General features: G+C 66.9%; 50 protein-coding genes (1 of these 50 running past the window's edge). 19 read left to right on the top strand and 31 right to left on the bottom strand.

All coding sequences use genetic code 11. The features are described 5' to 3' along the window. The 14 genes from lpxB to rpsB all read right to left on the bottom strand — a co-directional run. On the bottom strand, positions 1–23 hold the start of the coding sequence (gene lpxB, locus DIE08_RS14660) for a lipid-A-disaccharide synthase (protein ID WP_124622459.1). The gene continues 1147 nt to the left of window position 1, outside the view; 23 of the gene's 1170 nt are visible here — the first part of the coding sequence; the start codon lies at positions 21–23; its stop codon lies off the left edge, out of view. Between the two features lie 3 nt (positions 24–26). Further along, complete coding sequence (lpxA, locus tag DIE08_RS14655; protein ID WP_124622457.1) at positions 27–815, bottom strand: acyl-ACP--UDP-N-acetylglucosamine O-acyltransferase; 789 nt, start codon at positions 813–815, stop codon at positions 27–29. Between the two features lie 67 nt (positions 816–882). Further along, positions 883–1350: a 3-hydroxyacyl-ACP dehydratase FabZ gene (gene fabZ, locus DIE08_RS14650; protein WP_006495559.1), complete on the bottom strand. Its 468-nt coding sequence runs from the start codon at positions 1348–1350 to the stop codon at positions 883–885. 130 nt (positions 1351–1480) lie between these two features. After that, entirely contained in the window at positions 1481–2560 is a 1080-nt protein-coding gene (gene lpxD / locus DIE08_RS14645; protein WP_059679984.1) for a UDP-3-O-(3-hydroxymyristoyl)glucosamine N-acyltransferase, read from the bottom strand. A 16-nt stretch (positions 2561–2576) separates the two neighbouring features. Then, positions 2577–3074, bottom strand: a complete 498-nt coding sequence (locus DIE08_RS14640) for an OmpH family outer membrane protein (protein WP_174920243.1) — start codon at positions 3072–3074, stop codon at positions 2577–2579. A gap of 64 nt (positions 3075–3138) precedes the next feature. After that, on the bottom strand, positions 3139–5445 hold the full coding sequence (gene bamA, locus DIE08_RS14635) for an outer membrane protein assembly factor BamA (RefSeq protein WP_059599928.1): 2307 nt from the start codon (positions 5443–5445) through the stop codon (positions 3139–3141). A 64-nt stretch (positions 5446–5509) separates the two neighbouring features. Continuing rightward, a complete protein-coding gene (gene rseP, locus DIE08_RS14630; RefSeq protein WP_124902309.1) occupies positions 5510–6883 on the bottom strand; it encodes an RIP metalloprotease RseP in 1374 nt (457 codons plus the stop codon). A gap of 11 nt (positions 6884–6894) precedes the next feature. After that, positions 6895–8091, bottom strand: a complete 1197-nt coding sequence (locus tag DIE08_RS14625) for a 1-deoxy-D-xylulose-5-phosphate reductoisomerase (protein ID WP_059599926.1) — start codon at positions 8089–8091, stop codon at positions 6895–6897. A gap of 15 nt (positions 8092–8106) precedes the next feature. Then, complete coding sequence (locus DIE08_RS14620; RefSeq protein WP_124622446.1) at positions 8107–8928, bottom strand: phosphatidate cytidylyltransferase; 822 nt, start codon at positions 8926–8928, stop codon at positions 8107–8109. Continuing rightward, on the bottom strand, positions 8922–9704 hold the full coding sequence (gene uppS, locus DIE08_RS14615) for a polyprenyl diphosphate synthase (RefSeq protein ID WP_006758563.1): 783 nt from the start codon (positions 9702–9704) through the stop codon (positions 8922–8924). The genes DIE08_RS14620 and uppS overlap by 7 nt, the downstream gene beginning before the upstream one ends. 48 nt (positions 9705–9752) lie before the next feature. Further along, positions 9753–10313: a ribosome recycling factor gene (gene frr, locus DIE08_RS14610; protein ID WP_006752152.1), complete on the bottom strand. Its 561-nt coding sequence runs from the start codon at positions 10311–10313 to the stop codon at positions 9753–9755. 102 nt (positions 10314–10415) lie between these two features. Then, positions 10416–11129, bottom strand: coding sequence for a UMP kinase (pyrH, locus tag DIE08_RS14605; RefSeq protein WP_011885142.1), 714 nt, complete (start codon positions 11127–11129; stop codon positions 10416–10418). Between the two features lie 155 nt (positions 11130–11284). Continuing rightward, the gene (tsf, locus tag DIE08_RS14600; protein WP_034188848.1) at positions 11285–12166 is read right to left on the bottom strand and encodes a translation elongation factor Ts; all 882 of its coding nucleotides are present in this window, start codon (positions 12164–12166) and stop codon (positions 11285–11287) included. 162 nt (positions 12167–12328) lie between these two features. Beyond that, entirely contained in the window at positions 12329–13069 is a 741-nt protein-coding gene (rpsB, locus tag DIE08_RS14595; protein ID WP_006483818.1) for a 30S ribosomal protein S2, read from the bottom strand. Between the two features lie 389 nt (positions 13070–13458). Here rpsB and map point away from each other — a divergent pair, with 389 nt between their 5' ends. Genes map through DIE08_RS14580 form a run of 3 tightly spaced genes read left to right on the top strand, consistent with a single transcriptional unit; the run spans position 13459 to position 18894 of the window. Then, positions 13459–14274: a type I methionyl aminopeptidase gene (gene map / locus DIE08_RS14590; protein WP_124622445.1), complete on the top strand. Its 816-nt coding sequence runs from the start codon at positions 13459–13461 to the stop codon at positions 14272–14274. Positions 14275–14333: 59 nt separating this feature from the next. Then, on the top strand, positions 14334–16910 hold the full coding sequence (locus tag DIE08_RS14585; RefSeq protein WP_124902308.1) for a [protein-PII] uridylyltransferase: 2577 nt from the start codon (positions 14334–14336) through the stop codon (positions 16908–16910). Positions 16911–16926: 16 nt separating this feature from the next. Continuing rightward, positions 16927–18894 carry a pseudouridine synthase gene (locus DIE08_RS14580; protein ID WP_124902307.1) on the top strand — a complete coding sequence of 656 codons (1968 nt, stop codon included), beginning with the start codon at positions 16927–16929 and terminating at the stop codon, positions 18892–18894. A gap of 93 nt (positions 18895–18987) precedes the next feature. Here the strand turns inward: DIE08_RS14580 and def are convergent, their stop codons facing one another. From def to DIE08_RS14555, 5 genes are all read right to left on the bottom strand, one after another. Beyond that, positions 18988–19521: a peptide deformylase gene (gene def / locus DIE08_RS14575; protein WP_059599922.1), complete on the bottom strand. Its 534-nt coding sequence runs from the start codon at positions 19519–19521 to the stop codon at positions 18988–18990. Beyond that, positions 19518–21593 (bottom strand): NAD-dependent DNA ligase LigA, encoded by a 2076-nt coding sequence (gene ligA / locus DIE08_RS14570; protein ID WP_059599921.1) that lies wholly within the window; start codon positions 21591–21593, stop codon positions 19518–19520. The genes def and ligA overlap by 4 nt, the downstream gene beginning before the upstream one ends. A 172-nt stretch (positions 21594–21765) precedes the next feature. Further along, the gene (locus DIE08_RS14565; RefSeq protein WP_124622436.1) at positions 21766–23061 is read right to left on the bottom strand and encodes a cell division protein ZipA C-terminal FtsZ-binding domain-containing protein; all 1296 of its coding nucleotides are present in this window, start codon (positions 23059–23061) and stop codon (positions 21766–21768) included. A gap of 85 nt (positions 23062–23146) precedes the next feature. Continuing rightward, entirely contained in the window at positions 23147–26659 is a 3513-nt protein-coding gene (gene smc, locus DIE08_RS14560) for a chromosome segregation protein SMC (protein ID WP_124902306.1), read from the bottom strand. 139 nt (positions 26660–26798) lie between these two features. Then, positions 26799–27740, bottom strand: a complete 942-nt coding sequence (locus tag DIE08_RS14555) for a DMT family transporter (RefSeq protein WP_124902305.1) — start codon at positions 27738–27740, stop codon at positions 26799–26801. Positions 27741–27897: 157 nt separating this feature from the next. Here DIE08_RS14555 and dapC point away from each other — a divergent pair, with 157 nt between their 5' ends. The 6 genes from dapC to cls all read left to right on the top strand — a co-directional run bounded on the left by dapC (position 27898) and on the right by cls (position 34071). Continuing rightward, the gene (gene dapC / locus DIE08_RS14550; protein WP_124902304.1) at positions 27898–29130 is read left to right on the top strand and encodes a succinyldiaminopimelate transaminase; all 1233 of its coding nucleotides are present in this window, start codon (positions 27898–27900) and stop codon (positions 29128–29130) included. Between the two features lie 44 nt (positions 29131–29174). Continuing rightward, positions 29175–30002: a 2,3,4,5-tetrahydropyridine-2,6-dicarboxylate N-succinyltransferase gene (gene dapD / locus DIE08_RS14545; RefSeq protein ID WP_006478479.1), complete on the top strand. Its 828-nt coding sequence runs from the start codon at positions 29175–29177 to the stop codon at positions 30000–30002. Next, positions 30002–30370, top strand: coding sequence for an ArsC family reductase (locus tag DIE08_RS14540; protein WP_124902303.1), 369 nt, complete (start codon positions 30002–30004; stop codon positions 30368–30370). Before dapD ends, DIE08_RS14540 begins: the two co-directional genes overlap by 1 nt. A gap of 88 nt (positions 30371–30458) precedes the next feature. Beyond that, the gene (gene dapE, locus DIE08_RS14535) at positions 30459–31598 is read left to right on the top strand and encodes a succinyl-diaminopimelate desuccinylase (protein ID WP_059529300.1); all 1140 of its coding nucleotides are present in this window, start codon (positions 30459–30461) and stop codon (positions 31596–31598) included. Between the two features lie 11 nt (positions 31599–31609). Next, positions 31610–32518 carry a 50S ribosomal protein L3 N(5)-glutamine methyltransferase gene (gene prmB, locus DIE08_RS14530; protein WP_124902302.1) on the top strand — a complete coding sequence of 303 codons (909 nt, stop codon included), beginning with the start codon at positions 31610–31612 and terminating at the stop codon, positions 32516–32518. Positions 32519–32631: 113 nt separating this feature from the next. Continuing rightward, positions 32632–34071: a cardiolipin synthase gene (gene cls / locus DIE08_RS14525; protein ID WP_124622427.1), complete on the top strand. Its 1440-nt coding sequence runs from the start codon at positions 32632–32634 to the stop codon at positions 34069–34071. Between the two features lie 120 nt (positions 34072–34191). On the opposite strand, the gene DIE08_RS14520 is transcribed toward cls, so the two are convergent. After that, a complete protein-coding gene (locus tag DIE08_RS14520; RefSeq protein WP_124902301.1) occupies positions 34192–34671 on the bottom strand; it encodes a glutathione peroxidase in 480 nt (159 codons plus the stop codon). A 136-nt stretch (positions 34672–34807) separates the two neighbouring features. Here DIE08_RS14520 and DIE08_RS14515 point away from each other — a divergent pair, with 136 nt between their 5' ends. Continuing rightward, positions 34808–36739, top strand: a complete 1932-nt coding sequence (locus tag DIE08_RS14515) for an ATP-binding cassette domain-containing protein (protein WP_124902300.1) — start codon at positions 34808–34810, stop codon at positions 36737–36739. A 191-nt stretch (positions 36740–36930) separates the two neighbouring features. Here DIE08_RS14515 and DIE08_RS14510 read toward each other — a convergent pair whose 3' ends face one another. The 3 genes from DIE08_RS14510 to alr form a co-directional block, all read right to left on the bottom strand. Next, complete coding sequence (locus DIE08_RS14510) at positions 36931–37197, bottom strand: DUF2866 domain-containing protein (RefSeq protein ID WP_124902299.1); 267 nt, start codon at positions 37195–37197, stop codon at positions 36931–36933. A gap of 149 nt (positions 37198–37346) precedes the next feature. Then, positions 37347–38723 (bottom strand): DNA repair protein RadA, encoded by a 1377-nt coding sequence (gene radA, locus DIE08_RS14505; RefSeq protein WP_044847946.1) that lies wholly within the window; start codon positions 38721–38723, stop codon positions 37347–37349. Between the two features lie 11 nt (positions 38724–38734). After that, positions 38735–39805 carry an alanine racemase gene (alr, locus tag DIE08_RS14500; protein WP_059599910.1) on the bottom strand — a complete coding sequence of 357 codons (1071 nt, stop codon included), beginning with the start codon at positions 39803–39805 and terminating at the stop codon, positions 38735–38737. 218 nt (positions 39806–40023) lie between these two features. Here alr and lplT point away from each other — a divergent pair, with 218 nt between their 5' ends. Further along, on the top strand, positions 40024–41331 hold the full coding sequence (gene lplT, locus DIE08_RS14495; protein ID WP_124902298.1) for a lysophospholipid transporter LplT: 1308 nt from the start codon (positions 40024–40026) through the stop codon (positions 41329–41331). A 58-nt stretch (positions 41332–41389) separates the two neighbouring features. Continuing rightward, the gene (gene thiD / locus DIE08_RS14490) at positions 41390–42199 is read left to right on the top strand and encodes a bifunctional hydroxymethylpyrimidine kinase/phosphomethylpyrimidine kinase (RefSeq protein ID WP_059599908.1); all 810 of its coding nucleotides are present in this window, start codon (positions 41390–41392) and stop codon (positions 42197–42199) included. 18 nt (positions 42200–42217) lie between these two features. On the opposite strand, the gene DIE08_RS14485 is transcribed toward thiD, so the two are convergent. The 4 genes from DIE08_RS14485 to tsaB are packed head-to-tail and all read right to left on the bottom strand — an operon-like array spanning position 42218 to position 45471. After that, positions 42218–43177, bottom strand: coding sequence for a DUF1853 family protein (locus DIE08_RS14485; protein WP_124902297.1), 960 nt, complete (start codon positions 43175–43177; stop codon positions 42218–42220). Continuing rightward, positions 43174–44220, bottom strand: coding sequence for a uracil-DNA glycosylase (locus DIE08_RS14480; RefSeq protein WP_124902296.1), 1047 nt, complete (start codon positions 44218–44220; stop codon positions 43174–43176). Before DIE08_RS14480 ends, DIE08_RS14485 begins: the two co-directional genes overlap by 4 nt. After that, complete coding sequence (gene rimI, locus DIE08_RS14475; protein WP_059681917.1) at positions 44207–44707, bottom strand: ribosomal protein S18-alanine N-acetyltransferase; 501 nt, start codon at positions 44705–44707, stop codon at positions 44207–44209. Before rimI ends, DIE08_RS14480 begins: the two co-directional genes overlap by 14 nt. Further along, positions 44704–45471, bottom strand: coding sequence for a tRNA (adenosine(37)-N6)-threonylcarbamoyltransferase complex dimerization subunit type 1 TsaB (tsaB, locus tag DIE08_RS14470; protein ID WP_124902295.1), 768 nt, complete (start codon positions 45469–45471; stop codon positions 44704–44706). The genes rimI and tsaB overlap by 4 nt, the downstream gene beginning before the upstream one ends. A gap of 147 nt (positions 45472–45618) precedes the next feature. Between tsaB and DIE08_RS14465 the strand changes: the two genes are divergently transcribed. The 3 genes from DIE08_RS14465 to aceA all read left to right on the top strand — a co-directional run bounded on the left by DIE08_RS14465 (position 45619) and on the right by aceA (position 49476). Further along, positions 45619–45888, top strand: coding sequence for an acyl-CoA-binding protein (locus DIE08_RS14465; RefSeq protein WP_059529263.1), 270 nt, complete (start codon positions 45619–45621; stop codon positions 45886–45888). Between the two features lie 359 nt (positions 45889–46247). Continuing rightward, on the top strand, positions 46248–47789 hold the full coding sequence (locus DIE08_RS14460) for a DEAD/DEAH box helicase (protein WP_059599903.1): 1542 nt from the start codon (positions 46248–46250) through the stop codon (positions 47787–47789). Between the two features lie 379 nt (positions 47790–48168). Then, positions 48169–49476: an isocitrate lyase gene (gene aceA / locus DIE08_RS14455; RefSeq protein ID WP_059599902.1), complete on the top strand. Its 1308-nt coding sequence runs from the start codon at positions 48169–48171 to the stop codon at positions 49474–49476. A gap of 222 nt (positions 49477–49698) precedes the next feature. Here aceA and DIE08_RS14450 read toward each other — a convergent pair whose 3' ends face one another. Beyond that, positions 49699–50133 carry a universal stress protein gene (locus tag DIE08_RS14450; protein WP_057929788.1) on the bottom strand — a complete coding sequence of 145 codons (435 nt, stop codon included), beginning with the start codon at positions 50131–50133 and terminating at the stop codon, positions 49699–49701. A gap of 159 nt (positions 50134–50292) precedes the next feature. Further along, positions 50293–51198 (bottom strand): LysR family transcriptional regulator, encoded by a 906-nt coding sequence (locus DIE08_RS14445; RefSeq protein ID WP_059599901.1) that lies wholly within the window; start codon positions 51196–51198, stop codon positions 50293–50295. Positions 51199–51351: 153 nt separating this feature from the next. Between DIE08_RS14445 and DIE08_RS14440 the strand changes: the two genes are divergently transcribed. The 3 genes from DIE08_RS14440 to DIE08_RS14430 all read left to right on the top strand — a co-directional run bounded on the left by DIE08_RS14440 (position 51352) and on the right by DIE08_RS14430 (position 55153). After that, a complete protein-coding gene (locus tag DIE08_RS14440) occupies positions 51352–52113 on the top strand; it encodes a haloacid dehalogenase type II (RefSeq protein WP_059599900.1) in 762 nt (253 codons plus the stop codon). A gap of 67 nt (positions 52114–52180) precedes the next feature. Next, positions 52181–53773, top strand: a complete 1593-nt coding sequence (gene aceB, locus DIE08_RS14435; protein WP_124902294.1) for a malate synthase A — start codon at positions 52181–52183, stop codon at positions 53771–53773. A 157-nt stretch (positions 53774–53930) separates the two neighbouring features. Then, positions 53931–55153 (top strand): IS3 family transposase gene (locus DIE08_RS14430; RefSeq protein WP_124902293.1). Its coding sequence is split into 2 segments (ribosomal slippage): positions 53931–54296 and positions 54299–55153, totalling 1221 coding nucleotides; the frame shifts between segments, so codons are not numbered across the junction. A gap of 63 nt (positions 55154–55216) precedes the next feature. On the opposite strand, the gene DIE08_RS14425 is transcribed toward DIE08_RS14430, so the two are convergent. Next, complete coding sequence (locus tag DIE08_RS14425) at positions 55217–55630, bottom strand: gamma-glutamylcyclotransferase (protein ID WP_124622400.1); 414 nt, start codon at positions 55628–55630, stop codon at positions 55217–55219. A gap of 308 nt (positions 55631–55938) precedes the next feature. Here DIE08_RS14425 and DIE08_RS14420 point away from each other — a divergent pair, with 308 nt between their 5' ends. Beyond that, the gene (locus DIE08_RS14420) at positions 55939–56817 is read left to right on the top strand and encodes a helix-turn-helix domain-containing protein (RefSeq protein ID WP_124622398.1); all 879 of its coding nucleotides are present in this window, start codon (positions 55939–55941) and stop codon (positions 56815–56817) included. A 39-nt stretch (positions 56818–56856) separates the two neighbouring features. Here DIE08_RS14420 and DIE08_RS14415 read toward each other — a convergent pair whose 3' ends face one another. Further along, complete coding sequence (locus tag DIE08_RS14415) at positions 56857–57321, bottom strand: N-acetyltransferase (RefSeq protein ID WP_124622689.1); 465 nt, start codon at positions 57319–57321, stop codon at positions 56857–56859. Positions 57322–57671: the final 350 nt, after the last annotated feature.

Genomic DNA, 57671 nt, shown 5'->3' with positions numbered 1-57671 from the left:
AGCTGATTGGTCGGGAGCGACATCGCTTAGCGGATGATGCCGCGTTGGGACGCGTCGATGAACGCGACGAGCGCGGTGACCGCTGCGTCGCCTTCGCCACCCGCGGCCGCCAGCTCGCGCAACTGCACCTTCGCTTCCTCGAGCGACAGGCCGTTCTTGTACAGCAGGCGGTACGCGCTGCGCAGCGCCGAGATCGCGTCGGGCGAGAAACCGCGCCGGCGCAGGCCTTCGACGTTGATGCCGTGCGGCTCGGCCTTGTTGCCGGCCGCGATCACGAACGGCGGCACGTCCTGCACGAGCGCCGAGGCGCCACCCAGCATCGAGTGCGCACCGATGCGCACGAACTGGTGCACGCCCGACATCCCGCCGACGATCGCCCAGTCGCCGATCTCGACGTGACCGGCCATCTGCGCGTTGCTCGACAGGATCACGTTGTTGCCGACGCGGCAGTCATGACCGATGTGCACATAGGCCATGATCCAGTTGTCGTCGCCGAGCGTCGTCACGCCCGCGTCCTGCACGGTTCCGGTGTGGATCGTCGTGAATTCGCGGATCGTGTTGCGGTTGCCGATCACGAGCTTCGTCGGCTCGTCCTTGTACTTCATGTCCTGCGGACGGCCGCCGACCGACGCGTAATGGCCGATGCGGTTGTCCTCGCCGAGCGTCGTGTGACCTTCGATCACGCTGTGCGACCCGATCGTCGTACGCGCGCCGATCGTGACGTGCGGCCCGACGACCGCGTACGGCCCGATCTCGACGGACTCGTCGATCTGCGCGCCCGGTTCGACGATCGCGGTAGGATGAATCCTGGTCATGCGCCGTTGCCTCTCGATGTGATGTGTCGCGTTGCTCGCGTTACGTTACCCATGCGTGCCGCGTCGCTCAGGGCGCCGCGTCGGCCGTCTTGACCGTGCACATCAATTCGGCTTCCGCCGCCACCTTGCCGTCCACTTCCGCCACCGCCTTGAACTTCCAGATGCCGCGGATGTAGCGTTCGAACGTCACGTTCAGAATCAGCTGATCGCCCGGTTCGACGACACGCTTGAAGCGCGCGCCGTCGATGCCGACGAAGTAGTACAGCGTGTTTTCCGGGTCCTTCGGCTGCTCTTCCGCGAACGTCAACAGCGCGGCTGCCTGAGCGAGCGCCTCGAGGATCAGCACACCCGGCATCACCGGCCGCTTCGGGAAGTGCCCCTGAAAGAACGGCTCGTTGATCGACACGTTCTTCAGCGCTTTGATTCCCTTGTGCGGCTCGAGTTCGAGCACGCGATCGACGAGCAGAATCGGGTAGCGATGCGGCAGCAGCGTGAGGATCTTGTGGATGTCGAGATTGATTTTTTCAGTGCTCATGATGGTTCGTCTCACGCAGAAGCTGCGCGGTGGTGATGCAAAAGCTGAAGCGGGCCGCCGCGCGGCCCAGTCTGGCAAACCGGGCCGAATGCGCTGGCCGTGCCCGGTTCGTGGTCTCGCATGGTGTCGGTCAGGCGTCCGTGCCGCCCTGGGCGGCCAGCGCGGTCTCGAGCGCCTTGATGCGGTCGCGCAGCTTGTCGAGGTTGCGCACGAGCGCGGCGCTCTTGTTCCATTCGCCGTGGTCGACGGCCGGGAACGCGCTCGTGTAGATGCCTGCCTTCGGCAGCGACTTCGACACGCCCGAATTCGCGGTGATGATGACATAGTCGCCAAGCGTCACATGGCCGGCGATCCCGGCCGCGCCGCCGATCATGCAGTGGCGGCCGATCGTCGTGCTGCCCGCGATGCCCGCCTTGCCGGCGATCACCGTGTAGGCCCCGATCCGGCAGTTGTGGGCGATCTGCACCTGGTTGTCGATCTTCACGCATTCCTCGATGACGGTGTCCGCCATCGCGCCGCGGTCGATCGTCGTGTTCGCACCGATCTCGACGTCCGGGCCAACCGACACGCCGCCGACCTGCGGAATCTTGACCCAGCTGCCGGTACGCGCATCGCCGTCGCCGACGAAATCCGGCGCGAAGCCGAACCCGTCGGAACCGATCACGGCGCCCGAATGAATGATCGCGCGCGGACCGATCTTGCAGCCGTGGTACACCGAAGCGTTCGGGTAGAGGTGCGAACCCGCGCCGATCGTGGTGCCGCGGCCGACGAACACGTTCGCGTCGAGCTGCACGCCGTCCTCGATCACCGCGCCGGCCTCGACCGTCACGTGCGGACCGATCACCGCGCTCGCGGCCACCTGCGCGGCCGGGTCGATCGTCGCGCTCGGATGCACGCCGGCCGCGCGCGGCGGCGTAGCGAGATCGATGAACATCTGCGCGACGCGAGCGAAGTACGCGTACGGATTCGGCGTCACGATGAAATTGCGGCCATCAGCGGCCGCGCCCAGCTTTTCGAGATCCTTCGGCGCGATCAGCACCGCGCCGGCGCGGGTCGTCTCGACCTGCGACAGGTACTTCGGATTCGCGAGAAACGCGAGTTGCTGAGGGCCTGCCTGGTCGAGCGGCGCGAGGCCGCCCACCTTGCACTGGGCGTCGCCGGCGATCTCGCCGCCGAACCGCTTTACGAGTGCCTCAAGCGTCAATGCCATTCGTCGTCTGCTCCGTTCAGTTCGTCGAGCCGGACGCGAGCGCCTTGAGCACCTTGTCGGTGATGTCGATGCGCGGGCTGACGTACACGGCTTCCTGCACGATCAGGTCGTAATTCTGCTGCTCGGCGATCTGCTTGATGACCTTGTTCGCACGCTCCAGCACCGCCGCGAGTTCCTCGTTGCGGCGCTGGTTCAGGTCTTCGCGAAACTCGCGCTGCTTGCGCTGGAAGTCGGTATCGAGCTGCGCGAGATCGCGCTGCTTCTGTGCGCGATCGGCCGCCGACAGCGACGCGCCGTTCTTGTCCAGCGAGTCGGACATCGACTTCAGACGCGCCGCGAGGTCCTGCAGATCCTTGTCGCGCTTCGCGAACTCGGCTTCGAGCTTCGTCTGCGCCGACTTGGCGGGCGCCGACTCGCGCAGGATCCGATCCGAATTGACCGCCGCGATGCGGGCGACGTCCTGAGCATGTGCCGTCGCCGCGCCCAAGGCCAGCGCAACGGTCAGCGCACACATCACTCGTTTCGAAAACTTACCGGTTAGCAAAATTACCCTCTCGTTGCTGTTGTCATGCGTTCGATCAGAACGCCGTCCCGATCTGGAACTGGAATTTCTGGTACTGGTCGCCTTCATGCTTCTGCAGCGGGAAGCCGAGGCTCAGCTTCAGCGGGCCGATCGGCGAGATCCACGCGAGACCCACACCGTAGCCGTAACGCAGGCCGTTCGCGCCGGTACTCGTGCCGCCCGGCGCGTTGCCCCAGACGTTACCGCCGTCGAGGAACGTGAACACGCGCAGCGTGCGGTCGTAGCCGGTGCCCGGCAGCGGGAACGTCAGCTCGATGTTGCCGACCAGCATCTTCGAACCGCCGATCGGGTCGTTCGTCTTCGTATCGCGCGGGCCCAGCGAGCTCGGCTCGTAGCCACGCACGGAGCCGATACCGCCCGCGTAGTAGTTCTTGAAGATCGGGTACGGGTTGCCGATACCGTTACCGTAGCCGCCTTGCAGGTTCAGGCCCAGGATGAAGCCACGCGAGAACGAATAGTAGTACTGCGCCTGCAGGTCGGCCTTGTAGTACTGGATCTTGCCGACCGGCACGCCGTATTCGACGTTCGCCTGCGTGAAGTAGCCGCGGCTCGGGATCAGCGCGCTGTCACGCGCGTCACGCGACCACGCGACCGTCAGCGGCACCGTGTTCGACACGCGGCCGAACTCGTTCACGTAATCCTGGTAGCTCTGCGGCGTATTCGAGTCGACGTCGAGACGGTTCTGCTCGAAGCCCGCGCCGAAGTAGACGGTGTCGACTTCCGAGAACGGAATGCCGAACTTCAGGTTGCCGCCCGCGCTGATGATCCGGAAGCTCGAGCTCGTCGAATAGTAGAGCGGCTGGTACGTGCGGTAGTAGACGTCCGTGATCCGCTTGATGCCGTCGACCGTGAAGTACGGGTCGACCTGTGTGACGGTCAGCGTGCGGTAGCTCTTCGCGGTATTGACGTTCACCGACAGGCTCGTGCCCGAGCCGAACACGTTGTCCTGCGACACGCCGGCCGACAGCACCACCTTGTCCGTCGACGAGAAGCCCGCGCCCAGCGTGATCGCGCCGGTCGGCTTTTCATCGACCTTCACGTTCACGTCGACCTGGTCGTTCGTGCCTTCGACGGGCACCGTCGTCACGTCGACGTTGGTGAAGTAGCCGAGACGGTTCACACGATCCTTCGACAGCGCGAGGCGGTTCGAATCGAACCACGAGCTTTCGAGCTGGCGCATTTCGCGGCGCACGACTTCGTCACGCGTACGCGTGTTGCCGACCACGTTGATGCGGCGCACGTACACGCGGCGGCTCGGATCGACGACGAGGTTCAGGTTCACCTTGTGGTTCGCCTGGTCGATGTCCGGTTGCGCGTTGACGGTCGCAAATGCGTAACCGTATTCACCGAGCTTGTCGACGATCGACTTCGTCGTTTGCTGCAGCTTTTCGGCCGAGAAACGATCGCCCGGCTTGATCTTGATCAGCTTGTTCAGTTCGGCTTCGCGATCGAGCAGATTGCCCGACAGCTTGATGCCCGACACCGTGTACGGCTCGCCTTCGTGCAGCGTGACCGTCAGGTACATGTCCTTCTTGTCGGGCGAGATCGACACCTGGGTCGACTCGATGTTGAACTCGAGGTAGCCGCGGTTCAGGTAGTACGAGCGCACGGCCTCGAGGTCGCCCGTGAGCTTTTCCTTCGAGTACAGGTCGTTCTTCGTGTACCAGGAGAACCAGTTCGGCGTCGACAGTTGCATTTCGTCGCGCAGCGTGCTGGTGCTGAACGCCTTGTTGCCGATGAAGTTGATCTGGCGGATCTTCGCGCTCGGGCCTTCGGCGACCGCGAACAGGATCGATACGCGGTTCGCGTCGACCGGCGTGATCGTCGTCTTGACCTCGGCCGCGTAGAAGCCGCGCGTCAGGTACTGACGCTTGAGCTCCTGCTCCGCCTTGTCGACGAGCGCCTTGTCGTAGTAGCGGCCGTCGGCCAGACCCACCGCGCGCAGCGCCTTCGTCAGGTTGTCCTTGTCGAATTCCTTCGTGCCGGTGAAGTCGATCGACGCGATGGCCGGACGCTCCTGCACCTGCACGATCACGACGTTGCCCTGGGTGGCGATGCGCACGTCGTTGAAGAAGCCCGTCGCGTACAGCGCGCGGATTGCTTCGGATGCCTTGTCGTCGGTGAAGGTATCGCCCTGCTTGATCGGCAGGTAGGCAAACACCGAACCCGCTTCGACGCGCTGCAACCCCTCGATCTTGATGTCTTGCACCACGAACGGTGCCGCTGCATGCGCCGCGAGGCCGTGCGCGGCGAGCGCGGCCGCTGCAACTGTCTTAGGTACAAAGCGATGAGGTTTGAACAACGTGCATCCCCAATATTTAGCTGCATCAAATCAGGCGGCGGCCGACTGGCCGCCGCCTGACGCTTCAGAAATGGATTAACCGAGCCAGGTCGTTGAACAGCGCGATCGCCGACAACGCGACGATGCAGATCAACCCGGCTCTTTGCAGAATCAGCTGCCAACGCTCCGAGACGGCTTTCCCGGTCGCGGCTTCAACCAGATAATATAACAGATGCCCCCCGTCCAAAACGGGAATCGGCAGCAAGTTCAGCACCCCGAGGCTAATGCTGACAAGGGCGAGGAACGACAGGAAGGCCGACGGACCGAGCCGCGCGCTCTTGCCGGCGTAGTCAGCAATCGTCACCGGACCGGACAGATTCTTCAGCGACGCATCGCCCGTGATCATCCGTCCGAACATCTTCAGCGAGTAAATCGCAATGTCCCACGTGCGGTGCGCACCGAGCCGCAGACTCTCGATCGGCCCATAGCGCACGTCGACCGACGGCGTGTGCATCGACAGCGACGCGCCGATGCGGCCAACCTGCTGCCCCGTTTCATCGTCGCGCTGCGCCTGCGGCACGATCTGCACGGTTTGCGTCGCGCCGCCGCGCTCGACCTGCAGGTTGACTGCCTGACCCGCGTGGTGCTTCACCGCGTCGATGAAGCGCGATGCGCCGCCAATCGGATTGCCGTCAAGCGCCAGCAACTTGTCGCCGGCCTTCAGGCCCGCCTGCTCGGCCGCGCTGCCGGGCTGCACCGACGCGACCGACAGCGTGCCACCGCCGGTCTCGAAGCCCAGGTGCATCATGAAATCGTCGTCGAGCTGGCTTTCGGGAACATTGCGCAGGTCGACGCGGAAGTCGAACGTCGCCGAACCGCCGTCGCGCGCGCCGAGCACGACCTCGCGATGATCGAACGCGGCGGACAGCAGCTTCCAGCGCAAGTCCGACCACGAGCGCACCGGCGCGGCCTCGCCGCCGTCGGCGTCGCGGATCGACACGATCGTCTCGCTGCCGTCGAAGCCCGCGCGAGCCGCCGCCGTGCCGGCAGCCGGCGGCGCGAGCACCGCGGCCGGCTCGGTCACGCCAGTCGCGAATACAGCGGAAAAGAGGACGATTGCCAACAGGAAGTTCGCGATCGGGCCGGCGGCGACGATCGCGATGCGCTTGAACACCGATTGCCGGTTGAACGCCTGATCGAGTTCCTCGGGCTTGACGCTCGACCCCGGTTCACGCTCGTCGAGCATCTTCACGTAACCGCCCAGCGGCAACGCGGAGAGCGTCCATTCAGTGCCCGTCCTGCGGCTGACCCAGCGCGCGACGGGCTGACCGAAGCCGATCGAGAAACGCAGCACCTTCACGCCGCACCAGCGCGCGACGCGATAATGTCCGTACTCATGCACGACGACCAGCACCCCGATCGCCACGGCAAACGCGATCAGTTCGACCAGCACGTTCATGAGCACCTCATTCAGACAGCGCGCTCCACGCGTGGCGCAGGCGCTTTCGCAATGATCTCGGCGGCGAGGCGGCGTGCCTCGGCATCCGCCGCAAGGACGTCGTCGAGCCCGTTCGGGTTACGGTTCGGCAGCGCGTTGAGCACCGCATCGACCGTCGCCGCGATCGCCATGAAGCCGATTCGGCGCTCGAGAAATGCTTCGACCGCGATTTCGTTCGCCGCGTTCAACGCGGCACTCGCGATACCGCCCTCCTCAAGCGCCTTCAGCGCGAGCGCGAGGCACGGGAAGCGCGTGTAATCGGGCTTCTCGAACGACAGCTGTGCGATCTGCGCGAGGTCGAGCTGGTCGACACCGGCGTCGACGCGCTCCGGGAACGCGAGCGCGTGCGCGATCGGCGTGCGCATGTCGGGATTGCCGAGCTGAGCGAGCACCGAGCCGTCGCGGTACGACACGAGCGAATGGATCACGCTCTGCGGGTGAATCAGCACGTCGATCCGGTCGCCGGCCAAGCCGAAGATCCAGTGCGCCTCGATCACTTCGAGGCCCTTGTTCATCATCGTCGCGGAATCGACGGAAATCTTGCGGCCCATCACCCAGTTCGGGTGCTTGCACGCTTCGTCCGGCGTCACGTCGACGAGCGTGGCCGGCTCGCGCGTACGGAACGGGCCGCCCGATGCGGTCAGGATGATCTTCGAGATCCCGCCGTGTTCGTTCTCGTCGCGCGGCATGCACTGGAAGATCGCGTTGTGTTCGCTGTCGACCGGCAGCAGGATCGCGCCATGGTCGCGCACGGCGTCCATGAAGATCGCGCCCGACATCACGAGCGATTCCTTGTTCGCGAGCAGGATGCGCTTGCCGGCACGCGCGGCCGCGAGGCTCGGCGCAAGGCCTGCAGCGCCGACGATCGCGGCGACGACCGTATCGCAGCCGTCGCTCTTCGACACGTCGACGAGCGCCTGCGGCCCGTACAGCACCGTGGTCTTGCTGCCCGCCGCGCGCAGTTTCGCCTCGACGTGCGCCGCCGTGTTCGCATCGCCGACCACCGCGATTTCGGGCGCGAAGCGCAGGCACTGCTCGACGAGCTTGTCGCCGTTGCGGTGCGCGGTCAGCGCGTAGACCGAGAAACGCTCGGGATGGCGGGCGACCACGTCGAGCGTGCTGTCTCCGATCGAGCCCGTGGAACCGAGCAGTGTCAGACGTTTTTGCATAACAGAAATAGTGGTTTAACCAAGCAGCAGCATTGCGAGCGGCAGCACCGGCAGCAGCGCGTCGACGCGGTCGAGCACGCCGCCGTGACCGGGCAGCAGGCCGCTCGAATCCTTCACGCCCGCCTGACGCTTGAGCAGCGACTCGAACAGGTCGCCGATCACGCTGTAGACGACCAGCAGCGTCAGCGCGGCCCACGCGCCGGGCATCCCGTAACGCGCGGCGAGTGCGGAAAACAGGGTCGGCTCGAACCAGTGCGCGGCCATCGCGACACCCGCGACGACCATCACGGCGAGCCAGCCGCCGATCGCGCCTTCCCAGCTCTTGCCGGGACTGATCGTAACGGCCAGTTTACGCTTTCCGAAGGCCTTGCCCGCGAAGTATGCGCCGATATCGGCCAGCCAGACGACCAGAAGCAGCGACAGCACGAACGAAACGCCCTGCGCACGCGCCGCGACGACCGCGTGCCAGCAGGCCGCGAACACCGCGAGCCCGGCCGCGAGCAGGAACGGCCGCCACACGCCGCCCGCGAGCGCCGGCTTGCGCCGCAGCGAGAACGGGCCGACCAGCAGCCAGAAGACGCCAGCTGCCATAAAAAGGGGACGGGACGCAGCGGCTTCGACGCCGAGCGGCGCGGTCGCCGCGAGCGCCAGCGCCGCGACGATCGCGTAGACGACCGAACCGGTCGCGCCGAGCTTGAGCAGGCGCGCCCACTCCCACGCGGCGAACACGAGCACGACGCCGATCAGCGCGCCGAACGCGGTGAGCGGCGCGAACAGCGTCACGGGCAGCAACACTGCCAGCATCACGACCGCCGTGATCACACGGGTCTTCAGCATGAAAGGGAATCGGCGTTCTGCGATTGTGGTTCGAGCTGCGCGCTGGTGCGCCCGAAACGGCGCTCGCGCTCGGTATACGATGCGATCGCGTCGGCCAGCGCCGCGCCGTCGAAGTCCGGCCAGTATTTGTCGGTGAAATAGAATTCGGCGTACGCGAGCTGCCACAGCAGGAAATTGCTGACACGCTGCTCGCCGCCGGTGCGGATGAAGAGATCGGGCTCCGGCGCATAGGCCATCGCCAGGTGCGGCGCGAACGCGTCTTCGGTCACGTCGACCTCGCGGCCCTCGCGCACGGCCTGCTCGACGAGCTTCTTCGTCGCCTGCAGGATGTCCCAGCGGCCGCCGTAGTTCGCGGCGATCGTCAGGGTGAGACGGGTGTTGCGCGCCGTCTTGGTTTCGGCGCGGCGGATCAGTTCGCGGATGCGCGGCTCGAATCGCTCGAGATCGCCCACCACCCGCAGGCGGATCCCGTTCGCATGCAGCTTGCCGATCTCGCGTTCGAGCGCGGTGATGAACAGCCGCATCAGGAACGACACTTCGTCGTTCGGCCGGCGCCAGTTTTCCGAACTGAACGCGAACAGCGTCAGGTATTCGACGCCGGCGCGCGCGCAGCCTTCGACCACCGCCCGCACGGCATCCACGCCGCGGGTGTGCCCCGCGACGCGCGGCAAGCGGCGTTCGGTCGCCCAACGGCCGTTGCCGTCCATGATGATCGCGATATGACGCGGCACGGCGCCGACGTCAGGCACGCGAACAGTAGAGCTGGTATAGGTCATGGCCGTTGAGACAGTAATGCGGGAAGAGGCGGCGCGCGAGGACGGTCGTCAGACCGTCATGATCTCGGCTTCCTTGCTCTGCACGAGCTTGTCGACTTCGGCAACGTGCTTGTCGGTCAGCTTCTGCACGTCGTCGCTCGCACGGCGCTCGTCGTCTTCCGAGATTTCCTTGTCCTTCACGAGCTTCTTGAGCGCTTCGTTCGCGTCGCGGCGCAGGTTGCGGATCGCGACCTTGGCCGTTTCGCCTTCGCTCTTGACCACCTTGGTCAGCTCGCGGCGGCGCTCTTCCGTCAGCGCGGGCATCGGCACGCGGATCAGGTCGCCGGCCGTCGCCGGGTTCAGGCCGAGATCGGCTTCGCGGATGGCCTTCTCGACCTTCGCGACCATGTTCTTTTCCCACGGCTGCACGCCGATCGTGCGTGCGTCGACGAGCGTCAGGTTCGCAACCTGCGAGATCGGCACCATCGAACCGTAGTAGTCGACCTGCACGTGATCGAGCAGACCGGTGTGCGCACGGCCCGTACGGATCTTCGCCAGATCGTTCTTGAACGCTTCGATCGAGCGCTGCATCTTCTGCTCTACGCCCTTCTTGACATCAGCGACACTCATTTCAACCTCCAAACCTTCCAACCTTCAAAGAACGCGGGCCCCGCCCGGCGCGCCACGCACCGCGGCCGACGACCCACGCCGCTTGCCCGCATCCGCGGGAGTTTACACGTGGACGAGCGTACCTTCGTCCTCGCCCAGCACGATACGCTTGAGCGCGCCCGGCTTGTTGATCGAAAACACGCGAATCGGCAGCTTCTGGTCGCGGCACAGCGCGAAGGCCGTCGCGTCCATCACCTGCAGATTGCGGCTGATCGCCTCGTCGAAGCTGATCGTCGTGTAACGCGTGGCCGACGGATCCTTCTTCGGATCGGCAGAATATACGCCATCGACCTTGGTCGCCTTCAATACGACCTCGGCGCCCACTTCCGAACCGCGCAGCGCGGCGGCCGTGTCCGTCGTGAAGAACGGGTTGCCCGTGCCGGCCGCGAAGATCACGACCTTGCCTTCCTCGAGCTGGCGGATCGCACGGGGCCGGATGTACGGCTCGACGACCTGGTCCATGCGCAGCGCGGACTGCACGCGCGCGACGATGCCGGCGTGGCGCATTGCGTCCTGCAGCGCCAGTGCGTTCATCATCGTGGCCAGCATCCCCATGTAGTCGGCCGTCGCGCGGTCCATGCCGGCCGCACCGCCCGCGACACCACGGAAAATGTTACCGCCGCCGATCACGACCGCGAGCTGCGTGCCGAGACCCACGACTTCGGCGATATCCGCCACCATCCGCTCGATCGTCGCGCGATTGATGCCGAAGGCATCATCGCCCATCAGCGCTTCGCCGGAGAGTTTGAGGAGGACGCGTTTATAGGCATTGGACATAGGGGCTTCCGAGCGACGAGAGGATGACAACCACGAACTGTAGGGGCGAAATACTGATTCGGGCAAGCGCCGACGGTCGGACGGGGTTCCCGGCCGGCCGGCGACGCCGCCGGCCGCGGCGGAGCGGACGCCCGCCGCGGATACTGCCTGACTGCTTACTGCTGCTTTGCTGCTGCGACTTGTGCGGCCACTTCGGCGGCAAAGTCGTCCTGGCGCTTCTCGATGCCTTCGCCGACGACGAACAGCGCGAACTTCTGCACTGCCGCATTCGCTGCCTTCAGCATCTGCTCGATCGTCTGCTTGTCGTTCTTCACGAACGTCTGGTTCAGCAGCGACACTTCCTTCAGGTACTTCTGGACGCTGCCGTCGACCATCTTCGCGACGATTTCAGCCGGCTTGCCCGATTCGGCAGCCTTCTGCTCGGCGACACGGCGCTCCGTCTCGATCAGTTCCGCCGGCACGTCTGCCGACGACAGCGCGACCGGCTTCATCGCAGCGATGTGCATCGCGACGTCCTTGCCGACCTGCTCTTCCGCACCCGTGTACTCGACGATCACGCCGATACGCGCGCCGTGCAGGTACGTTGCGATCTTGTTCGCGGTTTCGAAACGGACGAAACGGCGGATCGACACGTTTTCGCCGATCTTGCCGATCAGGGCCAGACGGACTGCGTCGACCGTCGAGCCGTCGAGCGGCAGTGCCGACAGCGCTGCCACGTCGGCCGGGTTTTGCGTCGCGACGAGTTCTGCAACCGTCTTCGAGAATGCGAGGAAGTCGTCGTTCTTCGCGACGAAGTCGGTTTCGCAGTTCAGTTCGACCAGCGCGCCCGCGTTGCCGCCGACGAACGATGCGACGACGCCTTCGGCCGTCACGCGCGATGCCGCCTTGCTCGCCTTGTTGCCGAGCTTCACGCGCAGCAGTTCTTCAGCCTTGGCCAGATCGCCGTCGGCTTCCGTCAGCGCCTTCTTGCACTCCATCATCGGTGCGTCGGTCTTTGCGCGCAGTTCTGCCACCATGCTTGCGGTAATTGCCGCCATCATTCGCTCCTTGAGTCTGTATTCACAACGCCGCCCGCTTGGACGCGAACGGCCGAAAATCGTTTCCGGACCCGCACCGATTCGGCGCGATCAGGTCCGGCGCACAAGCTTAAAAAAAGGGGGCCTGTTGAGAGCCCCCTTTTTGCGCCGGCTCGGGGCCAGTTACGCGTTTTCCTCGACGTACTCGTCGTCGCCACGCGCTGCCTGGACCACTTCGTTGACCGCGTTCGCACGGCCTTCCAGGATCGCGTCGGCCACGCCTTCAGCGTACAGCGCGACTGCCTTGCTCGAGTCGTCGTTACCCGGGATCACGTAATCCACACCTTCCGGCGAGTGGTTCGTATCGACCACGGCGATGACCGGCACGCCCAGCTTGTTCGCTTCCGTCACGGCAATCTTGTGGTAACCGACGTCGACGACGAAGATTGCGTCCGGAATGCCGCCCATGTCCTTCACGCCACCGATCGACTTCTGCAGCTTGGCGATTTCGCGTTCGAACAGCAGCGCTTCCTTCTTGCTCATCTTCTCGAGCTCGCCTGCCTCGACTGCCGCTTCCATGTCCTTCAGACGCTTGATCGAAACCTTCAGCGTCTTGAAGTTGGTCATCATGCCGCCGAGCCAGCGTGCGTTGACGTACGGCATGCCCGCGCGCTGCGCTTCCTGAGCGATCGTGTCACGCGACTGACGCTTCGTGCCGACGAACAGGATCGTGCCGCGGTTCGCTGCCAGCTGGCGCACGTACTTCTGTGCGTCCGTGAACATCGGCAGCGTCTTTTCGAGGTTGATGATGTGAATCTTGTTGCGGTGACCGAAAATGAACGGAGCCATCTTCGGGTTCCAGAAACGGGTCTGGTGACCGAAGTGGACACCCGCTTCCAGCATTTGGCGCATCGTGACTGCCATGTAAATTCTCCACGAGGGTTGGGTCTTAAGCCGGCTGCCGTACCGCCGCGCGAACGCGCCCCGAAGGACGCCTCGTTCCGCGCGTCGGCACCCTGGTTGCGCCGGCTTGCGATTCGGCACGTGCGAAAATGCCCGTGCCGCAAGCCTTTCATTTCCATGCCGCCCTGTACCGCCCCATGACGGGGCATGTTCGGCATTTGGATGTCGACTTAGCCAGAGAGTATAGCACGCCGATTTGTCGGCTCTCAAGTCGCCCGGCACTTTCGCTTGCCGCGCGGCAGCCGGCCGGACAATCCGCGAAAACCCGCATCGGTACCGCCGGCAGGGGCTGCGAGGCCCGCCATAAGGTGCGATAATCCGTCAATTCACCGCATTCCAGGCATACCTCGATGGCTATTACGCTCAAAAACGAACACGATATCGCCGAGATGCGCGTCGCCTGCCGTCTCGCGAGCGAAGTGCTCGACTTCATCACGCCGCACGTCGTCGCGGGCGTCACGACCGCCGAACTCGACCGGCTTTGTCACGAATTCATGCTCAACGAGCAGGGCACGATCCCGGCGCCGCTGAATTATCAGCCGCCCGGCTATCCGCCGTACCCGAAGGCCACCTGCATCTCGGTCAACGACGTGATCTGCCACGGCATTCCGGGCGAGAAGGTGATCAAGAACGGCGACGCGCTGAACATCGACATCACCGTGATCAAGAACGGCTACTTCGGCGACACCAGCCGGATGTTCATCGTCGGCGAGGGCTCGATCCTCGCAAAGCGCCTCGTGCAGACCACCTATGAGTGCATGTGGCTCGGCATCGACCAGGTCAAGCCCGGCGCTCACCTCGGCGACATCGGCCATGCGATCCAGAAGCATGCGGAAGCGCAGGGCTACAGCGTCGTGCGCGAATACTGCGGCCACGGCATCGGCACGGTATTCCACGAGGATCCGCAGGTCGTGCACTATGGCCGTCCGGGCACCGGCATCGAGCTGAAGGCCGGGATGATCTTCACGATCGAGCCGATGATCAACGCCGGCAAGCGCGACATCCGCACGATGCCCGACCAGTGGACGGTCAAGACGCGCGACCGCAGCCTGTCCGCGCAGTGGGAGCACACGGTGCTCGTCACCGAGACGGGCTACGAGGTGCTGACCGTGTCCGCCGGCACGCCGGCGCGCCCGGTGTTCGCGCAACCAGCCGCCGCGGTTTGAGCGCCGCCGCGCCAGCCCGCCCCGCCCGCCCCTGACCTGCTGACCTGAACGGCCTGCCCATGAGCGCTCACGCCGCCCCCTCGCCCGAAGCGCTGTCGCGGCGCGCCGAATTCAAGGCCGCCAAGGCCGACATGCTCGAGCGCTTTCGCAGCGCGACGAACGTCGCGTCGCTGATGCACGCGCTGTCGAAACTCACCGACGATGTGCTCAAGCGCGTGTGGGACGACTGCGGGCTGCCCGCGACGCTCGCACTCGTCGCCGTCGGCGGCTACGGGCGCGGCGAGCTCGCACCCTACTCCGACGTCGACATCCTCGTGCTGCTGCCCGATACGCACGACCCGGCGCTCGACGCGCGCATCGAGCGCTTCATCGGGATGGCATGGGACCTCGGCCTCGAGATCGGCAGCAGCGTGCGCACGGTCGCCCAATGCATCGAGGAGGCGTCGCAGGACGTCACCGTGCAGACCTCGCTGCTGGAAGCGCGCCGCATCGTCGGCAGCACCGCGCTGTTCGAGCGCTTCACCGTGCGGTATCACGAGGCGCTCGACGCGCGCGCGTTCTTCACCGCGAAGGTGCTCGAGATGCGCCAGCGCCATGCGAAGTTCCAGGACACGCCGTACAGCCTCGAGCCGAACGTGAAGGAAAGCCCGGGCGGGTTGCGCGACCTGCAGACGATCCTGTGGATCGCACGCGCGGCCGGCTTCGGCAGCAGCTGGCGCGAGCTCGACACGCGCGGCCTCATCACCGATCGCGAGGCGCGCGAGCTGCGCCGCAACGAAGGATTCCTGAAGACGTTGCGCGCGCGGCTGCACGTGATCGCCGGCCGCCGCCAGGACATGCTCGTGTTCGACCTGCAGACGCAGGCCGCCGAGAGCTTCGGCTACCAGCCGACGCACGCCAAACGCGCAAGCGAGCAGCTGATGCGCCGTTACTACTGGGCCGCGAAAGCGGTCACGCAGCTGGCGACGATCCTGATCCAGAATATCGAGGCGCAGCTGTTTCCCGCGACGAGCGGCATCACGCGTGTGCTGTCGCCCGATCGCTTCGTCGAGAAGCAGGGCATGCTCGAAATCGTCGACGACGGCGTGTTCGAACGCCATCCCGACGCGATCCTCGAAGCGTTCCTGCTGTACGAGGCGACCCGCGGCGTGAAGGGCCTGTCCGCCCGCACGCTGCGCGCGCTGTACAACTCGCGCGAGATCATGAACAACACGTGGCGGCGCGATCCGCAGAACCGCAGCACGTTCATGCAGATCCTGCAGCAGCCCGAAGGCATCACGCATGCGTTCCGGCTGATGAACCAGACGAGCGTGCTCGGCCGCTATCTGCTGAATTTCCGCCGCATCGTCGGCCAGATGCAGCACGACCTGTACCACGTGTACACGGTCGACCAGCACATCCTGATGGTGTTGCGCAACATTCGCCGCTTCGCGGTGGCCGAGCATGCGCACGAGTACCCGTTCTGCAGCCAGCTGATCGGCAATTTCGAGCGCCCGTGGGTGCTGTATGTCGCGGCGCTGTTCCACGACATCGCGAAGGGCCGCGGCGGCGACCACTCGACGCTCGGGATGGCCGACGCGCGGCGTTTCTGCCGCGAGCACGGGATCGCCGGCGACGACGCGGCGCTGATCGTGTGGCTCGTCCAGCATCACCTGACGATGAGCCAGGTCGCGCAGAAGCAGGACACGAGCGACCCCGAGGTCATCAAGCGCTTCGCCGAGGTCGTCGGCAACGAGCGCTACCTCACCGCGCTCTACCTGCTGACCGTCGCCGATATCCGCGGCACGAGCCCGAAGGTGTGGAACACGTGGAAGGGCAAGCTCCTCGAAGACCTGTACCGCATCACGCTGGCGGTGCTCGGCGGCGCGAATCCCGACGCGCATTCGGAACTGAAGTCGCGGCAGGAGCAGGCGCTCGCGCTGCTGCGCCTCGAGACCGTGCCCGAGGACGCGCACCGCGCGCTGTGGGATCAGCTCGACATCGGCTTTTTCCTGCGCCACGACGCGGCCGACATCGCATGGCAGACGCGCGTGCTGTACCGGCACGTGAACGCCGAAACCGCGATCGTCCGCGCGCGGCCGTCGCCGATCGGCGATGCGCTGCAAGTGCTCGTGTACGTGAAGGACCGCCCCGACCTGTTCGCAGGCATCTGCGCGTACTTCGACCGCAACGGACTGTCGGTGCTCGATGCGCGCGTCAGCACGACGCGGCACGGCTATGCGCTCGACAACTTCATCGTCACGCAGACCGAACTCGACGTGCGCTATCGTGACATCGCGAATCTCGTCGAACAGCAACTCGCGACGCGCCTTGCCGAAACCGCGTCGCTGCCTGAGCCGTCCAAGGGTCGCCTGTCGCGGCTGTCCCGGACGTTTCCGATCACGCCGCGCGTCGACCTCCGGGCCGACGAACGCGGCCAGTACTACATCCTGTCCGTGTCCGCCAACGACCGGCCGGGCCTTCTCTATTCGATCGCGCGCGTCCTGGCCGAGCATCGGGTCGGCGTCCACGCGGCGCGGATCAATACGCTCGGCGAACGCGTCGAAGACATCTTCCTGCTCGACGGTGCCGGCCTGTCCGACAACCGCTTGCAGATCCAGCTCGAAACCGAATTGCTGCGCGCGATCGCAGTCTGAATGAATCCCAGCGTTTATGCGCACCAAATTGACCGTCAAGAATCCGCGGCCGGCGTCGCCGACCCGCGCACCCGTCCGCTCCGGCAGCCTCGTCGCCCGCAAGGCGGTGCGCCCCGCCGCGCCGCCCGCGGCCGACAAGCCGCCGCGTCCGAAGAAGGCCGCCGCACCGGCCGCCGCCGGCGAACGCGCGTTCAAGCCGCGCGGCGCGGAGGGTGCGGATCGCGCTCCGGCGAAGCGCGCGCCGCGTGACGGCGGCGCCGAGCGCGGCTATCGCAGCGATGCGAAGCCTGGCGGCCGCGCCGAACGCGGCGACGCCCGTCCGCATCGTGGCGCCGACGGCAAGCCCGATGCGCGGCCGCGACGTGCGGGTGCCGAAGGCGCTGCACGTGCGCCCTATCGTGACAAGGTAGCCGGTGACGGCGCGAAGGGCAGCTTCGGCGAGCGTCGTGCACCGTCCGATCGTCCTGCCCGTCGCAGCGACGACGATGCACGCCCGCGCCGCGCAGGCGCCGAAGGCGCTGCGCGTGCGCCCTACCGCGACAAGGCAGCCGGCGCAGGCGAAAAGCGCAGCTTCGGCGAACGCCGTACGTCGTCCGATCGTCCTGCCCGTCGCAACGACGACGATGCACGCCCGCGCCGCGCAGGTGCCGAAGGCGCTGCACGTGCGCCCTACCGCGACAAGGCAGCCGGCGCCGGCGAAAAGCGCAGCTTCGGCGAACGCCGTACGTCGTCCGATCGCCCGGCGCGTCGCAATGACGACGATGCGCGTCCGCGCCGCACCGGCGCCGAAGGCGGCGCACGTGCGCCCTATCGCGACAAGGCAGCCGGTGCAGGCGAAAAGCGCAGCTTCGGCGAACGCCGTACGTCGTCCGACCGCCCGGCGCGTCGCAATGACGACGAGGCGCGTCCGCGCCGCGCAGGTGCCGAAGGCGGCGCGCGTGTGCCCTATCGCGACAAGGCGGCCGGCGCAGGCGAAAAGCGCAGCTTCGGCGAACGCCGCACGTCGTCCGATCGCCCGACGCGTCGCAACGACGACGATGCGCGTCCGCGCCGCGCGGTCGCCGAAGGCGCTGCACGTGCGCCCTACCGCGACAGGGCAGCCGGCGCAGGTGAAAAGCGCGGCTTCGGCGAGCGTAGCAACACCGAGCGCCGCTCGACCGGCGCCGCGCTGAAGACCGCACAACCGGTCAAGCGCCGCGCCGCCGACGTCGACCACGGCGACGAAACGGGCCTGATGCGCCTGTCGAAGCGCATGTCCGAACTCGGCCTGTGCTCGCGCCGCGAAGCGGACGAATGGATCGAAAAGGGCTGGGTGCTCGTCGACGGCGAACGCATCGACACGCTCGGCACCAAGGTCCGCCCGGACCAGAAGATCGAGATCGACGAGCGCGCGAGCGCCGCGCAGGCCGCGCAGGTGACGATCCTGCTGCACAAGCCGGTCGGCTATGTGTCGGGTCAGGCGGAAGACGGCTACGAGCCGGCATCGGTGCTGATCACGCGCGCGAACCAGTGGAGCGGCGACCGCTCGCAACTGCGCTTCTCACCGCAGCACCTGCATGCGCTCGCACCGGCCGGGCGGCTCGACATCGATTCGACGGGCCTGCTCGTGCTGACGCAGAACGGCCGGATCGCGAAGCAGCTGATCGGCGAGCAGTCGGACATCGACAAGGAATACCTGGTGCGCGTGCGCTTCGGCGAGCGGCTGATCGACATCGACCAGCACTTCCCCGCGGAATCGCTCGCGAAGCTGCGTCACGGCCTCGAGCTCGACGGCGTCCCGCTGAAACCCGCGATGGTGAGCTGGCAGAACGGCGAACAGCTGCGTTTCGTGCTGCGCGAAGGCAAGAAGCGCCAGATCCGCCGCATGTGCGAGCTGGTCGGTCTCGAAGTGATCGGCCTGAAACGCGTGCGGATGGGCCGCGTGATGCTCGGCGCGTTGCCGCAAGGGCAATGGCGCTACCTGTCGGCTGACGAGTCGTTCTGACGGCGGGCACGCGTTGCGTGCGACGCCATGAAAAAAGCCCGCGCAAGCGGGCTTTTTCGTTTCGGTACGGCGACGGCGCGCGGCCGCAGAAGATCAGTCGTCGTCGGCCGGATCAAGCCCTGGAAACAACACTTCGGTGAAGCCAAAGCGCGTGAAGTCGGTGATCCGCATCGGATACAGCTTGCCGATCAGGTGATCGTATTCGTGCTGGACGACCCGCGCGTGGAAGCCTTCGGCGACACGGTCGAGCTTCGCGCCGAACTGGTCGAAGCCGCTGTAGCGCACCTTCGCATAGCGGCTGACGACGCCACGCATGCCCGGCACCGACAGGCAGCCCTCCCAGCCCTCCTCCATGTCCGGCGGCACGTACTCGAGCTTCGGGTTGATCAGCACCGTCTCGGGCACGGGCGGCGCGTCCGGATAACGGTTGTTGCTGCCGAAGCCGAAGATGATGATCTGCAGACCGACGCCGATTTGCGGCGCGGCAAGCCCTGCGCCGTTCGCGTGATGCATCGTCTCGAACATGTCCGCGACGATCTCGTGCAGTTCGGGGGTATCGAACCGCTCGACCGGCTTGGCGACTTCGAGCAGGCGCGGATCGCCCATCTTCAGGATCTCGCGAATCATGGCGTGTTGCCCTCCAGGAGTTGGTGCAGTCCGTCTTCGTCCAGCACGGGGATGCCGAGTTCCTCGGCCTTCGCGAGCTTGCTGCCGGCTTCGGCGCCCGCGACCACGTAATCCGTCTTCTTCGACACCGAGCCCGCGACTTTCGCGCCCGCCGCTTCGAGCATCTCCTTCGCGGCGTCGCGCGTGAGCGTCGGCAGCGTGCCCGTCAGCACGACCGTCTTGCCGGCGAGCACGCCCTGCGGCGCCTTCGGCGCGGGCGGGCCTTCGGGCCACGTGACCTTGCCGGGCGCACGCAACTGCTCGATCACCGTGCGGTTGTGCTCTTCCGCAAAGAACTGGTGAATCGACTCGGCCACGATCGGTCCGACGTCGTTCACTTCGAGCAGCTCCTCGATCGACGCGTCCATGATCGGAGTCAGCGACCCGAAATGCTTCGCGAGGTCCTTCGCGGTCGATTCGCCGACATGGCGGATCCCGAGCCCGTAGATGAAGCGCGCGAGCGTCGTATGCTTCGCCTTTTCGAGCGAGTCGAGTAGATTCTGTGCGGACTTCTCGGCGAACCGGTCGAGTTCCGCGAGCGTCGCGAAACCGAGATTGAACAGGTCGGCCGGCGTGCGCACGAGGTTCAGTTCGACGAGCTGATCGATGATCTTCTCGCCCAGCCCGTCGATGTCGAGCGCGCGGCGCTGCGCGAAGTGCCACAGCGCCTGCTTGCGCTGCGCCGGACAGAACAGGCCGCCCGTGCAGCGCGCGATCGCCTCATCGGGCAGGCGTTCGATCTTCGAGCCGCACACCGGGCACTCGGTCGGCATCACGAACTCGGTCGCATCGGCTGGCCGTCGGTCGAGCAGCGCACCGACGACTTCGGGGATCACGTCGCCCGCGCGCCGCACGATCACGGTATCGCCGATCCGGATGTCCTTGCGGCGCACTTCGTCCTCGTTGTGCAGCGTCGCGTTCGTTACCGTCGCGCCGCCGACGAACACCGGTTCGAGCCGTGCGACCGGCGTGATCGCGCCCGTGCGGCCGACCTGCACGTCGATCGCGACGAGCTTCGTCAACGCTTCCTGCGCGGGGAACTTGTGCGCGAGCGCGAAGCGCGGCGCGCGCGACACGAAGCCGAGGCGGTCCTGCTCGTCGCGCCGGTTGACCTTGTAGACGACGCCGTCGATGTCGTACGGCAGCGACTCGCGCTTCTCGCCGACCTTGCGGAAGAAATCGAGCAGGCCGTCAGCGCCGCGCACGACCGCGCGTTCGCGGTTCACCGGCAGGCCGAGCGTTTCGTACCAGTCGAGCAGCGCGCTGTGCGTGTCCGGCATCGGCATCCCGTCGAGCACGCCGATCCCGTACGAGAAGAACGACAACGGGCGCTGCGCGGTGATCTTCGGATCGAGCTGGCGCAGGCTGCCGGCCGCCGCATTGCGCGGATTCGCGAATTCGCGCTGCTCGGCAGCGCGCTGGCGTTCGTTCAGGCGTGCGAAATCGCGCTTGAACATCAGCACCTCGCCGCGCACGTCGAGCACGGCCGGCACGTGCTTACCCTTCAGCTTCAGCGGGATCGAACGGATCGTGCGGACGTTCTCCGTCACGTCCTCGCCGGTCGTGCCGTCGCCGCGGGTCGATGCCTGCATGAACACGCCGTGCTCGTAGCGCAACGAGATCGCGAGCCCGTCGAACTTCAGCTCGCATGCGTATTCCACCGGGTCCGTCACCGAGCCAGCGAGATCGGTCGTCTTGTCGAGCGCATCGGCGACGCGCTTGTCGAACGCGACGATGTCCTCGTCGGCGAAGCCGTTGTTCAACGACAGCATCGGCGCGTCATGGACGACCGGCGTGAAGCCGCTCGCCACTTCGCCGCCGACGCGCTGCGTCGGTGAATCGGGCGTCACGAGTTCGGGATGTTCGGTTTCGAGCTGCTTCAGCTCGCCAAAGAGCCGGTCGTATTCGGCGTCGGGCAGATCCGGCTGGTCGAGCACGTAATAGGCGTAATTCGCCCGCTCGAGTTGATCGCGCAGCCACGCGGCACGCGCGTCGGGCTGGCTGGCTGGCGGTTCGGCTTGGGTTCGGGCCATGCTGGCGGCAATTCGCTCTGAAAAATCGGATGTTCGATTATCTCAGTTTGACGCCGCGGCGGGGGGCACGCGATGCGTGCCGCGCAGGCCCGCTGCAGTCCACGCAGACGGTGTGTGCGGCGCTGCAACGACAACGGGCGACGGCACCGCAAGCCGTCGCCCGTGAAACGCGTTACTGGCTGAAGAGGCGGCGCGTGACCGGCGAACCGGCCGGGATGCCCGCTTCTTCGAGCTTCGCGTACAGCTTCATGAGTTGCTGGTCGATCGCCACCAGCGTCGATTCCGGCAGCGGCCGGCGCGAATCGTCGACGACCCGCGCACCGATCCGCTCGGACAGCGACTTCGCGTAGTCGCACATCAGCCGGAACGGCAGGATGTCCTCTTCGGCAACCGGCACGTCGAGCACCAGCGTAATCATGTTGCCGCCCTTGTAGGTCAGGTCGTCGCGCAGGAAGTTCGTGTCGCCGAACTGCAGCATGAACACGGGGTTCTGCTTCGCGTCGAGCTTCACGAAGCGCGTGCCGTCACGCGAGAGCAGCAGCCCGTCTTGCGAAGCGACGGCCTGCACGTAGTTCGCCGACCACGGCGCGCCGTCCGACATCACGTTGATCGACAACTGCGCGTCGCACTGCGCGGCAAAGCCGTCGAGTTCGCGCGCCATCGCGACCGTCTCCATCATGTCCGGGAATTCCGGTGCGCCGTCGATCGCGTCGGCGAACTGCTGGACGCCCGTCACGAATTCGGAGAATTCGAGTTCGTTGAGCGCGCCGCTACGGTTCGCGAGCTGCGCGGCCGCGCGCAGCTCTTCATAGCGCACGCCGTTCTGCAGCAGCTCCCACTGGCCGCCTTCCGGCTTGCCTTCGATATGCACGGGCTTGCTGCCCGCGCGGCGCAGCCGCTGCGCGACCGGCAGGATCTTGTCGCCCGGCAGCGGCGCGCCGAGGCGAATCGGCACGATGCAGTCGATCCGGCGGTCGACGATCGCCGGCGGTGCCGACGAAATCGTCGTCGCGGCCGGCAGCACGGGTTCAACCGGTTCGTTCGACGCATCGGCGGCCGGTGCTTCCTGCGTGGCGGCGACCGCACCTTCGTCGACGGCCTGCTCGGCCGACTCGGTCGACGCCGACGGCGCGTCGACCCCGGTGGCCTCGGCCTGCAGATCGGCCGGTGTGTCGGCAGGCGCCACGCCGCCGAAGGTCGGCTCGACGCGCGCGGCTTCGCCGGACGCGCTCGCGGCAGCGGCGGCCGGTGCCGGCGCCGCGGATTCGCGGCGCACGGGCTGGCGCACCGGCTCGATGAACGGCAGCTCTTCGTCGCGCTCGGGGCGATTCATCGCCTCGGCCGTCTCTTCCGGCATCGGGCGAGGCATCCTGCGCCGCACCTTCGCGCTCTGCCAGGCGTTGTAGACCACGACGCCGCCCACCACGACGGCGCCCGCGCCGATCAATCCGAGTGTCAACTCGTCCATGCACGCTCCATCAGCAATTCTTGTTCGTCGGACTCGCGAACGGGCGCCCATGCGCCACGCGAACGCGGTCCGGTTTCGTCAAACGTCAATTCTGGGCAAAACCCGCAGCGGTTTCCATGTCCACCGCAACGATCCGCGACACGCCCTGCTCCTGCATCGTCACGCCGATCAGCTGCTGCGCCATCTCCATCGCGATCTTGTTGTGCGAGATGAAGAGGAACTGCGTCTTGTCGGACATCGCGCGCACCAGATTCGCGAAACGCTCGGTGTTCGCGTCGTCGAGCGGCGCGTCGACCTCGTCGAGCAGACAGAACGGCGCCGGGTTCAGCTGGAACATCGCGAACACCAGCGCGGTCGCGGTCAGCGCCTTTTCGCCGCCCGACAGCAGGTGGATGGTCGCGTTCTTCTTGCCCGGCGGCTGCGCCATCACCTGCACGCCCGCATCGAGGATCTCGTCGCCCGTCATGATCAGCTTCGCCTGGCCGCCGCCGAACAGGCGCGGGAACAGGTCGCTGAAGTGACGGTTGACCTCGTCGAAGGTGCCCTGCAGCAGCGTGCGGGTTTCCTGGTCGATCTTGTGGATCGCATCCTCGAGCGTCGTGATCGCGTCGGTCAGGTCGGCCGACTGCGCATCGAGGAACACCTTGCGCTCGCTCGCGGCCTTCAGCTCGTCGAGCGCGGCCATGTTGACCGGACCCAGCGCGTTGATCGCGTTGTTCAGGCGCGTGACCTCGCCCTGCAGATACGACGGCTTCAGGTCCGGCGTCAGCTTCTCGCGCAGCGCTTCCTCGTCGACCTCGGCCGCCGCGAGCTGCTCGGCGAACTGCTCGACGGACAGGCGCGCGGCCTGCTCCTTCAGCTGCAGCTCGGTGATGCGGTCCCGCAGCGGCTGCAGCGAACGCTCGGCGACGAGACGCTGCTCGTCCGAGGCGCGCAGCTTTGCCGTCAGGTCGTCGAGTTCGATCCGCGCGGCCTGCAACGCCTCTTCCTTCACCGCGCGAATTTCGAGCGCGTCCTGCAGGCCCGTGTGCGCGGTCTGCTCGTTGATCGTTTCGAGTTCGGCGCGCGCGTCTTCCAGCGACGCGGCGACGCGCTCGCTCTGCTCGTGCGCGACCTGGATGCTGCGCTTGAGCTCGTCGATCCGCGTGACCGCGTTGCGCGCGGCAAAGCGTGCGTCGTTCGCGCCGCGCTCGAGGTCGCGCGCTTCCTGGCGCGCCTGCGTCAGCGATTCGTCGAGCGCCTCGAATGCGAGCTGGTTGTCCTCGAAGCGCGCCTGCAGTTCGGCGAGTTCGCCGTCGAAACGCTCGAAGTTCGCTTCCGATTCCGCGCGCAGCGCGCGCTGCTCGTCGATCTGCGCGCCGATTTCCTCGAGCTCCTCGCGGATCTGCGTGCTGCGCTGCGTGTAGCGCTCATGCGCCTGCGCGAGCTTCAGCACGTCCATCTGCAGTGCGTGCACGCGCTGCGTCGCGCGTTCGGCCTGCGCGCGCACGTCACCGAGCGCCTGCGTGGCCTGCGTATGCGCGGCCTCCGCCCGCACGGCGGCGGTGCGGGCCTCGTCGGCGAGCAGCGCCTGCGCGCGCACCTGGCGCGTCAGGTTCTCGATTTCCTGCTGGCGGGCCAGCATCCCGGCCTGCTCCGAATCAGCCGCGTACAACTGCACGCCGACACGCGTGACGATGTGGCCGGCCTTGACGACGAACGCGCCGCCGGCCGGCAGTTGCGCGCGCGTCGCGAGCGCCTGCGCGACGTCGTCGGCGACGTACACGTTGCCGAGCCAGTCGTTCAGCACCGCACGGATGCCCGCATCGTCGATGCGCACGAGCGACAGCACCGGGCGCAGCCCGGCCGCGGCGACCGGCGGCTCACCTGCCGCGGGCGGCGCGTAGAACGCGAGCTTCGCGGGCGGCGCATCCGTCGCGAACGCCTTCACCCAGTCGAGATTCGACACTTCGAGCGCCGCCAGGCGCTCGCGCAGCACGGCCTCGAGCGCGGCTTCCCAGCCAGCCTCGACGTGCAGCTTCTTCCAGAGACGCGGCAGCGCGCCGAGCTCGTGCTTGTCGAGCCACGGCTGGATCTTGCCTTCGGTCTGCACGTTCTCCTGCAGCTGCTTGAGCGCGGCGAGCCTCGCCTCGAGCTGGTGGATCTGCGCGCTTTCGGCCTGCACGCGCTCCTGCGCGGCACGGCGGTCGCCGTCGAGGCGCGGCAGCGCGTCCTGCGCATCGGTCAGGCGTGCCTGGGCTTCCGCGAGAATCTCTTCCTGCTCGGCGAGCTGCATGCGCAACTCCTCGAGCTGCGCTTCGTCCGGCGCGTCGAGCCCGCCCGCCTCGGACTTCAGGCGCTCATGGCGCTGCTGAAGCTGCTGGAGCTGCTGGTCGGCATTGCGCTGGTGCGCGGCCTCGAGCTTCAGCGACTGTTCGGTCTGCGCGATCCGCGCGCGCTCGTCGTTGAGCTGCGCCTGCGCATCACGCCATTTCGCCTCGAGCGCCGGCAGCGCGTCGTGCTTCGCGGCCGCGTTGTCTTCAGCGAGCGCGGCCTTCTCGTCGGCCATCGCCCGCGCCTCTTCGGCTTCCTCGAGCTCGTCCTGCGCCTTCTCGGCCTGCGCGCGCCATTGCTCGCGCTGCGCGTTCAGCGCGGCGATCTGCGCCTGCACGCGGTTGCGCGATTCGACGATGAACTTGATCTCGGCCTCGAGGCGGCTCACTTCGGCGTTCGCCTCGTAGAGCGCGCCCTGCGCGCCCTGCATCGCGTCGCTCGCCGAATAATGCGCGACCCGCAACGTCTCGAGCTGCGACTCGACCTCGCGCAGCTTCGCCGTCTGCGCCTCGAGGTCGATCTGCGCCTGCTCGATCGCGCGCTGCTGCTTCTGCTGCTCGCTCGCGGCCTCGTTCTTGCGCAGCAGCCACAACAGGCGCTGCTTCTCCTCGCCGTCGGCGACGAGTTCCTTGTATTTGGTCGCGACGACGGCCTGCGCCTCGAGTTTCTCGAGGTTGGCGCCGAGCTCGCGGACGATGTCCTCGACGCGCGTCAGGTTCTCGCGCGTGTCGTGCAGGCGGTTCTCGGTCTCGCGGCGGCGCTCCTTGTACTTCGACACGCCCGCGGCTTCCTCGAGGAACACGCGCAACTCTTCCGGCTTCGCCTCGATGATCCGCGCGATCATGCCCTGGCCGATGATCGCGTACGCGCGTGGGCCGAGGCCCGTGCCGAGGAAGATGTCCTGGATGTCGCGGCGGCGCGCCGGCAGGTTGTTGATGTAGTAGCTCGACGTGCCGTCGCGCGTCAGCACGCGCTTCACGGCGATCTCGCCGTACTGGCCCCACTGCCCGGCCGCGCGGCCGTCGGAGTTGTCGAAGATCAGTTCGACGCTGGCCCGGCTGCCGGGCTTGCGTGCGGTCGAGCCGTTGAAGATCACGTCCTGCATCGACTCGCCGCGCAGCTCGGACGCGCGCGACTCGCCGAGCACCCAGCGCACGGCATCGATGATGTTGGACTTGCCGCACCCGTTCGGGCCCACCACGCCGACAAGCTGGCCCGGAACCTGGAAATGCGTGGGATCGACAAAGGATTTGAAGCCAGCGAGTTTGATCGAGCTCAGACGCACGGCGGTATCGGATGTGAAGAAGGTGTGAAACGGACGGGGCCGCGACGCGCGGGGCCGGACGGCCCGTGCGCGCGATGCGCCCCGGAATTCAAAAGCGGGGCCGCGCGCATCCAGCGTTGGGCCCCGCAAACGGCTTCCATCATACCATCGCGCGTGCGCCGTCCCGCCCGTCGCCGGGTTTGCCCGACGCCGGCGCGGCACGATGGACCCGGCTCGACAGCAGCGTCGCCAGCACGATGCACGCACCGCCCGCCCACTCGCGCGCCGTCGGCAGTTCGTTCGCGAACACCCACGCGGACAGCGCGGTGATCACGATCTCGAACAGCATGATGATCGACGCGCGATTCGCCGGCACGCGCGCGAGGCCATATTGCACGAGCAGGTTGTTCGCCGCCATCGTCACGCCGATCGCGGCGACGATCAGCGCGGCAACGCCGAGCTGGCCGCCCGCAGGCGCGGCCGGCAGCCCCTCGAACAGCGATGCGATCGCGCCGAACACCGCTGCGCCGCCGAACAGCGTCGCCGTGCGCATTTCGGCGCGCATGTCCGGCAGCTCGCGGCTCGCCTTGATCACGAGCACGTTGCTCATCGCGAAACTCAGGCCGGCCGCGAGCCCCGCCCATTCGGCCGGATTGGCCGGCAGCGGCATGCCGAGGTTCGGCGACCACAGCATCAGCATAGCGCCGCCGATCGACAGCGCCGCGAGCCCCACGCCGGCCCAGGTCAGCCGCTCGCGCAGCAGGAAGTGCGCGTAGATCGCGGTCCAGGCGGGCGTCAGGTAGAACAGCAGCATCACGCGCAGCACTTCACCGTGGATCGTGCCCCACACGAAGCCGAGGTTCGTCACGCCCGCCGTGATCGCGATGCCTGGCAGCACCCAGTGCCAGCGCAGCGTCGCGATCGTGCGGTGCCGCACGACAACCACGAACAGGAAAGCGACCGCGCTCGTCAGCGCGCTCGCCAGCGTGCCGGTGAGCCCGAGCGACGCGAGGATCCGCAGCGGATACCAGATCAGGCCCCATACCGACGCGCCGATCAGGATGGCCAGCGTCGGCAGGCTGCCGCGTACCGCGTTACTCATTGTTCGATACCCTTTATTCGACCGGCCCGGCCGCCGTTCCGGCGGGCCGTGACCGCATTGCATCACGCTATAATCGTCCGCTGCGACCCGCGCGCCGTAGGCGCCCGCTCGCTGCCGTGCGGCACCCGCGCCGCCCCTTTCGCTCCAACCGGCCGCGATGGCCGCTTCGCCCGTGAACCCTCGACTCGACTCGCTCCAGCCCTATCCCTTCGAAAAGCTGCGCGCCCTGTTCAAGGACGTGACGCCCTCCGCCGGCCTGAAACCGATCAGCTTCGGCATCGGCGAGCCCAAGCACCCGACTCCGGCGCTGATCCGCGACGCCGTGGTTGCTTCACTCGACGGCCTCGCGTCGTATCCGGCCACGGCGGGCTCGGACGCGCTGCGCACGTCGATCGCACACTGGCTGGAACGCCGCTACGGGCTGCCGGCGATCGACCCGGCCACGCAGGTGCTGCCCGTGTCGGGGTCGCGCGAGGCGTTGTTCTCGCTCGCGCAAACGGTGATCGACGCACGCCCGACCACGGACGGCAAGAAGGCGATCGTACTCTGTCCGAATCCGTTCTATCAAATTTACGAAGGCGCGGCGCTGCTGGCCGGTGCCGAACCCTATTTCGCGAACAGCGACCCGGCGCGCAACTTCGCGTGCGACTACGCGGCCGTGCCCGATGAAGTCTGGGCGCGCACTCAGCTGCTGTACGTGTGCTCGCCGGGCAACCCGACGGGTGCCGTGCTGACGCTCGACGACTGGCGCGAGCTGTTCGCGCTGTCCGACCGCCACGGTTTCGTGATTGCGTCCGACGAGTGCTATTCGGAGATCTATTTCGACGAAGCGGCGCCGCCGCTCGGCGGCCTCGAGGCCGCGCACCGTCTCGGTCGCGGCTTCGAGCGGCTCGTGATGCTGTCGAGCCTGTCGAAGCGCTCGAACGTGCCGGGCATGCGCTCCGGCTTCGTCGCCGGCGACGCCGCGCTGCTGAAGAAATTCCTGCTCTACCGCACGTACCACGGCGCCGCGCTGTCGCCGGTCTGGCAGCACGCGAGCATCGCCGCGTGGAACGACGAGGCGCACGTGCGCGAAAACCGCGCGCTGTATTTGCAGAAGTTCAGCACGGTCACGCCGATGCTGGCCGACGTGATCGACGTGAAGCTGCCCGACGCCGCGTTCTACCTGTGGGCCAACGTGTCGCGCACCGGGCTGTCGGACACCGAGTTCGCCCGGCGCCTGTACGCCGACTATAATGTGACGGTTCTGCCCGGCTCATACCTGGCGCGCGATGCGCACGGCACGAATCCGGGCCGCGATTTCATCCGGATCGCGCTCGTCGCGGGCACCCCCGAATGCGTCGAGGGCGCGCAACGCATCGTCGATTTCTGCCGGGCTCTCGCGCGGTAATCGTCCATCCCGATCAATTCCATTCATCTCCTGCGAAAACGAACATGTCGCAACAACTTCAGCAAATCATCGATACCGCCTGGGAAAACCGCGCCGAGCTGTCGCCGAAGGCCGCGCCCGCCGACGTCCGCGAGGCCGTCGCGCACGCGATCGAGCAACTCGACAAGGGTGCGCTGCGCGTCGCCGAGAAGATCGACGGCAACTGGACCGTGCACCAGTGGCTGAAGAAGGCCGTGCTGCTGTCGTTCCGCCTGGAGGACAACGCACCGATGCCGGCCGGCGGCTACTCGCAGTTCTACGACAAGGTGCCGTCGAAGTTCGCGAACTACACGGCCGAAGACTTCGCCGCGGGCGGCTTCCGCGTCGTGCCGCCGGCCATCGCGCGCCGCGGCTCGTTCATCGCGAAGAACGTCGTGCTGATGCCGTCGTACACCAACATCGGCGCGTACGTCGACGAAGGCACGATGGTCGACACGTGGGCCACGGTCGGCTCGTGCGCGCAGATCGGCAAGAACGTGCACCTGTCGGGCGGCGTCGGCATCGGCGGCGTGCTCGAGCCGCTGCAGGCGAACCCCGTCATCATCGAAGACAACTGCTTCATCGGCGCGCGCTCGGAAGTCGTCGAAGGCGTGATCGTCGAGGAAAACTCCGTGATCTCCATGGGCGTGTACCTCGGCCAGAGCACGAAGATCTACGATCGCGAAACGGGTGAAGTCAGCTATGGCCGCATCCCGGCCGGCTCGGTCGTCGTCGCCGGCAACCTGCCGTCGAAGGACGGCTCGCACAGCCTGTACTGCGCGGTGATCGTGAAGAAGGTCGACGCGAAGACTCGCGCCAAGGTCGGCCTGAACGAGCTGCTGCGAGGCGACTGATGGCCAAGCCGCGCACCGTGGTCGTCTACGGCATTCCGAACTGCGACACCGTGAAGAAGGCCCGCGTGTGGCTCGACGATCACGGCGTCGAGTTCGAGTTCCACGACTTCAAGAAGCTCGGCGTCAGCGCACCGCTCGTCGAGGACTGGCTGAAGGACGTGTCGCTCGACGCGCTCGTCAACAAGCGCGGCACGACGTGGCGCGGCCTGGACGATGCGATGAAGGCTGCCGCGGAAACGAAGTCCGGCGCGGTTGCGCTGATGATCCACAAGCCGTCGGTCATCAAGCGCCCCGTGCTCGTCGTCAACGGCCGCGTGAAATCGCTCGGTTTCGTGGCCGATCAGTACGCGGCGCTGTTTGCCACCTAGGGCCGCCCGCGCTGCGCCCGCGCCGCGCACGACGTCCCCTCGCTGCCGGCCACCGCGCCGGCATTTTTTATCGAAAGTGGTCCGAACCATGTCCGCCACCCTAGCCCTTACCGAACAGCTGATCGCCCGCGCGTCCGTCACGCCCGACGACCAGCATTGCCAGCAGATCATGACCGAGCGCCTCGCCGCGCTCGGCTTCGAATGCGAGACCATCGCGTCGCACGGCGTGACCAACCTGTGGGCCGTCAAGCGCGGCACCGACGGCCGCGACGGCAAGCTGCTCGCGTTCGCGGGCCACACCGACGTCGTGCCGACCGGCCCGCTCGAGCAGTGGACCTCGCCGCCGTTTATTCCCGCACATCGCGACGGCAAGCTGTACGGCCGCGGCGCGGCCGACATGAAGACGTCGCTCGCGGCGTTCGTCGTCGCCTCCGAGGAATTCGTCGCGGCCCACCCCGGCCATCGCGGCGCGATCGCGTTCCTGATCACGAGCGACGAGGAAGGCCCGGCCACCGACGGCACCGTGAAGGTCGTCGAGCTGCTCGAAGCACGCGGCGAACGCCTCGACTACTGCATCGTCGGCGAGCCGACGTCGACCGCCGAACTCGGCGACGTCGTGAAGAACGGCCGACGCGGCTCGATGTCGGGCGAACTGATCGTCAAGGGCGTGCAGGGCCACATCGCATACCCGCACCTCGCGAAGAACCCGATCCACCTGCTCGCGCCGGCGCTCGCCGAGCTCGCCGCCGAACAGTGGGACGAAGGCAATGAATACTTCCCGCCGACCACCTGGCAGGTGTCGAACCTGCATGCAGGCACCGGCGCAACCAACGTGATTCCCGGCCACGCGGACCTGATGTTCAACTTCCGCTTTTCGACGGCGAGCACCGTCGAGGGCCTGCAGGCACGCGTGCATGCGATTCTCGACAAGCACGGCCTCGAGTACACGCTGAAGTGGTCGGTGAGCGGCCTGCCGTTCCTCACGCCGCGCGGCGACCTGTCGAACGCGCTGGAGAACGCGATCCGCGCCGAAACCGGCCTCACGACCGAACTGTCGACGACGGGCGGCACGTCCGACGGGCGCTTCATCGCGCGCATCTGCCCGCAGGTGATCGAGTTCGGCCCGCCGAACGGCAGCATCCACAAGATCGACGAACACATCGACGTGCGCTTCGTCGACCCGCTGAAGAACGTGTACCGCCGCGTGCTCGAACAACTGATTGCCTGATGGAGCCTCGCATGACGACACCTTTTGCAACCGTTCGCGACCTGCTGCGCTATGCGGTCACGCGCTTCTCGAAGGCGAAGCTCGCGTTCGGCCACGGCTCGGACAACGCGTACGATGAAGCCGCCTACCTCGTGCTGCACACGCTCGACCTGCCGCTCGACACGCTCGAGCCGTTCCTCGACGCTCGCCTGCTGCCCGACGAAATCGCGGCCGTGCTCGCGGTGATCGAACGACGCGCGACCGATCGCGTGCCGGCCGCGTATCTCACGCATGAAGCGTGGATGCACAGCCACCGCTTTTACGTCGACGAGCGCGTGATCGTGCCGCGCTCGTTCATCGGCGAGCTGCTCGACGACGGGCTGCAGCCGTACGTCGCCGATCCCGAACAGGTCGGCGCGGTGCTCGAGCTGTGCACCGGCTCCGGCTGCCTCGCGATCCTCGCGGCCAGCGCGTTCCCGAATGCCGAGATCGACGCGGTCGACCTGTCCGAGAAGGCACTCGAAGTCGCCGGGATCAACGTGCACGACTACGGCCTCGACGATCGCATCACGCTGCATCACGGCGACCTCTACGCGCCGCTGCCCGCGTTCCGCGCCGAGCGCGACACGCGCTACGACGTGATCCTGACGAATCCGCCGTACGTGAACGCAACCTCGATGGCAGCCCTGCCGCCCGAATACCGGCACGAGCCGGAGATGGCGCTTGCGGGCGGCGACGATGGCATGGACATCGTGCGGCGCATCATCGCCGAAGCGCACAAGTGGCTGCACGACGACGGCGTGCTCGTCGTCGAGATCGGCAACGAGCGCGAGCACGTCGAAGCCGCGTTCGGCGGCCTCGAGCTCACGTGGCTGCCCACCAGCGCGGGCGACGACGCCGTGTTCCTGATCCAGGCGTCGGACCTGCCGCGCAAGGCCTGACGGCACGCCGCGACCGAACCGTGCGGTACGGCACACCGCTGTACCGCACGGTTCGGTAAGATGCGCGTAAGCGGCCGTCGCGCCGCACGACTTCAGGAGTCCGTCACGCGCCCATGACCCTCGACTGGCTACACCTCGGCACCCTGATCCTGGCCATCCATGTGCTCGGGATCATCGCGGCGTGTCACGCGATCTTGAACACGCGCACGTCGCAAGGCGCGATCGCGTGGGCCGTGTCGCTCGCCGCGATGCCGTACCTGACGCTCATCCCCTACCTGTTCCTCGGCCGCAGCAAGTTCTCCGGCTACGTCGACGCGCGGCGACACGAGATGGAAGCGCTGCGCACGCACACGCCGCGCACGCCATGGCACGATGCGGACGCAACCGACGGGCTGGCCGCCGACGCGATCGGCCGGGCTGCCGTGCTCGCGCTCACGCGGCTGGGCGGAATGCCGTTCGTCGGCGGCAATGCGGTGCGCACGCTCGTAAACGGCGACGCAACCTTCTCGGCGATCCTGTCGGCGATCGACGCCGCGCGTGATTATGTGGTCGTGCAGTTCTTCATCGTGCGCGACGACGCGCTCGGCCAGACGTTGCGCGACGCGCTGCTCGCCCGCGCCGCGGCCGGCGTGCGCTGCTACCTGCTGTACGACAGCATCGGCAGCTTCGATCTGCCACACAGCTACGTCGACACGTTGCGCCGCGGCGGCGTCGAGGTCCATCCGTTCGCGACCCACCGCAAGTTCGTCAACCGCTTCCAGCTCAACTTTCGCAACCATCGCAAGATCGTCGTCGTCGACGGCAATCGCGCATTCGTCGGCGGCCTCAACGTCGGCGTCGAATATCTCGGGGCGAACCGGCGCCTGTCGCCTTGGCGCGACACCCATATCGAGATCCGCGGCCCGGTGGTCGCCAGCATTCAGTATGTGTTCGCCGAGGACTGGCACTGGGCCACGCAGACGCTGCCGCCGCTCGCAGCGCCGCCGGAGGCGCTGCCCGACGACGCGATGCATTGCCTCGTCGTGCCGATGGGGCCAGCCGACAAACAGGAAACCGGCTCGCTGTTCTTCGTCGAGGCGATCAACACCGCGCGCGAACGGGTCTGGATCACGACGCCATATCTCGTGCCCGACGAAGCGGTGATCGCCGCGCTGAAGCTCGCGGTGATGCGCGGCGTCGACGTGCGCATCCTGATCCCGTGCCGGCGCGACCACTACGTCGTGTTCGAGGCGTCGAGGCTCTATGCGCGCGATCTCGTCGACGCGGGCGTCAAGGTGTTCCGGTACCGACCCGGCTTCCTGCACCAGAAGGTCGTGCTGATCGACCGCGTCGCCGCCGCGATCGGCAGCGCGAATCTCGACAACCGCTCGTTCCGGCTCAACTTCGAAATCATGGTACTGACCGTCGATCGCACGTTCGCCGACGAGGTCGAGGCGATGCTCGACGCCGATTTCGCGCAGGCCTACGAAGTCGATGCGAACGAGTATCGGCACTCGCCCGCGTGGCGGCGCATCGCGATGCATGTCGCGCGTCTGTTCGCGCCGATCCTGTAGCGGCCGCGCGGGCGCCGGACGTGCACCGCCCGGATGACGGCACATGCTTTCACGGCGTTCGGCTCGGCGCCACGGCCACTGCCCGTTCGGTCCGGACAGCCCGGTCGCCCCTTCACTGCGTTACAACAGCTTGTCGATATCCGCCGCGATTTCCTCCGGCTTCGTCGACGGCGCGTAGCGCTTGACGATCCGCCCGTCACGGTCGATCAGGAATTTCGTGAAATTCCACTTGATCGCCTTGAGGCCAAGGATGCCGGGCGCCTCGTCGGTCAGGTAGCGGTACAGCGGATGCGCGTGGTCGCCCTTCACGTCAATCTTCGCGAACATCGGAAACGTGACGCCGTAGTTGCGCTCGCAGAATGCGCCGATCTGCGCGGCATCGCCCGGCTCCTGCTTGCCGAACTGGTTGCACGGGAAGCCGAGCACGAAGAAACCGCGCGCCGCGTACTGGTCGTACAGCTTCTGCAGACCCGCATACTGCGGCGTGAAACCGCACTCGCTTGCGGTATTGACGATCAGCAGCACCTTGCCGCGGTACGCATCGAGCGACGCCGGTTCACCGGCGAGCGTCTCTGCGCTGAACGAATACAGGGTGGACATCGGGCACTCCTTTTACGAAACCGGATCGATGTGGAGTCTAGGCCAAATCGCGCCGTTGCGGCACCTGCCGAACGGCCGATATCCGGGGCGACGCGCGCGCAGTCTAGAATAGCGGTTTTGGTCAGTCATTCCCGCCGTGATTCGTTTCAATCAGTTCAGCCTTGCGCGCGGCACCAAGCCGCTGTTCGAATCGGCCTCGTTCGTGCTCAATCCCGGCGAAAAGGCCGGCCTGATCGGCGCGAACGGCGCCGGCAAATCGACGCTGTTCTCGGTCCTGCGCGGCGAGCTGCATTCCGACGGCGGCGATTTCGCGATGCCGCCGTCGTGGCGGATCGCCCATGTGTCGCAGGAAACGCCCGCCGTCGACCGTTCGGCGCTCGACTACACGCTCGATGGCGACACCGCGCTGCGCGAGATCGAAGCGCGCATCGCCGCCGCCTCGGCCGCGCATGACGGCGCGGCCGAGGCCGATGCGCATGCGGCCTTCGCCGACGCCGACGGCTATACCGCACCGGCGCGCGCCGAAGCGCTGCTGCTCGGCCTCGGCTTCACGCTCGCGCAGACGCGCGAGTCGGTCGCCAGCTTCTCCGGCGGCTGGCGCATGCGGCTGAACCTCGCACAGGCGCTGATGTGCCGCTCCGACCTGCTGCTGCTCGACGAACCGACCAACCACCTCGACCTCGACGCGATCGTCTGGCTCGAGGACTGGCTGCATCGCTACGCCGGCACGCTCGTCGTGATTTCGCACGACCGCGAATTCCTCGACTCGATCTGCAACGTCACGCTGCATCTGGAAAATCGCCAGGTGAAGCGCTACGGCGGCAATTACTCGCAGTTCGAGGTGCTGCGTGCGCAGCAACTGGCGTTGCAGCAAAGCGCATATGAAAAGCAGCAGAAGACGATCGAGCACCTGCAGAGCTTCGTCGACCGCTTCAAGGCCAAGGCGACCAAGGCCAAGCAGGCGCAAAGCCGGATGAAGGCGCTCGAGAAGATGGAACTGATCGCGCCCGCGCACATCGCATCGCCGTTCACCTTCGAGTTCCGTACGCCTGACGCCGCGCCGAATCCGATGATGGTGATGGAGGATGTCCGCTGCGGCTACCATGCCGACGACGGCACGGACATCCCGATCGTCGAACGCGTGGCGCTGTCGATCCAGAACGGCCAGCGCATCGGCCTGCTCGGCGCGAACGGCCAGGGCAAGTCGACGCTGATCAAGACGCTGGCCGGCACACTCGCGCCGCTGTCGGGCCACGTGCGCGACGGCAAGGGGCTGACGATCGGCTATTTCGCGCAGCACCAGCTCGAAACGCTGCGCGAGGACGATTCGCCGCTCGCGCATCTCGCACGGCTCGCTCCCGATACGCGAGAGCAGGAACTGCGCGATTTCCTCGGCGGCTTCAATTTCTCGGGCGACATGGCGACGAGCCCGGTCGGCCCGTTCTCGGGCGGCGAGAAAGCGCGGCTCGCGCTCGCGCTGATCATCTGGCAGAAGCCGAACCTGCTGCTGCTCGACGAACCGACCAACCACCTCGACCTGGAAACGCGTCACGCGCTGACGATGGCGCTCGCTCAGTTCGAAGGCACGCTGATCCTCGTCTCGCACGACCGCCACCTGCTGCGCGCGACCACCGACCAGTTCATGCTTGTCGCGAAGCACCGTCTGCAGCCGTTCGACGGCGATCTCGACGATTACCGCGACTGGCTGCTGCAGCATGCGGCCGAGCAGCGCGCGGCCGCAAAGGCCGACAGCGCGGCGGCAGCGGGCTCAGACCCGGGTGTCAACCGCAAGGATCAGAAACGTCTGGCGGCCGAGGAGCGCCAGCGGCTGTCGCAGTTGAAGAAGCCGCTGCAGAACCGCATCACGAAGCTCGAAAAGGAAATGGAAACGCTGCACGCGGAGAAGGCGCGCCTCGACGCGTTCGTCGCGGATCCGGCGAGCTACGAGGCCGCGCGCAAGACAGAACTGACCGACGCGATCCGCAAGCTCGGCGAGGTCAATACCCGGCTCGAAACGGTCGAGGCGGACTGGCTCGCCGTGCAGGAAGAGCTCGAGCAGATCGGCTGACCACGGCCCGGGCGCCGCCGGCCGATCGCTTCATCGGCCACGCGCGGCCTCCCCGGGAGCGTCAATGCCCGACGCACCCGCCCGGTTGCGCCGGGCCCGGAAACGACAAGGCCGGGCACCCGGGCCCGGCCTTGTCGTCATTGTCGCGTTCGCCGTTGCTGCGTCGGCCGTCCGTCGGCCCCGCCGCCCGCTCAACGCCGCGGCAACGTATCGCGCGGCATCTGCTCGTCGTCGTCCATCAGATGACGTCGCCCTTCGGGCGGCCGGCGGATCGCCGCGGCGACCTCCGCTTCCGTTACGTCCTCGGACACGACCCGGCGCGCGAGGCGCCCTTCATCGTCGATCCACTCGACGATCCGACATCCACCGCCCCACGGCTGAACGATCGGCTCCGACACGCGGCAGCCCCGCAGGTTGTAACTGCGTCCGCCCGACGTTTCCCCATACTGTTTGAACATAGGTTCCCCTCGCATTGCGCGGTTCGACAATCCGGCAAAGGATAGGGAAAAGCGATGTCCGGCGGGTTACATCAGCCTACATATTCTTTACAACGAATTACGCGACAGATCGCGATCGGCCGGCACGCGCGGGTGCCAGCCACGCACGGTCATTCGAGATCGCGCACGCGGTCGATGGCCTGCTCGATCCGCTCGACGGCCATCACGTTCAGCCCTTCGATCGGCTGTTTCGGCGCATTCGCCTTCGGGATCAGCGCCGCGGTGAAACCGAGCTTCGCCGCCTCGCGAAGGCGCTCCTGCCCGCGCGGAGACGGCCGGATCTCGCCCGCCAGCCCCACTTCGCCGAACACGATCAGGCCCTTCGGCAGCGCCTTGTTGCGCATCGACGAATGGATCGCAAGCAGCACCGCGAGGTCGGCGGCCGGTTCGGTGATCTTCACGCCACCCACCGCGTTCAGGAACACGTCCTGATCGAAACACGCGATGCCCGCGTGCCGATGCAGCACCGCGAGCAGCATCGCGAGCCGGTTCTGTTCGAGGCCGACCGCGAGCCGGCGCGGGTTCGGCACGTGGGCCGTATCGACGAGCGCCTGGATTTCGACGAGCAGCGGGCGCGTGCCCTCCTGGGTGACGAGCACGCAGGAACCCGGCACGACCTGCTCGTGCTGCGACAGGAACAGCGCGGACGGGTTCGCGACACCGCGCAGCCCGCGCTCGGTCATCGCGAACACGCCGAGTTCGTTGACCGCGCCGAAGCGGTTCTTGAACGCGCGCACGAGCCGGAACGACGAATGGGTGTCGCCCTCGAAGTACAGCACCGTGTCGACGATGTGCTCGAGCACGCGCGGGCCGGCGAGGTTGCCCTCCTTCGTCACGTGTCCGACCATGATGATCGCGGTGCCGGACTGCTTCGCGATGCGCGTGAGCTGCGCCGCGCACTCGCGCACCTGGGCCACCGAACCGGGCGCCGACGTCAGCGCTTCGGAATAGACGGTCTGGATCGAGTCGATGACGGCGACGTCCGGCCGTTCCGCGTCGATCGCGGCCTGGATCTTCTCGAGCTGGATTTCGGCGAGCAGCTTCAGCTCGGCCGCCGGCGCGCCGCCGTCGAGCAGCGCGAGCCGTTGCGCACGCAACGCGATCTGCGCGGCCGATTCCTCGCCGCTGATATAGAGTGCACGACGCTCGCTGGCGATGTCCGCGAGCGACTGCAGCAATAGCGTCGACTTGCCGATGCCCGGATCGCCGCCGATCAGCACGACGCCGCCCGGCACCAGCCCGCCGCCCAGCACGCGGTCGAATTCGCCGATGCCGGTGGAGAAGCGCGGCACGTCGGCCGCCTCGATATCGACGAGCCGCTGCACGGGCGCCCGCTTCGCGAGCGACTGGAAGCGATGGGCTGCCGGCGACTCGGCGACCGATTCGACGAGCGTGTTCCAGGCCTGGCAAGACGGGCATTGCCCCTGCCACTTCGGGGTTTGTCCGCCGCACTCGCTGCAGACGTAGACGGTTTTCTGTTTGGCCACGCGTGCTGCCCTTATTCCGCGCGCACCGGCACGCGGCCGGCGACCGCGCACATCAGTTCATAGCCGATGGTCCCGCAATGGCGCGCGACGTCGTCGATCGGCAGCGCGTTGCCCCACAGCTCGACCCGCGCACCGACCCCGGCCTGCGGGCATGGCGTCAGGTCGACGGTAATCATGTCCATCGACACGCGGCCGACGATCCGTGTGCGGATCCCGTCGACGATCACCGGCGTGCCTTCGGGCGCGACGCGCGGATAGCCGTCCGCATAGCCGCAGGCGACGACGCCGATGCGCATCGGCGCCTGCGCGGAGAACGTCGAACCGTAGCCGATCGCCTGCCCCTTCGCGATCGTCTGCACGGCGATCAACTCGGACGCGAGCGTCATCGCAGGCTTCAGGCCCGTGTCGGCAATGTCGGCCGACAGCCCCGACGGCGATGCGCCATACAGGACGATCCCCGGCCGCACCCAGTCGAAGTGCGTATCCGGATGCCACAGCACGGCCGCCGAATTCGCGAGGCTGCGCGCACCGGCGATGTTTTCCGCGCCGCGCTCGAACGTCGCGAGCTGCTCGGCGACGCCACGCTCGTTGTCGGCGTCCGAAAAATGGGTCATCAACGTGATCTGGCCGATGCCGGGGCACGCACGGGCGCGCTCCCACGCGGCGCGGTATTTCTCCGGCGTGTAACCCAGCCGGTTCATCCCGCTGTTCATCTTGAGCTGCACGTTGACGGGCTTCGACAGCCGCGCCGTCTCGAGCATCCGCATCTGCTCGTCGTTGTGGACGGTGGTCGTCAGGCTGTAGCGATCGATCACGTCGATGTCGGTCGAGCGGAAGAACCCTTCGAGCAGCAGGATCGGGCCGGCCCAGCCGAGCTCGCGCAGTTTCACGGCCTCGTCGAGGTCGAGCAGGCCGAAGCCGTCGGTGCCGCGCAGGCCGGGAAACACGCGCGCGAGACCGTGGCCGTACGCGTTGGCCTTGACGACCGCCCAGACCTTGGACGGGCCGGCAAATCGGCGAACGACGGAGAGATTGCTCGCGAGAGCGGCGGTATGGATGGTGGCGGAGATCGGGCGCGGCATGGGAAATTTACGTAAAGACGCTTGCGAATCATCAGCTTACCGCGCCTTTTGAGCACCGAAGCCGACAATTTGCGGAACGATCGGGGAATCTTGCTAGTCCGAATTGCCGTATTTTCGTGTTATAAAGCCGTGCGCACAACCCATTTCGAACGGAATAAGCCGATCGCATACCAGGCGGCCTACGCGGCCCTGCCGCAGCGACGAAAGCATCGCATCAGATGAAAAAAGGTTTTTACACCATCATGGCCGCGCAGTTTTTCTCGTCGTTGGCCGACAATGCGCTTCTCATCGCCGCCATCGCCCTGCTGAAAGACCTCCACGCCCCCAACTGGATGACACCGCTGCTCAAGCTGTTCTTCGTGTTGTCCTACGTGGTGCTGGCGGCGTATGTCGGTGCGTTCGCCGACTCGCGCCCGAAGGGCCGTGTGATGTTCATCACCAACTCGATCAAGGTGGTCGGCTGCCTGATCATGCTGTTCGGCGCTCATCCGCTGATCGCGTACGGGATCGTCGGATTCGGCGCCGCGGCCTACTCGCCCGCGAAATACGGCATTCTGACCGAGCTGCTGCCGGCCGACAGGCTCGTCGCCGCGAACGGCTGGATCGAAGGCACGACCGTCAGCTCGATCATCCTCGGTACCGTGCTCGGCGGCGCGCTGATCAGCCCGCACATCGCATCGCACGTGATCGCGCACACGCCAGCCTGGATCGCCACTCCTGCCGAAGCGGCGATGGCGATCATCATGGCGATCTACGTGATCGCCGCGATGTTCAACCTGCGGATCCCCGATACCGGCGCGCGCTACCCGAAGCAGGAACGCGGCCCGGTCAAGCTCCTCACGGATTTCGCCGACTGCTTCATGGTGCTGTGGCGCGACAAGCTAGGCCAGATCTCGCTGGCGGTCACGACGCTGTTCTGGGGCGCCGGCGCGACGCTGCAGTTCATCGTGCTGAAGTGGGCTGAAGTGTCGCTCGGCATGTCGCTGTCGGAAGGCGCAATCCTGCAGGCCGTGGTCGCGGTCGGCGTCGCGGCCGGCGCAATCGCCGCCGCCGCCCGGATCCCGCTGAAGAAGTCGCTGACCGTGCTGCCCGTCGGCATCATCATGGGCATCGCGGTAATGTTGATGGCGTTCTACACACGCGACCTGTTCCCGCCGCACTGGGCCGTGCACTTCGGCCATCTGCGCCTGCCCGTCTACCTGATCGTCGCGTACATCTTCCTGATCGGGGTCGGTGCGTTGTCCGGCTACTTCGTCGTTCCGATGAACGCATTGCTGCAACATCGCGGCCACGTGCTGCTGTCGGCCGGCCACTCGATCGCGGTGCAGAACTTCAACGAGAACCTGTCCGTGCTCGTGATGCTGTGCCTGTATGCGGTGCTCGTGTGGCTCGACGTGCCGGTCGGCGTCGTGATCGTGCTGTTCGGCACGTTCGTGTGCCTGACGATGTGGCTCGTGATGCGCCGCCACCAGGCGAACCAGCGCCAGTTCGACTCGGTCGCACTGATCGGCGAATCGCGGCACTGACGCTACACTTCCCGTTTCCGTCCGCCGGCGCCGGTCTTCGAACCGGCGCGTTGCCCCGATGACGCACCCGATACCCAACATCCTGACGATCGCCGGCTCCGATTCGGGCGGCGGCGCAGGCATCCAGGCCGACCTGAAGACCTTTTCCGCGCTCGGCGCGTATGGCGCGAGCGTGATCACGGCGCTGACCGCCCAGAACACGCGCGGCGTGACCGGCGTGCACACGCCGGACGCAGCGTTCGTGACCGCGCAACTCGACGCGGTGTTCGGCGACATCCGCATCGATGCGGTCAAGATCGGGATGCTCGCGAACGCAGCGATCGTGCACGCGGTCGCCGACGCGCTGCGCCGTTACGCACCGCGCTTCGTCGTGCTCGACACGGTGATGATCTCGAAGAGCTCGCACGCGCTGCTCGCGCCCGATGCCGTCGACGCGTTGCGCGATGTGCTGCTGCCGCTCGCGACGGTCGTGACGCCGAACCTGCCCGAGGCGGCCGCGCTGCTGAACGATGTGCCCGCAACCACCGAAAACGACATGGTCCGGCAAGGCCGGGCCTTGCTGCAGACGGGCGCGCGCGCCGTGCTGATGAAAGGCGGCCACCTGCCTGACGCGGCCGCGAGCCCTGACTGGCTCGTCGAAGCGACACGCACCGTGCGGCTCGAGGGCGCACGCGTGCCGGTCAGCAACACGCACGGCACCGGCTGCACGCTGTCGTCGGCGATCGCCGCGCTGCTGCCGCAACAGCCCGATCTCGAGAGCGCGGTACGCGAAGCGAAGGTCTATCTGACCGGCGCAATTGCCGCGAGCGGCCAGCTCGACGTCGGCCACGGCGTCGGCCCCGTCCATCACTTCCATCGTTGGTGGTAAGCGCCGGCTGACGCAGCGTCAGTGGTCCTGCGCGGCGAACGCCCGCGCACGCGCCGGCCAGTCGTCCGGGACGATGAAGCCGCGCGCCGTCTCCCGCCATACCCCGTCGCCGTCCTGTCGATGCACGCCGATCAGCGCAGGCGCCTGGCGCGCCGTCAATACGGACGGCAGCTCGAGCGAGTGCGCCAGCGGTTCGGGCGCGGCGTCGGGCGCCAACCGCCGCGGCGCGAGCCACGCCAGCCGCGGCAGCACGTTCCACGCCGCGCCGTCGGGTTGCGCGGCCGCCCAGGCCGGCCACTGCGCATGCGTGAGCCAGAACCCACGCGGATGATCGGCCGTGATTTCCGCGGCCACCGGCGGCAGCGGCACGCCGTGCGGATAGAACAGCCAGCCCTTGATGAACATCTGCGCATCGGACGGCGCGCCGTAGCCGAGCAGTGCGAACCCGTGGCGATCGCTCAGCCGCAACTGATGTTCGAGCAACCGGCTGCGCTTGCGGTCGAGGCGATCGACGAGATTCGGCCCGACGAAATCCGCGAGCGATGCGTCGCCGTCCACCGGCGCGCATAGATAGCACTTCACCGCGAGTTCCCAGTGCAGGCGCTGCCCGCCCGGCGCATCGACGAGAAAATCGACTTCGCCGAGCGTCTTGCCGTTGCTGCGCAGCGGCAGATTGGCGGCGACGAGCCGCAGCGACGGCCCGTGCGTGAGGAAATACTCGAGCAGGCATTCGGCATAGCGGCCGAGTCGCACGGGCCGTAGCCCGTCGAGCACGCGGTGCAGCGGCTCCGGCGCGGCATCGAGCGCGACGAGCCACGCTTCGACGGCCACCCGCTCGACCGCGTCCGACCACGGATGCGCGAGCGGCGCGCCGGGCGCCGCGGTAAGCAGGCTCGGGCTCGCGAGGAGCCAGCCCAGATCGCGGACCGCGGCATCGTGCAGCGTATCGACGAACGCGAACGCCGCACCGCGCGTCATTGTCCGGCCGGCCCGTTCGCGTCGATACCCTCCGCCTGCCGGAACGTATCGCGCGCCAGGCACAGGTCAGCCCACGCCTTCGACTTGTCCTGCAGGCTGCGCAGCAGGTACGCAGGGTGATAGGTAACGATCACCGGCACGCCTTCATACGTGTGCACGCGGCCGCGCAGCGAGGCAATGCTGGCGTCCGTCTTCAGCAGCGTCTGCGCGGCGAAGCGGCCGAGCGCGACGATCAGCTTCGGCTTCACGAGCGCGACCTGGCGCTGCAGGTACGGCTCGCAGCGCGCGACCTCGTCCGGTTCCGGATTACGGTTGCCCGGCGGGCGGCACTTGATCACGTTCGCGATGTAGACGTTATCGCCGCGCTTGAGCGCGAGCGACTGCAGCATGTTGTCGAGCAGCTTGCCCGCCTGGCCGACGAACGGCTCGCCCTGCTTGTCCTCGTTCTCGCCGGGCGCCTCGCCGATCAGCATCCAGTCCGCTTCTCGATCGCCCACACCGAATACGGTATTGGTGCGCTTCTCGCACAGGCGGCAGCTCGTGCAACCGGCGACGCGTGCGGCCAGCGCATCCCAGTCGAGCATCGCCACCGGGGGTGCGGCGGGACGTGCTTCGTCCGGCGGCAGCGGATCGCCGGGGGGCGCCGCGTCGAACCAGGCGAAATCGTCTTCGGTGACGGGCGGCATGTCGTCCGCGGCAGCGGCCGGTGCGGGCTTGGTGGACGCGCGGTCGTCATCGCTCGCGACACGTGCGGCCGAACCGGCTTCGTCCGCCGGTGCCGCATCGCGTGCGGTTGCGCCGACCGGCGGCGTATCGTCACGTGCGAGTGCACGCGTCGCAGGTGGCTGCGTGTCGCGAGACTGCTCCGCGACCGGCCGGGGCGTTGCCGCGACGGTTGCGGTCGCAACGGCGGAGACGTCGTCCGCCGCGCCGGACGCGGCCGTCGGCGTTGCGCCCGCTTCATCGCTTTCCGCACGCTGCCCGCGCCGCACCCATATTTGCGCGAGCCCCATTTCCTCGAGCGCTGCTTCAGCCCACGCCATGCGCGTCCCCTTCGTCCTTGTTCAGCGTCAGACGCATCACGATCGCGTCCTCCCGGCTGCGATGCCGCGCCGGATAGTAGTTCTTGCGCCGGCCGATCGTCACGAAGCCGAAGCGCTCGTACAAATGGATCGCGCGCAGATTGGACGGCCGCACCTCGAGCAGCACGCCGTCGAGCCGTTCGGCGCGCGAGATACGCACGGCTTCGCGCAGCAGCGCGAGGCCCGCGCCCGACTGCTGGGCCGCCGGGGCGACGCACAGGTTCAGCAGGTGCATCTCGTCGATGACCGGCATCAGCACGCAATAGCCGACGAGCGCGCCCGTCACGTGCCGCAGGCACACGCCGAAATAGCCGTTGCGCAGCGAATCCTCGAAATTGCCGCGGCTCCACGGGAATTCGTACGCGACCTGCTCGATCGCGACGACTTCGTCGAGATCGGTATCCGTCATCGGCGACAGATAGCGGTCACTCAACAATACGCCCGTCATCCTTTCTCTCCGCTCGTCTGCGCGGCGCGGGCCGCGATGCGCTCGGCGGTGGTCTGCGCGACCTTGTCGCGCACGTACTCCGGTGCCGCCTGGTCGGCCGGCACCGTACGGCCGGCGCGGAACGCCCGCAGCGCGGCATGCGCGACCGCCAGCGCATGGGGCAACGCTTCCCCGTCGACCACGGCCGCGGCGGCCGCGGCCGGCAACTGCGTGCCGAATGCGGCCGCCGCATTGCCAGCGAGCGTGAACGGCGCGTCGGGCACGCCGACGGCGCCCGGCGCATCGAGCGACGCAGGATGCACCGTGCGCCAGTCGCCCGCCTGGTCGTCCCACGCGAAGTCGGCCCAGTATGCTTCGTCCATTCGCGCATCGAGCGCGGCCAGCACGCGCGTCGTGCCGGGCGCGCGTAGCCGCGCATGCTCGGCGCACGCGAGCAGCGTGCTGACCGGCACGACCGGCAGCCCGCACCCGAACGCGAGACCCTGGGTAATGCCGGTCGCGGTACGCAGCCCGGTAAACGAGCCGGGGCCCGCGCCGAATGCGATCGCGTCGCAATCGGCGAGCGTGAGGCCCGATTCGGCGAAGAGCGCCTGGATGGCCGGCAGCACGCGCGTGCTCGACACGGCGCCCGTCAGCTCGTGGCGGACCCAAGTTTGCGGGGTGGAAACGGCGTCATCGGCCGGAGCCGAGCGCAGCAGCGCGACCGAGCAGTATTCGGTCGACGTATCGATGGCGAGGAGCACTGTTTGCGTCATGGCCGACATTGTAATGCGGCGCCCCGTTCCCACGGGCGATCGGGCCCGATCTGTGCGCGCGTTCGGCGCCGGCGGCGGTTTGGAAGGATCGCTCGACCCCGCGCGGCGGTCCGCTTGTTAAGATCGCCCGACCTGAAACCCTTACGGAGACACCCGATGAGCGAACTCACCGCCCAATTCGACCAGGCCCAGATCGACGTCAAGCAACTGACGGAACGGCCGGGCAACCTGACCCTGCTGCGCCTGTATGCGCTCTTCAAGCAGGCAACTGACGGCGACGCGCACGGCGACAAGCCAGGCTTCACCGACATCGTCGGCAAGTACAAGTACGACGCGTGGGAAGCGCTGAAAGGCACGACCCAGGATGCGGCGAAGCAGCAGTACATCGAACTCGTCGAATCGCTGAAGAACGGCACGGCTTCCTGACCGAACCACGCCCGTCGCAATAAGCAATCAAATCAGTGGCGCAGCGCAGCAAAAGTCTTTATAATGCGGCCTGCGTCATCCCCGCGCTCGGCTCGCATGCCGTTCCGGCCCGACGCCTCGTAGCGTTAAGCTCCAATCCGGTTTAGAACCTGTCCCCTCCTGCTTCGACCCTCGCGGTCGTCACTTATCAGGCTGGCGGCCCCGCTCCAGAAGCGCGCCGCACCCAAAACAGCTTCTAATGCCTCATCCGCCGACTGTTCGGCGGATTGCACCCGTTTCCCGATTTGCTCGCTGAATCCGACGACTTGGGTATGCGCGATTGGCGCCGACGTTTCACCCACTGTGTTTCAAGGATTGTTATGACTTCGAGCATCAACTCCAGCCCGCTCAACGCGATCGCCGACCAGGCGCTCGGTCTCGACGACGCCGCCGTACCGGCCGCGGTCGAACCGGCGTCGGACGAGCCGAGCTTCGCGTCGCTCGGGTTGTCGCCGGAGATCGTCTCCGCGCTGCAGGCCGCCGGCTATGTGAAGCCGACGCCGGTCCAGCAGCGCGCGATTCCGGCCGGCATCGCCGGCCGCGACCTGCTGGTGTCGAGCCCGACCGGTTCGGGCAAGACGGCCGCATTCATGCTGCCCGCGATCGAACGCTTCGCGCAGCTCCAGAAGACGCTGGCGCAGCAACCGCGCGCGCCGCGCGAACCGAACCAGGGCGACCGCCGTGCGCGCCGCCCGCAACCCGTCGCGCGCCCGGGCCTGCTCGTGCTGACGCCGACCCGTGAACTCGCGATGCAGGTCACCACGGCCGCATCGACCTACGGCAAGCACCTGAAGCGCCTGCGCACGGTCAGCATCCTCGGCGGCGTCGCCTACGGCCAGCAGCTGATGCTGCTCGCGAAGAACCCCGAAATCCTGGTCGCCACGCCGGGCCGCCTGCTCGACCACCTCGAGCGCGGCCGTATCGACCTGTCCGAGCTGAAGATGCTCGTGCTCGACGAAGCCGATCGCATGCTCGACATGGGCTTCATCGACGATATCGAGACGATCGTCGCCGCGACGCCCGCGTCGCGCCAGACGATGCTGTTCTCGGCCACGCTCGACGGCAAGATCGGTTCGCTGACGAGCCGCCTGCTGAAGGACCCCGAGCGCATCGAGATCCAGCAGCGCCTCGAGTCGCGCGCGAACATCGCGCAGACCGTGCACTACGTCGACGACCGCGACCACAAGGATCGCCTGCTCGATCACCTGCTGCGCGACGACGCGCTCGACCAGGCGATCATCTTCACGGCAACCAAGATCGACGCCGACCAGCTCGCCGGCCGTCTCGCCGACGCTGGCTTCGAATCGGCCGCGCTGCACGGCGACCTGCCGCAGGGCGCGCGTAACCGCACGATCCGTGCGCTGCGCGAGCGCCGCGTGCGCGTGCTGGTCGCGACCGACGTCGCGGCCCGCGGCATCGACATCCCGGGCATCACGCACGTGTTCAACTACGACCTGCCGAAGTTCGCGGAAGACTACGTGCACCGTATCGGCCGTACGGGCCGTGCCGGCCGTTCGGGCACCGCGGTGAGCCTCGTGCACCACGCCGAACAAGGCGCGCTCAAGCGCATCGAGCGCTTCGTGCGCTCGCCGCTGCCGGTCAACGTGATCGAAGGCTTCGAGCCGCGCAAGGCACCCCTGCGCAACGATCGCGGCACTGGCGGCCGCGGCCGTCCGGGCGGCGGTAACGGCGGTCGTCGTTTCGGCGGCAAGCCGGGCGGCGGTCATGGCGGCAACGGCCGCAGCTACGGCGGCGGCAATGGCGGCGGCTGGAGCGGCAAGCCCGGCGGCAGCCGTGACGGCGGCCCGCGTCGCGACGGCCAGCGCAGCAGCGGCCCGCGTCGCAGCAATTCGGCGTCGTAAGCACGCCCGGGCGGCCCTGCGCCGCCCCGCCCATCCGGCAGACCGGCGCACCCGCGCCGGTTTTTTTTCGTCCGACGCCAAATTTCACGATACGAAAAATTTTTTTGCGTCGTAAAAAATCATGCTGCGCAGCACAACCTTACAATTGCGAGATGGGAAAAATCGTTTCTCATTGCAAAATTGAACTCGCAAATCATTGATTAATAACAATTAAAAAGTTTAGCGCTTCTTGAGCCAACCCCTGTTTCGCTCCGATCGGTTTGCCTACACTCTTATACAAGACTTCCCGGAACGGCACGCACCCTGCCCCCGTTTCGAGAACGGCACCAGTACCTTCCGATTCGACGATCTGGCAACACACCGCATCAAGGAGCTCATCATGTCGCGACAGCAACAGACACAGGAACTGCAAACGCAATGGGAAACCGATCCGCGCTGGAAGGGCATCAAGCGCAGCTACACGGCTGAGGACGTGGTTCGCCTGCGCGGCTCGATCGCCGTCGAGCACACGCTGGCCAAGCGCGGCGCGGAAAAGCTGTGGAGCCTCATCAACGAAGAGCCGTTCGTCAACGCGCTCGGTGCGCTGACCGGCAATCAGGCGATGCAGCAGGTGAAGGCCGGCCTGAAGGCAATCTACCTGTCCGGCTGGCAGGTGGCCGGCGACGCGAACGTCGCGGGCGAAATGTACCCGGATCAGTCGCTGTACCCGGCGAACTCGGTGCCGCTCGTCGTCAAGCGCATCAACAACACGCTGACGCGTGCCGACCAGATCCAGTGGTCCGAAGGCAAGAACCCGGGCGACGAAGGCTACGTGGACTTCTTCGCGCCGATCGTTGCCGATGCGGAGGCCGGCTTCGGCGGCGTGCTGAACGCGTTCGAACTGATGAAGGCGATGATCGAGGCAGGCGCATCGGGCGTCCACTTCGAGGACCAGCTCGCGTCGGTGAAAAAGTGCGGCCACATGGGCGGCAAGGTGCTCGTGCCGACGCGCGAAGCGGTCGCGAAGCTCACGGCGGCGCGTCTCGCGGCGGACGTGATGGGCACGCCGACCGTGCTGGTCGCGCGGACCGACGCGGAAGCGGCGGACCTGATCACGTCCGACATCGACGACAACGACAAGCCGTTCCTGACGGGCGAGCGCACGGTCGAAGGCTTCTTCCGCACGAAGCCGGGCATCGGGCAGGCGATCTCGCGCGGCCTCGCGTATGCGCCGTACGCCGACCTCGTCTGGTGCGAAACGGGCAAGCCGGATCTGGAGTACGCGAAGAAATTCGCGGAAGCGATCCACAAGCAGTTCCCGGGCAAGATGCTGTCGTACAACTGCTCGCCGTCGTTCAACTGGAAGAAGAACCTCGACGACGCGACGATCGCGAAGTTCCAGAAGGAGCTCGGCGCGATGGGCTACAAGTTCCAGTTCATCACGCTGGCCGGCTTCCATGCGCTGAACTACTCGATGTTCAACCTCGCGCACGGCTATGCCCGCACGCAGATGAGCGCGTTCGTCGAACTGCAGCAGGCCGAGTTCGCGGCGGCGGACAAGGGCTTCACGGCCGTCAAGCACCAGCGCGAAGTCGGCACCGGCTACTTCGACGCGGTCACGCAGACGGTCGAGCGCGAAGCCTCGACGACCGCGCTGCACGGCTCGACCGAAGACGAACAGTTCTTCGACGGCAAGAAGGTCGCATAACGCGCGAAAGAAAGCGTCACGCCGTTGCCCGCCCGTCACGCGACGGCGCGGCATCGGCTGCACGGGACAACAATCAGGGAGGAGACGGCAGGCGCGCGGTGACCCGTGCGACCCGCCGCGCGGCCTGCGGCCGCCAGCAACGACGCGCGCCGGATTCGTCCGGCGCGCCTTTTTTCGGCGGCGCTGCCGTGCCGCCGCCCGCGGCCATACACGGCGCCGCGTCTACCGATAGACGATCACTGGAATTTTCGTATGGGTCAGCACGCGCTGCGTTTCGCTGCCGATCAGCAGACTGCCGAGCCCGCGGCGTCCGTGCGACGCCATGAAGATCACGTCGCAGCCGCCGCGTTCGGCCGCCTCGATGATGCCGAGGTACGGCGAGGGGTGCACGCTGGTCCAGCTGTCGCAGACGACGCCAGCTGCTTTCGCGGCCGCCTGCACGTCGTCCAGGTGTGCGCGCGCCTCGCGCTCGCTGCGTGCCCGGAAATCGGCGGGCGGTTCGATGATCACTTCGGAAAATGGCGAGTACGGATACTGCGGCAGGCACGCATAGGCCGTGACCTGCGCGCCGACCGCACGCGCCAGATCGATCGCGCCGTCGATCGCCTTCTGCGACAGCTCGGAACCGTCGGTTGGAACGAGGATGTGCCGGAACATCGCGCCCTCCTGCGTCAGACGCACCGCGCGCGCCGCGAACCCATGCGGGCCGGCCCGGGCGCGTCGCGCATGCCAGTTTCGATTGTAGTGCGCGAAACCGGGCGACCGGCGCCGGCAGCGGGTTCGCCCTCATATCGGAAACGCGCGGACGGGCGCGCCCTACTCGCCCCAATACCCGGGCCGTTCGTAAGTATGTTTCAGGTAATCGAGAAACAGGCGCACGCGCAGCGGCAGGTGGCGGCGCTGCGGAAACACCGCGTGGATGCCGATCGGCGGCGCCGCGAACGCGTCGAGCACGCTGACGAGGCGGCCGGCCGCGATGTCGTCGCCGACCTCCCACCACGATCGCCATGCCAGGCCGTGGCCGGCAAGACACCATTCGTGCAGCACCGCGCCGTCCGAGCATTCCATCGTGCCGTTCACGCGGATCGACACGACCTTGTCGTCCTCCTGGAACACCCAGCCGCGTTGCTGGTTGGCGTTCGCGGCCAGCGCGAGGCAGTTGTGGCGCGCGAGTTCCGCGAGCGTGGCCGGCGTGCCGCGTCGCGCGAGATACGCGGGGGACGCGACGCACACGCGCCGGTTCTCGCCGAGCTTCAGCGACACCAGCGACGAATCGGGCAACTCGCCGAGCCGCACCGCGCAATCGAACCCTTCGTTGACGAGATCGACCATCCGGTCGGAGAGGTCGAGCGTGACCGACACGTCCGGATGCGCGCCACTGAATTCGGGCACGAGCGGCGCGACGTGGCGGCGGCCGAAACCGGCCGGCGCGGAAATGCGCAGGTGGCCGCTCGCCTTCACGCCGCCAGCGGACACGCTCGCCTCCGCGTTCTGCATGTCGTTGATGATCCGCTGGCAATCCTCGAGGAAGGCCGACCCCTCGAAGGTCAGTGTGAGCTTGCGGGTCGTGCGCACCAGCAGCTTGACGCCGAGCCGCTCCTCGAGCGCGTCGAGGCGGCGGCCGATGATCGCCGGTGCGACGCCTTCCGCATGCGCCGCCGCCGACAGGCTGCCCTTCGCCGCGACCGCGGCGAACGTTTCGATCTGTTTGAACCGGTCCATGACTCGCCAGGGCGGCGCTCCCGCCCTTCAAATAGCTTGAGCGGTCAAGATTATGTATATGAAAGTAAAAGATCAAGTGATGATTAGCGTCTTTTTTAGCATCTGCCATCACGAATAGAATCGACCCGACCTCTGAAACTGGAGCGCAAGGCTATGTCGGCCACAACGACACTCTCCTCTCCCGACGCAATCCTCTTCGACGCATTCGGTACGTTGTTCGACGTGCATGCGGTCGTGGCCGCGGCAGAGCAGATGTTTCCCGGTCACGGGGAGCGGTTGTCGCAGCTGTGGCGACGCAAGCAAATCGAATACTCGCAGTTGCGCACGCTCGCCGATCCGTCCGGCGCCCGCTATCGCCCGTTCCGCGACATCACGCTCGACGCGCTGCGGTTCGCCGCGCGCGTGCTCGGCCTCGCGCTGAACAGCGCGGCCGAGAAGCGGCTGATGGACGAATACGCGTGCCTGTCCACCTATCCCGACACGGTGCCCGCGCTGCGCAAGCTGCGCGCGCTCGAACCGCGCCCGCCGCTCGCGATCCTGTCGAACGGCAACCCGGAGATGCTCGACATCGCGATCAAGAGCGCCGGCATGACCGGCCTGTTCGATCGCGTGCTGTCGGCCGACGCGGTGCGCGCGTACAAGCCGAGCCCGGTCGCGTATGCGCTTGGCACCGCCGCGTTCGGCGCGAATCCGCGCGACATTGTGTTCGTGTCGTCGAACGCCTGGGACGTCGCGGGGGCCGGCTGGTTCGGCTACACGACGTTCTGGCTCAACCGCACGGGCGCGCCCGCCGAGGAACTCGGCGTACCGCCCGACGGCACCGGCAGCGGCATGGCCGACCTGCTCGCATTCCTCGCCACCCCGGCTCCGTCCGGCAGACCCGCGAATCGCGCGCGCCCCGGCCCGGGCGCATGACGTTCGCGGCGCTGCCGCCTTCCCCCTTCACCGAAACCGCAACTGACCGACCAAGGAGATGAGACTCATGAGCACCCCGATCACGCTGCCGCAAGGCATGGCGATCACCGGCGAAATCAAGCCGGGTTACGAAGCGATCCTGACGCCTGAAGCGCTCGCACTCGTCGCGGCGCTGCACCGCGCGTTCGAGCCGCGCCGCCAGGCGCTGCTGCAAGCCCGCGTCGAGCGCACCAAGCGCCTCGATGCCGGCGAGCGCCCCGATTTCCTGGCCGATACGAAGGCGATCCGCGAAGGCGACTGGAAGGTCGCGCCGCTGCCGGCCGACCTGCAATGCCGCCGTGTCGAGATCACCGGCCCCGTCGAGCGCAAGATGATCATCAACGCGCTGAACTCCGGCGCCGATTCGTACATGACGGACTTCGAGGATTCGAACGCGCCGAGCTGGACGAACCAGATCGACGGCCAGATCAACCTGAAGGACGCCGTGCGCCGCACGATTTCGCTCGAGCAGAACGGCAAGTCGTACCGGCTGAACGACAAGGTCGCGACGCTGATCGTGCGCCCGCGCGGCTGGCACCTCGACGAGAAGCACGTGACGGTCGACGGCCAGCGCGTGTCCGGCGGCATCTTCGATTTCGCGCTGTTCCTGTTCCACAACGCGAAAGAACTGATCGCACGCGGCTCGGGCCCGTACTTCTACCTGCCGAAGATGGAAAGCCATCTCGAGGCGCGCCTGTGGAACGACATCTTCGTCGCCGCACAGGAGGCAGTCGGCGTGCCGCGCGGCACGATCCGCGCGACGGTGCTGATCGAAACGATCCTCGCGGCATTCGAGATGGACGAGATCCTGTACGAACTGCGCGAACACAGCTCGGGCCTGAACGCCGGCCGCTGGGACTACATCTTCTCGGCGATCAAGAAGTTCAAGAACGACCGCGATTTCTGCCTGGCCGACCGCTCGAAGATCACGATGACGGTGCCATTCATGCGGGCGTACGCGCTGCTGCTGCTGAAGACCTGTCACAAGCGCAACGCGCCGGCGATCGGCGGGATGAGCGCGCTGATTCCGATCAAGAACGATCCGGAAGCGAACGACAAGGCGATGGGCGGCGTGCGCTCGGACAAGCAGCGCGACGCGACCGACGGCTACGACGGGGGCTGGGTCGCGCACCCGGGCCTCGTGCCGATCGCGATGGAAGAATTCGTCAAGGTGCTCGGCGACCGGCCGAACCAGATCGCGAAGCAGCGTGACGACGTCCAGATCGAAGGCAGGAACCTGCTCGACTTCCAGCCTGAAGCACCGATCACCGAAGCCGGCCTGCGCAACAACATCAACGTCGGCATCCATTATCTCGGCGCCTGGCTCGACGGCAACGGCTGCGTGCCGATCCACAATCTGATGGAAGACGCGGCGACCGCCGAGATCTCCCGCTCGCAGGTATGGCAGTGGATCCGCTCGCCGAAGGGCGTGCTCGACGACGGCCGCAAGGTCACGGCCGAGCTCGTACGCGAATTCGCGAAGGCCGAGCTTGAGAACGTGAAGCGTTCGGTCGGCGGCAACACGCAGCCTTACGAGCGTGCCGCGGCGATCTTCGAGCAGATGTCGACGTCGGAAGGCTTCACCGAATTCCTGACGCTGCCGCTGTACGAGGAAATCTGACGACGCGGACCGGGTCGACCTGCTCGCCCCGACCTGCCCGCCGCCGGTCGCGCGACACGGCGGCATGAAAAAAGCGCCCTGCGGGGCGCTTTTTATTTTTGCCGTGACCCGTCCTGAAATAGGTTGACACTTTTTCGCCGAAACGAAGAGGTGCCAAATGGAGCAAGGGATCAAGCGGACGCAGCGGGACTACAGCCTGGCTTTTAAACTGTCGGTGGTGGTGCAGGTCGAAAAAGGCGAACTGACGTACAAAGAGGCACAGCGACGCTACGGCATCCAGGTGCGCTCGACCGTGCTGGTATGGTTACGTAAGCACGGCTTGCAGGATTGGGCCGATCCATCCGGCCGTGCGCGATCGGGTTCCACCATGTCAAAGCAAGACTCAAAGCCGCTCACACCGGAGCAGCGCATCAAGGAGTTGGAGACGCAGTTGCGACAGGCGCAGGAGAAAGCCGCGCTATTCGAAGCCGTGATCGACGTGATGCGCAAGGATTACGGGATCACCGTAAAAAAGCCTTCAGGCAGGTCGTCGCGCAAAAGCGGATCGAAAAGCTGAGCGTCGAGCGGGCCTGCCGATACATGGGTATCAGCCGCCAAGCGTATTACAAGCGAAGCCGCAGCGAGGAACACCGTTGCTCGCAGAGCGAGACCGTCACTGCGCTGGTGCGAGACGTGCGGCTTCGCCAGCCGAGGCTGGGCACACGCAAGCTCCATCATCTGCTCGGGCCAGCGTTGGTCGAGCGCGGCATCAAGCTGGGGCGAGATCGGCTGTTCGACGTGCTGCGTGCCGCGCGCCTACTGGTCGTACCGCACCGGGCGTATCACAAGACCACCCATAGCCATCACCGCTTCCGGCGTCATCCGAATCTACTGAAACCCGGGCCGGATCAAATCGTGCCGACCGGCCCCGAACAAGTGTGGGTGGCCGACATCACGTATCTGCCGACGGCTGGCCCGTTTGTGTATTTGAGTCTCGTCACGGATGCGTTCTCGCGCAAGATCGTCGGTCATCACGTTCACGACAGCCTGCAAACCGAGCAGGTCAGTCAGGCGCTCAAGAAGGCGTTGCGCAAGCGCCGGAGCCGGCAGCCGTTGATCCATCACTCCGATCGCGGGGTCCAGTACTGTTCGACCTACTATCAGGACATCCATCGGCATCACGGCCTGCGCTGTTCAATGACGGACGGCTACGACTGCTATCAGAATGCGCTGGCTGAGCGGGTCAACGGCATTCTCAAGGGGGAGTTCCTGTTGCAACGTCCTGCGGACCTTGAACAGGCCGCCAAGATGGTCGAACAGTCGGTACACATCTACAACTATGAACGGCCACATGCCGCGCTGAAATACAAAACGCCCGATGCGGTGCATCGGGCGTTCTAGCGCCTGGATACTGTCAACCTATTCCAGGACTTGACACCGTGCCGCCGTTCGCCGCGCGGACGCTCAGGCGGCTTCCCGCTCGCGCCGGTGCTGAACCCAGTCGCCCGACGCAATGCGCGGTCGGTCGGCTGCCGCATGCGCGGCGACCGGATAGTAGACGCACGCATACGCACGGCCGCCGAGCTCGACGATCACCGGCTCCTGCCGGAACAGCGTGTCGACGCCCGGATAGACGCGCTCGATCTCGTCGAGCACGGGCACCAGTTGTTCGTCGATCTCGTAGACGTCGCCCCATACGAGCGACTGGCCGGCCGGCCCGGCGACCATGCCCGGATACGTGCCGAAATCGTACAGTTCGCCCGGCAGCGCGGCCGCACCGAGCAGCGTCGGCGCGGCGATCCCGTGCCGCGCGGCCGCATGGCCGATGTCATTGGCCTCTCCCGCTCTCAACGTGCCGTAGACGAATACGTAGCGCATTGTGGTTCTCCTCTTCGATTCAGGTGTTGCCGTGCCAGGCCGTCGCGGCCGCGCCGCGGGCGCCGGCGTCGCCGGGGCGCCGCTCGCGCGAGGACGCGCCCGCATCGATAGACCGCGCCGGCGGCCCGATGGTTCTTTTCGGCACGACGCGGCGCGCTGGCCCGGCACCCGGATCGCGTCGGCCGGAACGCGTGCGGCCCCATACAAAGTTCATTTGAACGGTGCATTATCGGCCGAAAAACCGCCGCATGCGCCTGCGCGGCGCCTTCTAAAATAACGGCATCGCCGCCGAGCCGACCGAATCGTCCATGAATCCGCCTGCACAAGCCGACGCATCGAATCCCTACGACGTCATCGACATCCCGCCCGAGTTCGCGCCGACCCGCGTCCACCCGATGCGCGTACGGGCGCGGCAGGTGGATGCCGGCCGCCGGATCCCGCTGCACACGCACGCGTGGGCGCAACTTGCGTATGCGTCGCGCGGCGTGCTGCGCGTCGCGACGACCGGGACGACCTGGATGGTGCCGCCTTCCCGAGCGATCTGGGTGCCGCCGCACGTCACGCACGAGGTCGTGATCGTCGAGGAAGCGTACTTGCGCACGCTGTATATCGACGAGTCGGTCGTGCCGGACGGGCTCGACGCATGCCGGGTCGTCGAGGTGACCGGCCTGCTGCGCGAACTGATCGTCGCACTCGACGCGCGCGACCTGAGCAGCGAACGCGAACGGCTGCTGTGCGGGCTCGTACTCGACGAACTGAGTCGCGCCGAACCGCTGCCGCTCGCGGTGCCAATGCCCGACGAGAAGCGGCTGCGCCTGCTGTGCGAGTCGGTGCTCGCGCAACCCGCGCACGCGGAATCGCTCGAACACTGGGCGGGTGAGGTCGGCGCAAGCACGCGCACGATTTCGCGGCTGTTCAAGCAGGAACTGGGCGTGAGTTTTTCGCAGTGGCGGCAGCAGGCGCTGCTCGCGCGCGCGATTCCACTGTTGAACCAGGGGCGTCCTCTGTCACATATCGCGCGTGAGCTCGGCTACCAGAGTCAGAGCGCGTTTTCGGCGATGTTCCGGCGCGCGTTCGGCGAAAGCCCGCGCGCATTCATGCTGCGCGGCTACGAGCATCGCGGCTCGGAAGACGGCATCGCCACCGACGACATCCCCGACGACGACGCGATCGGCACTGCACGCTGACCGTCGCCAGGTTGCCTCCGGCCTTGTGCCGTTGCGCATTCAGACTGCGCGCACCATATGACGGATCGATCCGAGCTGCGCCAGCCTGGGCCCGGTGACGCGGTACCCCATGCGCTGGTAGAGTTTCGCGGCCGGATTGTCGACGAACACGCGCAACTGCAGTTCGTGCAGCCCGCGGGCGCGCGCCCAACGATGCGACATGTCGAGCATGTAGGTGCCTGCACCCTGCCCGCGATGGCCGGCTGCGATCTGCACGTCGCGGATGTGCAGCGAATCGCCCTCCTCGGTCACGCGCAGCACGCCGATGCGTTGACCGTCGGCTTCCAGGATGAAGTTTTCGGATTCGCGCCAGCTCGCATAGAACAGATCGCTGCGCCAGACGAGGCCGTGGCGCTTGTAATAGCCGCCCATGTTGCCGTGCGTGAGCGCCTCGGCAAAGGGAAAATCGCCAGGCTCCGCTGGCCGGAGCTGATACAGCAATCGCAGGTCGGTCGGATCGAGCATCGCGCGGGGGTCAAGTACGCATCCCGCCACGATAGCGCAGTCGCGGGCGGATGCAATCGCGAATTTCTCGTAGCGACGCGCGGATCGGCGATGCAAATGAAAAAGCCCGCGCGAGGCGGGCTTTTTCATTTCCTGGCGGAGCGGACGGGACTCGCCTACATCCCGCAGGCCGCGGCTGCGCGTGCACGCGCAGCCCTTCGAGTCCCGCCGGAAGCCGCGCAGGCGGCTTCCTCCACTCCGCAATCACGCGCCCGCAAGCGGGCACGAACGGAAACGCAAATGAAAAAGCCCGCACGAGGCGGGCTTTTTCATTTTCTGGCGGAGCGGACGGGACTCGAACCCGCGACCCC

Origin of the sequence: Burkholderia sp. Bp9004 (genome assembly GCF_003858025.1) — a bacterium.
GTDB lineage: Bacteria > Pseudomonadota > Gammaproteobacteria > Burkholderiales > Burkholderiaceae > Burkholderia > Burkholderia diffusa.
Note: the sequence above shows the minus strand (reverse complement) of the source record. Positions and strands in the feature narration are given on the sequence as shown.

Excerpts from the sequence above, each read along its gene's own strand:
- dapD (WP_006478479.1), top strand. The coding sequence starts at position 29,175 with ATGTCGCAACAACTTCAGCAAATCATCGATACCGCCTGGGAAAACCGC.
- DIE08_RS14425 (WP_124622400.1), bottom strand. The coding sequence starts at position 55,630 with ATGCGCTACGTATTCGTCTACGGCACGTTGAGAGCGGGAGAGGCCAAT.
- DIE08_RS14555 (WP_124902305.1), bottom strand. The coding sequence starts at position 27,740 with ATGAGTAACGCGGTACGCGGCAGCCTGCCGACGCTGGCCATCCTGATC.
- DIE08_RS14565 (WP_124622436.1), bottom strand. The coding sequence starts at position 23,061 with ATGGACGAGTTGACACTCGGATTGATCGGCGCGGGCGCCGTCGTGGTG.
- lpxA (WP_124622457.1), bottom strand. The coding sequence starts at position 815 with ATGACCAGGATTCATCCTACCGCGATCGTCGAACCGGGCGCGCAGATC.
- fabZ (WP_006495559.1), bottom strand. The coding sequence starts at position 1,350 with ATGAGCACTGAAAAAATCAATCTCGACATCCACAAGATCCTCACGCTG.
- dapE (WP_059529300.1), top strand. The coding sequence starts at position 30,459 with ATGTCCGCCACCCTAGCCCTTACCGAACAGCTGATCGCCCGCGCGTCC.
- def (WP_059599922.1), bottom strand. The coding sequence starts at position 19,521 with ATGATTCGCGAGATCCTGAAGATGGGCGATCCGCGCCTGCTCGAAGTC.
- DIE08_RS14640 (WP_174920243.1), bottom strand. The coding sequence starts at position 3,074 with ATGTGTGCGCTGACCGTTGCGCTGGCCTTGGGCGCGGCGACGGCACAT.
- aceA (WP_059599902.1), top strand. The coding sequence starts at position 48,169 with ATGTCGCGACAGCAACAGACACAGGAACTGCAAACGCAATGGGAAACC.
- DIE08_RS14540 (WP_124902303.1), top strand. The coding sequence starts at position 30,002 with ATGGCCAAGCCGCGCACCGTGGTCGTCTACGGCATTCCGAACTGCGAC.
- DIE08_RS14585 (WP_124902308.1), top strand. The coding sequence starts at position 14,334 with ATGAGCGCTCACGCCGCCCCCTCGCCCGAAGCGCTGTCGCGGCGCGCC.
- tsf (WP_034188848.1), bottom strand. The coding sequence starts at position 12,166 with ATGGCGGCAATTACCGCAAGCATGGTGGCAGAACTGCGCGCAAAGACC.
- rpsB (WP_006483818.1), bottom strand. The coding sequence starts at position 13,069 with ATGGCAGTCACGATGCGCCAAATGCTGGAAGCGGGTGTCCACTTCGGT.
- rimI (WP_059681917.1), bottom strand. The coding sequence starts at position 44,707 with ATGACGGGCGTATTGTTGAGTGACCGCTATCTGTCGCCGATGACGGAT.
- DIE08_RS14460 (WP_059599903.1), top strand. The coding sequence starts at position 46,248 with ATGACTTCGAGCATCAACTCCAGCCCGCTCAACGCGATCGCCGACCAG.
- lpxD (WP_059679984.1), bottom strand. The coding sequence starts at position 2,560 with ATGGCATTGACGCTTGAGGCACTCGTAAAGCGGTTCGGCGGCGAGATC.
- DIE08_RS14485 (WP_124902297.1), bottom strand. The coding sequence starts at position 43,177 with ATGACGCGCGGTGCGGCGTTCGCGTTCGTCGATACGCTGCACGATGCC.
- dapC (WP_124902304.1), top strand. The coding sequence starts at position 27,898 with ATGGCCGCTTCGCCCGTGAACCCTCGACTCGACTCGCTCCAGCCCTAT.
- DIE08_RS14625 (WP_059599926.1), bottom strand. The coding sequence starts at position 8,091 with ATGCAAAAACGTCTGACACTGCTCGGTTCCACGGGCTCGATCGGAGAC.
- DIE08_RS14440 (WP_059599900.1), top strand. The coding sequence starts at position 51,352 with ATGTCGGCCACAACGACACTCTCCTCTCCCGACGCAATCCTCTTCGAC.
- DIE08_RS14445 (WP_059599901.1), bottom strand. The coding sequence starts at position 51,198 with ATGGACCGGTTCAAACAGATCGAAACGTTCGCCGCGGTCGCGGCGAAG.
- cls (WP_124622427.1), top strand. The coding sequence starts at position 32,632 with ATGACCCTCGACTGGCTACACCTCGGCACCCTGATCCTGGCCATCCAT.
- aceB (WP_124902294.1), top strand. The coding sequence starts at position 52,181 with ATGAGCACCCCGATCACGCTGCCGCAAGGCATGGCGATCACCGGCGAA.
- prmB (WP_124902302.1), top strand. The coding sequence starts at position 31,610 with ATGACGACACCTTTTGCAACCGTTCGCGACCTGCTGCGCTATGCGGTC.
- DIE08_RS14415 (WP_124622689.1), bottom strand. The coding sequence starts at position 57,321 with ATGCTCGATCCGACCGACCTGCGATTGCTGTATCAGCTCCGGCCAGCG.
- DIE08_RS14420 (WP_124622398.1), top strand. The coding sequence starts at position 55,939 with ATGAATCCGCCTGCACAAGCCGACGCATCGAATCCCTACGACGTCATC.
- DIE08_RS14480 (WP_124902296.1), bottom strand. The coding sequence starts at position 44,220 with ATGGCGTGGGCTGAAGCAGCGCTCGAGGAAATGGGGCTCGCGCAAATA.
- thiD (WP_059599908.1), top strand. The coding sequence starts at position 41,390 with ATGACGCACCCGATACCCAACATCCTGACGATCGCCGGCTCCGATTCG.
- DIE08_RS14465 (WP_059529263.1), top strand. The coding sequence starts at position 45,619 with ATGAGCGAACTCACCGCCCAATTCGACCAGGCCCAGATCGACGTCAAG.
- lplT (WP_124902298.1), top strand. The coding sequence starts at position 40,024 with ATGAAAAAAGGTTTTTACACCATCATGGCCGCGCAGTTTTTCTCGTCG.
- DIE08_RS14450 (WP_057929788.1), bottom strand. The coding sequence starts at position 50,133 with ATGTTCCGGCACATCCTCGTTCCAACCGACGGTTCCGAGCTGTCGCAG.
- alr (WP_059599910.1), bottom strand. The coding sequence starts at position 39,805 with ATGCCGCGCCCGATCTCCGCCACCATCCATACCGCCGCTCTCGCGAGC.
- frr (WP_006752152.1), bottom strand. The coding sequence starts at position 10,313 with ATGAGTGTCGCTGATGTCAAGAAGGGCGTAGAGCAGAAGATGCAGCGC.
- DIE08_RS14580 (WP_124902307.1), top strand. The coding sequence starts at position 16,927 with ATGCGCACCAAATTGACCGTCAAGAATCCGCGGCCGGCGTCGCCGACC.
- pyrH (WP_011885142.1), bottom strand. The coding sequence starts at position 11,129 with ATGTCCAATGCCTATAAACGCGTCCTCCTCAAACTCTCCGGCGAAGCG.
- uppS (WP_006758563.1), bottom strand. The coding sequence starts at position 9,704 with ATGACCTATACCAGCTCTACTGTTCGCGTGCCTGACGTCGGCGCCGTG.
- DIE08_RS14510 (WP_124902299.1), bottom strand. The coding sequence starts at position 37,197 with ATGTTCAAACAGTATGGGGAAACGTCGGGCGGACGCAGTTACAACCTG.
- DIE08_RS14520 (WP_124902301.1), bottom strand. The coding sequence starts at position 34,671 with ATGTCCACCCTGTATTCGTTCAGCGCAGAGACGCTCGCCGGTGAACCG.
- DIE08_RS14620 (WP_124622446.1), bottom strand. The coding sequence starts at position 8,928 with ATGCTGAAGACCCGTGTGATCACGGCGGTCGTGATGCTGGCAGTGTTG.
- tsaB (WP_124902295.1), bottom strand. The coding sequence starts at position 45,471 with ATGTCGGCCATGACGCAAACAGTGCTCCTCGCCATCGATACGTCGACC.
- ligA (WP_059599921.1), bottom strand. The coding sequence starts at position 21,593 with ATGGCCCGAACCCAAGCCGAACCGCCAGCCAGCCAGCCCGACGCGCGT.
- map (WP_124622445.1), top strand. The coding sequence starts at position 13,459 with ATGGCTATTACGCTCAAAAACGAACACGATATCGCCGAGATGCGCGTC.
- rseP (WP_124902309.1), bottom strand. The coding sequence starts at position 6,883 with ATGAACGTGCTGGTCGAACTGATCGCGTTTGCCGTGGCGATCGGGGTG.